Below are 57671 nucleotides of genomic sequence, written 5' to 3' on the forward strand. Positions count from 1 at the left end.
GTGCTGATCCCTGACAACGCCTACGGCCCCAACAAAGACCTCGCCAATGGCGAACTGCGCCGCTTCGGCATCACCCATGCCTTCTACGACGCCCTCGACCCGGCCGACTTGGCCGCGCGCATCACGCCCGCCACCAAGCTGGTGTGGCTGGAGGCCGCGGGCTCGGTGACGCTAGAGTTTCCGGACCTGTGCGAGCAGGTGCGCATCTGCCGCGCGCGCGGCGTGACCACGGCGCTGGACAACACCTGGGGCGCGGGCCTGGCGTTTGCGCCGTTCGATCTTCTGGGTGACGGCACCCTGGGCGTGGACATCTCGGCCCATGCGCTGACCAAGTACCCCAGCGGCGGCGGCGACGTGCTCATGGGCAGCGTGATCACCCGCGATGCGGGGCTGCACATGAAGCTCAAGCTCACCCACATGCGCCTGGGCCTCGGGGTGGCCGGCAATGATGCCGAGGCCGTGCTGCGCGCGCTGCCCAGCATCGGCCTGCGCTACCGCGCCCACGACGAGGCGACCCGCCAGCTGGCGCGCTGGATGCAGCAGCAGCCCGCGGTGGCCCAGGTGCTGCACCCGGCCCTGGAAGGATCGCCCGGCCACGCGCACTGGAAGGCCCTGTGCGGCAGTGCCAACGGCGGCCAGGGGGCGGCGGCCGGTTTGTTCAGTGTGCTGTTCGACGCGCGCCACACCCAGGCGCAGGTGGATGCTTTCTGCGACGGCCTGCGCTGGTTCAAGCTCGGCTACAGCTGGGGCGGGCCGATGAGCCTGGTGGTGCCCTACGAACTGCCCAGCATGCGCAGCCAGAGCACGCAGCACCTGCGGCAGGGCACGCTGGTGCGCTTCTCGGTGGGGCTGGAGGCGGTGCAAGACCTGCAAAACGACCTGCAGCAGGCGATGGAGCGCGCGTTCACGCAGTGATGCCTTGCGCCGCGTGAAGGGCGGGGAAGGTTGACGGAGGGCGATGTACGGCGGCGAGGGGCGGGGTGGTAGTTTCCTCAGTGGCGCCCCGGCGCTGGCGGGCTTAGTGTGGCGGCATGACTGCCACATCTCCCACGCCCGTGCCCGTGCCTGACGCGTCTGCGCCATCGCAGGCCCAGTGCGCGGAGGCGATTGCGGGGCAGGCGCTGCGTGACACTGCTGCGCCCATTGCGCTGCGACGGCTGCATGCGGCAGACCCTTTTCGCTGGCTGCTGCGCGGCCTGCACGACATGCGCGCTGCGCCGGGCATCGCGGTGTTCTATGGCGTGTGCTTCTGGGGCATGGCGATGCTGCTGGGCTGGGTGTTGCGCACCCGCCCTGAATACACCATGTCCCTGGCCAGCGGCTGCTTGCTGCTCGGCCCCTTTCTGGCGATGGGCTTGTATGACACCAGTCGCCGCCGCGAGTCGGGCCAGCGGCCGCAGCTGGGCGAATCGCTGACCTGCTGGGACAGCCACATGGGGAGCATGGGCATGCTCGTGCTGGTGCTCGTAGTGCTGGAGCTGTTGTGGGGCCGCGCCTCGCTCGTGGTGTTTGCGGTGTTTTTCAATACCGGCATGCCATCGACCACGGGCGTGCTTGACGCCGTGTTCAACCCGCAGAACTGGGGCTTCGTGGCGGTCTATACGGTGGTGGGCGGCGTGTTCGCCGCGCTGGTGTTTTCTACCTCCGTCGTCTCCATCCCGATGATTCTGGACCGCGACACCGACGCCCTCACTGCCGGCATCACCAGCCTGCTTGTGGTGCTGGAGAACACGGGAGTCATGCTGCTGTGGGGGCTGCTCATTACGGTCATCGTTGCGGTGTCGCTGTGGCTCTGGGGGGTACCCCTGCTGCTGGCAGGGCCGTTGCTTGGCCACGCAAGCTGGTACGCCTACCGCGCGTCGGTGGCCCCGGCACGGCCTGCAGACTCTGCCGCTGGCGCAGTGCCAGAGCGCGTGGGCGTGCCGTTGCAATGATGGGGCGTGGTCCGCCTGCCGCAGGGACTCACGCTCAGCAGCGCAGCCGCGCGCTTGAACTGCATGGTTTTTGCGTCGTTTGCGCCATCCCGGTCGGCACGATCTGCCGGCTGACCGCTGCGTCTGGCATCCGGTTCCGGCGGGGCGCCTGCGCGAGTCCGCAGGACATTGGACGGCTTCTTGGTGGCATGAATCCCAGCCCAGTTCATGCTGTTACAGTGGGCCATTACTTCAGGAAGCAACTACCTTGGCAACACCCAACTACGGATACGAAAAGCGCCAGCGCGAACTCGCCAAAAAACAGAAAAAGGAAGAGAAGCTGAGGGCCAAGTCCCAGCGCAGGCCGGGAGACCCGCCAGAGGATGACTCCAGCGAGGGCGGCCAGCCCGGTGGTGAAGCGCAAGCGCCCGCCCAGCCCGGCGGTACCGGCGCCTGACCTCAGCGCAGCAGTTTCTTCAGCTCAGGCCACACGTTGGCCAGCATCTGCGGGTGCGCTTCGGCGCGCGGGTGGATGCGGTCGGGCTGGAACAGGCGGGTCGGGTCGGCCCCATCCGCCACGCCTTTCAGAAAGAAAGGCACCACGGCCGCCTTGCGGGCCTGCGCCACGGTGGTGAACAGGCCTGCGAACTTGTTGGCGTAGTCGGTGCCGTAGTTGGGCGGCACCTGCATCCCCACCAGCAAGACCTTGGCACCGGCCTTTTGCGCCGCTTCCGTCATCACTGTCAGATTCTCTTCGGTGTTCTTGAGCGGCAAACCGCGCAGCGCGTCGTTGCCGCCCAGCTCGATCACCACGTGCGTGGGCTGGTGCTGCGCCAGGAGTGCCGCCAGGCGCGAACGCCCACCCGAGGTGGTCTCGCCGCTCACGCTGGCGTTGACCACGGTGGCCGCCAGCTTGTCCTGCGCCAGCTGTTTTTCCAGCAATGCCACCCAGCCCGTACCACGGGCCAGTCCGTACTCGGCGCTCAGCGAATCGCCCAGCACCAGGATCAGTGGCTGGGTGCGGGGTTTGGCCGTGGCAGGGGCAGCGGGGGCCTTGGCCGGGGACTGGGCCAGCGCTGTGGGCGCGCAAATCCCCACCAGCAGGCTGGTACCCGCGCTGCGGATAAAGTGGCGCCGGTGCTGATCTTGAACCAGGCTGGGCTGATGCGCGGTGGTGAAGTCAGGCACGATGCGTCTCCCTGGCGTGTGGCCGCTGGGCCATTTTTGTTTGCGTCAATCCGATCAAAGTAAAGAGCCTTTCATGTCCGAATCCCTCTCATCACCGGTAGTGCCCGCTGCGGCCGCGTCGACGACGCCGATTATTGCCGTGGAGCATGTGTTCAAGTCGGTGACGGATTCCACCGGCACGCTCGACATTCTGCGGGATATCGATTTCCGCCTGGCGCCCAGGGAAACGGCGGCTATCGTGGGGGCATCGGGTTCGGGCAAGAGCACGCTGCTGTCGATCATTGCGGGCCTGGACACGCCCACGCGCGGCACGGTGCGGCTCGACGGGCATGACCTCTTCGCGATGGACGAGGACGCCCGCGCCGCGCTGCGTGCGCAGAAGGTCGGCTTCGTGTTCCAGAGCTTTCAGCTCATGGGCAACCTCACGGCGCTCGAAAACGTGATGCTGCCGCTCGAGCTGGCCAACCGCCGCGATGCGCGCAAGGCTGCGGCCGACATGCTGCAGCGCGTGGGACTGGGCCAGCGTTTGAACCACTACCCCAAGGTGCTGTCCGGCGGCGAACAGCAGCGTGTGGCGCTGGCACGGGCCTTCGTGGTGCACCCTGCCGTGCTGCTGGCCGACGAGCCCACGGGCAGCCTGGACTTTGCGACGGGCGAGACCATCATGCAGCTGATGTTCGACCTGAACCGCGAGCAGGGCACGACGCTGGTGCTGGTCACGCACGACCGCGCCATCGCCGCGCAGTGCGAGCGGCGCATCACCATCGAAGCGGGCCGCGTGGTGTAGGAACCGCAACGCAGCGCAGCGCACCACGGCGAATGGCCTCGCCATGCACCGCACAGAGCGCGCGGCAGTGCCGCACACCGCGTGCATTGCACGCACCCGCAGGGCCCGTACGCACCCCATTGAGCTATTTTTCGGCCCCTCCCGCGCTTCCAGCAAGCGCAAGCAGCTATCTAATTGATAGCAACGTGACGGGCACCCCTGCTGCCAGCGGATAATCGCCCTATGTCCAGCCCCAAAGTTCTCTTCGGCTTTCACGCCGTGGGCGTGCGTTTGAAGACCGCGCCGAAATCCGTCATCGAGATTTACTACGAAGTCACGCGGCGCGATGCCCGCATGCGCCAGTTTCTTGACCGTGCCCGCGAGGCCGGTGCCCGCCTGATCGAAGCCGACAGCGAGCGCATCGCCAAGCTGGCCGGCAGCCACGGCCACCAGGGCGTGGCCGCGCGGGTCGAGCCCGTGGCCCAGATCACCTCGCTCGATGAGCTGCTCGAGAACCTCGAAGCCGCAGGCATCGAACAGCCCTTGCTGCTGGTGCTCGACGGCGTGACCGACCCGCACAACCTGGGCGCCTGCCTGCGCGTGGCCGACGGCGCCGGCGCGCACGCGGTGATCGCCCCCAAGGACCACGCGGTGGGCATCAACGCCACCGTGGCCAAGGTGGCCAGCGGTGCGGCCGAGACCATGCCGTACTTCATGGTGACCAACCTGTCGCGCACGCTGAACGAGCTCAAGGAGCGCAACATCTGGTGCATCGGCACCAGCGACGATGCGCCCAAGACCATCTACCAGGTGGACCTCAAAGGCCCCGTGGCCCTGGTGCTGGGCGCCGAGGGCGACGGCATGCGCCAGCTCACCCGCAAGAACTGCGACGAGCTGGTCAGCATCCCCATGAAGGGCGCAGTCGAGAGCCTGAACGTCTCCGTGGCCAGCGGTGTCTGCCTGTACGAGGCGCTGCGCCAGCGGACATGAAACGCCACCCGAGCCACGGTGCATCTTGCGCCCCGCCAATGGCAGGGCAAGGGCCAGCATGCGGTAGCTCGGTGAGTCCCATTCCTCGGGCACGCTGGCTTAGGCACACCGCTCGCGTTCGAATGCCGCCGGTGGCTTGCCAATCACGGGACTGCTGACATGCTGGACATCGCTCGATCCTGGGTTCAGCAAGCGCAGCGCATTGCGGTGCTGACCGGGGCGGGCGTGAGTGCCGAGTCGGGAGTGCCCACCTTCCGCGATGCGCAGACCGGCTACTGGGCGCAGTTTCGCGCCGAAGAGATGGCCTCGGAAGAGGGCTTTCGCAACCACCCGGAGCGCGTGTGGAAGTGGTACCAGTACCGCCGCGACCTGTTGGCCAGCGTGCAGCCCAATGCGGCGCACCGGGCACTGGCCGACTTCGAGCAGCACCATCCGGGCCGGCTTACCCTGATCACCCAGAACGTCGACGGCCTGCACCAGCGTGCGGGCAGCAGCGGCGTGCTGTGCCTGCACGGCGACATCCTGGAGAACCGATGGCTCGACACCCCGCGCGCGTGCTGCCACATTGCCGATGCGGCCAAGGGCGAGCCACCGTACTGCGACCGCTGTGGCAACCTGGTGCGGCCCGGCGTGGTGTGGTTCGGCGAGGCCTTGCCCCATGACACGTTCGCCGCAGCGCAGCTGGCCGTCCACCAATGCGCGTTGATGCTGGTCATCGGCACGGCAGGCGCCGTGTACCCGGCCGCGGGGCTGGCGCGCCAGGCGCGGTCTGCCGGGGCGCGGGTGGTGGTGCTCAACCCGGCGCCGAGCGAGCTCGATGATGCTGCGCATGCCGTACTGCGCGGCGCGGCGGGCAGCTTGCTGCCGCAGTTGCTGGCGGTGTGACCCACGCCACTGTCGCTCAGTCTGTCTTCCAGGCCACAGGCCGTGAACCGCTGCACAGCGCGCAACGGCCTCGTTTCTCCTTCGCACTTTTCGGCTGCCTGGCCGGCCGGCTGCTGATCGCCTACAGCCGCGGTAGAGAGCTGCCCCTAGCGGTTTCGTTGCAGGAATGCGGCTTCGTGTCGCACAGCGGACACCGGCCGGGCAGGCACAGCCTGTAGCCTGCGCCACCTTTCACATTTTGTTTCCGTTACCTTTGGGGCGTTCCACACCATGAGCCGTCGTCACTTTCTTCTGCGCGCCACCCAGGTCGCTGCTGCCACCGGGCTTCCCGCATGGGCCCACACCGCGATGGCGGCTGAAGAGGCGCTCACGGCCAAGTCGGTGACGCTGGGCTGCTCCATCGCGCTGACCGGCCCGCTGGGCCAGGCCGGCATCGAGCAGCTGGCGGGCATGAAGGCCGCGTTTGCCGAGGTGAACGCCGCTGGCGGCGTGCACGGTCGCGAGATTCGCATGGAGGTGAAGGACGATGCCTATGTGGCCGCCCGCACCCTGAAGAATGTGACGGAGATGGTGGACGCCCAATCGGTGTTCGCGCTGATCTCGCCGCTGGGCACGGCCAATACCGCGTCCATCTTGCCACTGGTCGAGTCCAAGGGCATCCCGACCGTGGGGCCGGTGACCGGCGCCACCTCGCTGCGCGCCGCTGGCAACCGCCACGTCTTCTTCCTGCGTCCTACCTACCGCGAAGAGACGCAGCGCCTGGTCAAGCAGATCGTGGACATGGGCCTCAAGCGCATTGCCGTGGTGTACCTGGACAACCCCTTCGGCAAGGAAGTGCTCAAGGACATGTCCGCCGCGCTGGATGAGATCAAGGTCGAGCGTGGCGGTGAATTTGCGCTGGCGGTGGATGGCAAGAACGGCGCCGAACTGGCCGACAAGGTTGCCGCCGAGCGCCCGGGCGCCGTGCTGCTGGCCACCACAGGCACGGCCAACACGGCGTTTGTGCAGGCGTTTCGCGCGAAGTCCCAGGGTGTGCCGCTGGCGGGCCTGTCGGTCACGGTGATCGCGTCCGAGATGCCCAAGCTCGCTGCCTCCACGCGCGGCCTGGCGCTGGTGCAAGTGTTTCCGGATGCCAACTCGCAAAAATCGGTGGCGGTGCGCAAGTTCCAGACGACCATGAAAGCCGTGGGCGCCAATGCGGCGTTCCTGAACAGCGGCAGCGCGCTCGAAGGCTGGTTCAACGGCCAGATCATGATCGAGGGCTTGAAGAACGCGGGCAAGGACCTCACGCGCGACCGCCTGCGCGCGGGCCTGGCCGGCATCCGGGCGCTGTCGTTCGGCGACTTCAACGTCGGCTTTGGCAACAAGGCGCCGTACATCGGCTCGGACGCAATCTACCTGGCGGTGTACGCCGAGAACGGCCGGCGCATCAGCTGACCGGCCCCTGGTCACTCGTCACTCGTCACTCGTCGCTGATCACTGATCACTGATCAATAGTCTTCAGCAACGAGCTGTCCATGGCGGGCGGCGCCCGCTGGAGCATCGCCTTTCAGGGGCGATCAGCAGTGACCTGCAGCGATCAGCTCTGCGCGCTGGCCGCGTTGAGCTCTGCCAACGTTGCGTCGTCCAGCACCAGCTGCGCGGCCTTTACCAGCTCCTGCAGCTGGCCCAACGATGTGGCACTGGCAATGGGCGCAACGATGGCCGGTTGCCGCATCTGCCAGGCCACGGCCACCTGGCCGGGTGTGGCGCCGTAGCGCTGTGCCACCGCATCCAGCACCGCCAGAATGCGCAGGCCCCGGTCGTTGAGGTACTTGGCGGTCGTGTTCGTGCCCCGGGCGCTCTTCGCGGCGTCTGCCGCCGTGCGGTACTTGCCCGTCAAGAAGCCTGCAGCCAGGGCGTAGAAGTTGATCACGCCCACGCCATGCTCCACGCACAGCGGCTGCAGCGCGTCTTCGAACACCGCGCGGTCGTACAGGTTGAACAATGGCTGCAGGCTTTCATAGCGGGGCAGGTGCAGGCGCTCGCTGGTCTGCAGCGCTTCTGCCAGCCGCGCGGCGCTGTAGTTGGACGCGCCGATGGCCCGCACCTTGCCTGCGCGGATCAGGTCGGCATACGCGCCCAGCGTGTCAGCCAGGGGCACGGTGGCGTCGTCGTCGTGCGACTGGTACAGGTCGATGCGGTCGGTCTGCAGGCGCTTGAGCGATGCCTCCACCGCCTGGCGGATGTACTCGGGCCGCAGGCCCACCTTGCCGTCGCCCATGTCCTTGCCGACCTTGGTGGCCAGCACGATGCGGTCGCGTTTGCCGCTGGCGCGCAGCCATTGGCCGATGACGGTTTCGGACTCGCCGCCCGCATGCCCGGGCGCCCAGCGCGAATACACATCCGCCGTGTCGATGAAGTTGAAGCCTGCGTCGACCCAGGCATCGAGCAGCGAGAACGAGGTGGCTTGGTCGGCCGTCCAGCCGAACACGTTGCCGCCAAAGCACAGGGGCGAGACTTGCAGGCCGGAGCGGCCCAGGGGACGGAGGTTCATCGGTAGCCTTTCAATGCAGGGTGATGGAAGCTCAGGTTCAACGGATGCACTGGAGTTCAGGCGTGGTCTGACAGCGCTGGCTCGATGGGGCGTGGTGCATGCGGAGCACAGATGGGCTGCCGCTCACACCCAGCCCAGCGCGCCCAGCACAGCCCCGGCGCCCAGCATCCACAGCAAATGCAGCTTGGTGCGCCACACCAGCACCACGGTGACCACGCTCAGCAGCCACAGCGGCCAGGCCGTGGCCGGCCCGCCATGGGCACGGGCCAGCACCCACGAGGTGGCCAGCAGCAGGCCGATCACCACCGGGGCCATGCCCTGCTTGAAGGCGCGCACGCCACGGCGTTCGCGGTTGCGGTGGCCCCAGCGCGTGGCCATCCAGGTCAGCAGGCTGCTGGGCAGCATCACGCCCAGCATGCACACCGCCATGCCCAGGGCGCCCAGCAACCAGCCGCCCACGCCGGGGCCGCCGGCGTTGATGCCCACGTTCCAGCCCAGCAGCGCGATGAACAGCACGTTGGGGCCGGGCGCGGCCTGGGCGATGGCGATGGACGCGTTGAATTGCGGGTCGGTGAGCCAGGCATTGCGCTCGACCAGAAAGCGGTGCATGTCGGGCGCGGTGGCAATGGCACCGCCCACCGCCAGTAGCGACAGCGACATGTAGTACAGGAACAGGTTGAACCAGTCCGCAGGACTGAGCGCGATCAGCGGGCCAGTCACAGCGGTGGCAAGGGTGGCAGCAGCGGCGGTGGCGGTCATGGCGCAAGCTTTCTCCACGTCAGCAGGCAGGCCGCGCCGCCCACCACGGGCAGGATCCACAGCAGCGGCCAGCGCAGCACCGCCATGGTGATCACGGTCAAAACCACGAAGGCCACGCACAGCGGCCGGCCCAGCGGGTGCTTCTTGATGGACACGAACAGCTTGATGCCCACCCCGGCGATCAGGCCCGCCGCCACGGCCCCCATGCCGCGCAGCGCACCGGCCACGGCCGGGTGGCTGGAGAACTCCGCGTAGATCACGGCCAGCGCCAGCACCAGCATCAGCGGAAACGTCAGCATGCCCGCCAGCGCAGCGAACGCACCGCGCAGGCCGAAGTAGCGGTCGCCGATCATGATGCTGAGGTTGACCACGTTGGGCCCGGGCATGATCTGCGCCACCGCCCAGTCCTCGACGAATTCTTCGTTGGTCATCCAGCGTTTTTTCTCCACCAGCTCTCGCTGCACCACCGCCAGCACGCCGCCAAAGCCTTGCAGGGCCAGCCAGGTGAAGGACCAGAACAGATCGGACGGGTTGCGGGGCTGGGGCCGCGGCGGTATGCCGGGGGTGGGGGAGGGCAGATCGGTGGGATCGGTGGCGGGGGCCATGGCGAAATAGGAGTAAAAATGGCTGCCACCGCTTGTCTGGCAAGCGGTGGTAGCTATCAAATCAGGAGTATTGCGGCGGAGCGGCCGGCAGCGGCGCGCCCACGCGCCATGTTACGCGCGCTGCAGGTGGGGTGAGGGCGGGGCGCTCGGCGCAGGCGTCGCGTTGCGGCAAGGCTGGGTGTGCCATTTGCGTCCGCGCACAGTGGGTCGTGGGCAGACGGGCGGCAGGGCAGGCCCGGTCAAGGCAATGGGTGGTGAGAAATGGGTCTGAAGGCCGGCGCTGCGCGTGGCTGCGGTATGCACAGTGACCGTGTCACTCGGTGAGCGCCACCCCGGCACTCTGCGGGCGACTGCCACTACCCCAGCTTGCCGCGCGAGAGATGGTCCTTGTTGCGCCAGCCGGCGGCTTCTGGCGTGTCGACCTTGAAGAGCTTGATGTCAGCCTGGCTCGCATGCTTGACGCGAAACACCTTGAAGCTGGCTTGGTTGGCATAGGGCACGAAGAACCAGATGGCGTCGCCGCTGGCCTGCGTGGGGTAGGCCACCTCATGCCAGCATAGGTCGGCCATGCTTTGCTGGGCCACCTCGCACACACAGGCGTCGGCCTGGTGCTCGTATTTCACTTCGAGGATCTTGGCCATGGGCGTCCTTGTTCCTTGTGATGGGTTTGGCGGAAATCGGCAGGGCATGCGTCTTGCCACGCCCTTCATGTCACTTGCGTCCGGTGTCAGGTGCCTGAGCACTGTTCATTGTGAAGATGCATTCGCAGCGGCGTGTTGGTGGTTGTACCCGGTCCCCTCCGCGTGGCTGCCGTTGCTGTTGCTGCTCCCGCACGCTGCAGATTCCCGGCGCAGCATCGCCATCTCCCGATCGATCAGGTTGGAGTGGCTCGCCTTCTCCAGCGCATAGCGCGACAGTTCTTCGACCTCTGCATTGAACCCGGGGTGGTCCAGCCGCCGCAATGACGCCAGCGCCCGCTGAAGTGCAATGCCCACCTCGACCGCGGGCGCGCCGTAGCGCACCAGGGGCGTCCACACGTCCTCCAGCAAGCCCGCCTCGCGCAACCCCGGGGCGGTGACCCGGTCGAACTCCACCGCGGCGTCGTGTTGCGCAGCGGTCTGGCGCCCGGTGTCCACCCAGAAGATGAGGGTGCGCACCGCCGCAGCGATCACGTCGAGGGCTGTCCCCGGGTCGTTGACAGAGGCAGACATCGCGCGCGCCGCGATCTCGCCCATCACCACCATCCCGAAGCGTGGGTCATGGTCGAAGCTGCGCCCCGCGCCGATCAATACGGCATCGGCAATGGCCTGCTGGTCATTGACCGCCAAGTCGGCATCGCAACTGGCCAGCACCACCGAAGGCTCGACGAATGCACCGGGCAAGACGTGCAGATGCAGCGTCGTGCCCAGCGCCTCGGCCCGGGCCTGCAGGATGTCCATCGAAATGTGCTGCACGAAGCCTGTGGCGGGCGCCCGCACCGCGTGGCGTCCTTGGGCGCCAGGTGGCTGCCGCTTGCCGCCCAGAAAAGGTTTTTGCAGGCGCTGTGCCATGGCGGCCATGGTGGCAGCCTCGACCCGCCGGATGGTCTCGCCAAGGCGGCCCAGCACGGACAGATAGTCGATCCAGCGCAGCAGCACCACCACGACCAGCACCAAAATGACCAGCGTGAAGCCAAAGAGCACCAGCCGCCCTCCGTCGCCGTACAGGTGCGCATGCAGCCCGACCAGGGCGATCACGCTGTACAAAAACGTCCCGACAAAAGCCGCCAGCGTGTTCTGCACCGTGGAGTCTTCGATCAGCAACTGCGACGCGCGGGGTGTGGCGCTGTTCGACACGGCACCGAAAGAGCCCACCATGGTGCTGGCCGAGAAGATGGCCACCGTGAGCATGCTGGAGGCCAGGATGCCCAGCAGGCTGCCGATGGAGTCCGACCCCAGCTTGATCGCCACGCTCTCAGGTATGTACGGCCCTATCAATGCGGACGACGCCACCGCCATCAACGCGAACAGCGAGAAGAGCGCGCAGCGGCTCCAGGTCTTGCGGGTCAGCCGCAGCAATTGATAGCGAAGTTTTTCAGACATGCGCGTCAGTATCCGAGCGCTGGGGCTGGCGGGTCTGAAGGACGGCACCGCCAGATGACCACTGCCTCAAGGGCCTCTTGTGTTTTGCCCCCATACGACGGGATGGCCACGATTCAATCCCAGTGGATCTTGGAACCGCTCGACCAGTAGGCTCGCGAAAATCGGCGCGACACCTGGGCATATCTATGGGTCGCGTGCCGTTTCGGCGACGCGTGCCACATCCGGATCTGAAGTCGGCTGCATGCTTCAGATAAAAAAACCGGACACGTCGACGATGTACATAGCTTCAGTTTCCACTTGGCCAAATTGACACCTGAAAAAAGCCACGGATGACCGTCAGACTTATCAACACCGCAATTTGCCATTGGGATTTCCCGCTGAAGCCATGACCCTGTCAGTCAAGGCAAATGATGTGGCGTTGAATGCTGCCATTCCCGAAGTGCGAGCCGGTAGCCAAACCGTGCAGTGCCAGCGCCGCAGCTGGTGTGCTGGCCATGCGGACCCGCCATCGCATCGACGTCCTGCTCACGGGCGTGGGCGTGCCACAACGTCCCGTGATCTTCATCAACGGGCTAATCGGAGGTGGATCTGTTTCGGGCAGTGGTCCTACAGTTTCGCGCCATATGGTCACGAGGGCGGCGCACCATTTCAGCTCTGTGCAATGCAAAATTCGTGGTCTATGCCCAAGCAACCATCCAGCAGTGCCACCTTCGCCGATTTCGCTCTAACGGCTCAATCCAAATCCGTGCGGGACGCGCTGGCAAAGCTGCTGGCACTGACCGACTTTCGGTACATTGGCATATGGCGTTTTAAAGACGGAATGGCCACGGCCGCGGTGCACTTCGACCGCCAAGATCCAACCGCCATCGCCTCGGGCATAGTGCCTCAAACCGCTACCTACTGCTGCTATGTCCGCGAGAGTGGCGTTCCCTTCAAGACACCTCAGGCGTTGCTCGATGAACGCTTGGCGTCCCATCCTGCCAGAGAGACCGTCGCGTCCTATGTCGGGGTGCCTGTGATGGACTCGAACGGATCCATTGTCGGTACGTTGTGCCATTACGATTTGGTGCCACGGGATGTGGAGCAGGTCGACACGAAGTTGATGCTGCTGGTGGCCAGTTACTTGACCATGAACAATCTGGTACCACCCTACCCGGAAAGCACCGTCTAACTTGTCGAGCTATGCGCTGGAGAAGGCGAGCCATTCCAACCTGATTGACCGAGAGATGGCGATGCTGCGCAGGGAATTTGTCAGTGACAAGCGCACCCTGGAGTCAACGGCGTCTCAGGCGCGCCAGGCCGAACAACGCCATGATGGACGCCAGTCCAATAAGGGCCCACTCCGACAGCGTAGGAATGGCTGCCGCTGCAACTACCGGTACAGCGGCTACTGTGAAGCTTGTGGGGTTGGCCGCACCCGCTACAGCCGGGTCATCTGTCTGGTTGGTCGCGTCGTTCGTGCCATCTCCGTCAGAGTCGTAAGCGACGCTACCCTGGTTGGAAACCACCGTGCCGGCAGCGGCTGGGTTGACAGTGGCTGTGACGGTGAGGATCACCGTGCCGCTGGAAGGAATGCTCCCGTTCCATGTCACGGTGTTGGTGCCTACGGTAGCCACGGCAGTGCCGCTGGAGGCGGTGGCACTTACTAGCGTCACGCCCGCGGGTAAAACGTTTGTGAACTCGTTGCCAGGGTTGTTAGCCTGCGCGGCAGGCCCGCTGTTTGTGAGCACGACTGTGTAGGTGGCTGTACTGCCTGGGATGAACGTGCCTGCGACGGTCTGGGTTGCTGTGACATAGGGCGCTGGTGCGAGCGACACCCGCAGGGTGAACGAATCAGCGTTCAGGCCTGCACCCCAGGCCCACACATAGGTGCCAGGCGTCGCGCCAAGACCTGCCAGGGTGGTTGCGTTCCAAATAGCACCACCGGAAAGGGGCGACCCCGAGACGTAGCCCTGCGGAACGAACAAGAAGCCTGAAGTGCCGCTGAGAGCCACACGCTGGCCAGACGAACTGGAGGCAAAAACAAGAGTCCCCGATCCATACGAGGCGGGTCCAGTAAAGCCTGTAAATCTGTCAGCATTGACCGTTGTACCGTAGGCAACAGAACCCACTGCAGGCCGCATCTGCGACGAGAAACCGAAGACAGGTCCAGCAACAGTTAGCGCTGTTGTATTCAACGGGCCGCTGCCGGTCACTTCCACGTTCGGTCCGTTCTCGTACATGAAAGCAACGTGTGCCGCGTGTGATGCCCCCGTACAGGTCACCAAGGCGGCCGCTGCCGCAAGTCGCGTGATTTTCATGGAGCTTTGTCTGCCCTTTTTTAGGAGATCGAGAAGGACGCCCTTATTGCTACCGACATGTTCCGAGCGTCATGTTTGTTGGCCAAGCTTTGCCAAGGGATAAACGATACCGGATTTTCTTACCGAGGGACGTGCGCCTGCCACGACCCAACGGCGGATCGACTTGCTGTTAAGGCAGATATTCGATGGTTATGGATCCATCGCCGCCCGCTGCAGACGAATTGCCGCCATTCGTCGACACGGAGTACGAGGACCCGGAGGGGCCAGTGCTGCCGCCTCCGCCACCTCCGCCCCATCCACTCGTGCCGGAAATGGATGCACTGCCGCCTCCCCCTCCATAGCCTCCGCCGCCTCCGGAGCCAAAAAGTCCGCCGCCGTTGCCGCCGTTACCACCACCGTTGCCTGCACCGCCAACCGCATAGGTGTTGCTTCCTCCACCGCCACCGTTGCCAGCCCCTCCGCTCGACCCGTTCCAAAATCCGTATGGGTCTGTGCCACCTGCGCCACCGATGCCTGCTCCCCCTCCAGATGCTGCACCCGGGCCGCTGCCAGCCTCGCCTGCGCCCGTACCAGCACCACCGCCGTTTCCGCCCCTACCGCCGATGACGCCTCCACCTCCGCCCCCGCCCGCTATTATCTGATCGGCAGTGCCTGCACGAAAGCTGCTCGCACCGCCACCACCTCCTCCACCGTAGCTGTTGTTTGAGTAAGTAGATGCTTGGCCACCTCCGCCAACGATCAGGGCGAAGGTATCGCCGCTATTGACTGTAAGAACTGCCGTGACGCGGCCGCCGTGGCCGCCTGGGGAAGTGTTGGATCCATGAAAACGGGAGCTGGCCCCTCCCCCACCCGTCGCGACGATCCGGACCCTGGTCACGCCAGAAGGTACGGTCCAAGTCGCGGCTCCTGGTATCGCAAAAGTCGCACCCGGTCGTACTGTGAGGGGCGAAGCAGGGTTGGCGCTGACGCTCCCCAGCGTTGCAGAAATGTTCGTGCTTCCGGCAGCGAGCGTGGTTGCCAGTCCTTGGCTACCGGGGGTATTGTTGATGGTCGCCACGGTCGCGGCGTCCGACGTCCAGTTGACGGACGTTGTGATGTTCTGGGTGGAGCCGTCCGTGTATCGGCCTGTCGCTGTGTACTGCTGCGTGCCTCCGGCCACGACGTCTGCACTCCCGGGCGAGATGACTATGGAGGCCAGTGCCGCGGCGCTCACCGTCATCGTCGCTGCCGGGGAAGAAATCGCGCTCTGGGTCGCTCTGATGGAGCTTGTTCCGCTGGCAAGCGCCGTTGCGCGGCCATTGGACCCGGGCGCGTTGCTGATAGAAGCGACAGAGGCGTTGCTGGATGACCAACTCACCTGCGTCGTCACATCCTGCGTACTGCCGTCGGTGTAACTGGCGATCGCCGTGAACTGCTGGGACAAACCTTTGGGCACACTAGGTGAGGTGGGTGTCACGGCAATGGAAACCAGCGTTGCGGGCACAACTATGAGGGTGGTAGCCGGGGATGTGACGGCACCCAGTGATGCAGTGATGGCACTGGTGCCGGTAGTCAAAGTAGTGGCCTCACCGTTCGTACCTGCTGCATTGCTGATCGTCGCTACGGATGTGCTGCTGGACGTCCAGGTCACCTGCGTGGTGAGCACCTGCATCGACTGATCGGTGTAGGTGCCTGTGGCCGTGAACTGCTGCGTTCTGCCTTTGGGTACGCTGGGTGAACTCGGTGTCACGGCGATGGAAAGCAACGTGGCCGGTGTGACCGTCAGCGTGGTAGGCGCAGACGAGACGCTCCCCAGCGAGGCCGTGATCGATGTGGCGCCGGTGCCCAGTGTGGTGGCCTGACCGTTGGTGCCCGCCGCGTTGCTGATCGTTGCCACTGCTGGACTACTCGATGCCCAAGTCACCTGCGCCGTGAGCGTCTGCGTTGTCTGGTCGGTATAAGTGCCTGTCGCCGTGAACTGTTGCGGCATGCCTTTGGGAACGCTGGGCGATTTGGGTGTCACGTCGATAGACACCAGCTTGGCCGCCGTCACTGTCAGGTTGACCGGCTGTGAGCTCAGGTTGCCGATCCTTGCTGTGATAGCGGCGGTGCCACTGGCCAATGTCGAAGCTCGGCCGGTCGTTCCCGCAGCGTTGCTGATCGTTGCCACAGCTGGATTGCTCGACGACCAGGTGACCTGGTTGGTGAGCACCTGTGTTGTCTGATCGTCATACGTGCCTGTGGCTGTGAACTGCTGCGGCAAGCCGACTGCCACCGACTCCAAGCCAGGCGATATGGAAATGGACACGAGTGATGCCGGTGCCACAGTCAGCGACGCGGCTGGCGAGGACACCGATGCCAGGGTGGCCGTGATGCCCGTAGTGCCAGTGCCGCGAGCCACCGCGACGCCTTGCGCGTCGATGCTGGCCACGCCGGGCGCGGTGGAAGTCCAATTCACCTGCGTGCTCAGGTTTTGCGTGCTGCCGTCGCTGTAGGTGCCGGTGGCCATGAATTGCTGTACAGCGCCCAGCGCAACGGCTGATGTCGTCGGCGTGACTGCAATGGACACCAAACTGGCGGCAGTGACGTTCAGCGTGGCCGTCGAGCTGAGGCTACCGCACAAGCTCGCGTTCTGGCATTTCGCCATGACCGATGCGCCTCCTGGGGCCATTGCGGTGGCGAGGCCGGACGTGTCGACCTTCACCCGTGTGACATCAGACGTGCTCCAGCGCACCGCTGCGCCAAGATCGTGCGTGGTGCCATCGCTGAAAGTGCCGATGGCCGAGAACTGCGTCGTGGTGCCGGCGGGCAGGGTGCTGATGCTGGGGGTCACTGCGATGCCGGTCACCGTGGCCGCAGTGACTGTCAGAACCGTAGTCCCTGATTTTCCATTCAGGGTAGCGCTAAGCGACACGGCACCAGGAGCGATGGCAGTGACCAGGCCGGTCGATGGGCTGACGGTGGCCACCGCCGTGTTGGCAGAAGCCCAAGCCACCTGCGACGTGACGTCTTGATGGCTGTTGTCAGAGTAGATGGCCGTCGCTGCCAAACGCACCGTTGTGCCTGCTGCGATGCTCGGGCTGGCTGAGGTGACTTCGATAGTGCTCAGGGTCGGCGCAGACGGTCCGTCACTGGCACCACCACCACTGCCTCCGCATGCGCTGAGCACTATCAGGATCAATATCGTGAACAACCGAAGGAGCGAGAACGAACTAATGCGGTGTGCTGTTTGCATCAAGTTTGACAAGGAATGTTGGCGACTCGCCAAGTGGTTGATTGGCGGGGATGCGTGCATTCGCTGTGTCATGCACAGAACTGAATACTCAGTACCAGGTTCAAACCTGGGAGGGTGCTGCTACGGCTTGATTAGTAGCTGCAACAAACGCATCGCCTGTTCAAACTGAATGTAAGCAGTGCGCCACCCTGTGCATATAGTCCATTCGGACCGGTGTTGCAGAGAAGCCCTCCCCAGCGCACCGACGCATTTGCTCAATGCGTCAGTGAAGCGTCCGACAACATGGCGTTCAGCGTTGCCCAGAACTCTCTGGGTGCAACCGGCTTGTGCAATAAAGCGACGTCACTGTTGAGCGCCTCGCGCAGCCGTTCTGGGGCAGTGTCTCCGGTGATGAGAAGCGCAGGTACCGACCTGCCATAGTGATTTCGCAAGTGCCGGATCACCTCAGCCCCGTTTTGGCCGTCTCGTAGCCTGTAGTCACTCACGATAGCGTCCGGCTGAAATTCGCGCAGCGCCAAAGCCTCCTGCAAACCCTCGACAGCCATCGCCAAGCAGCCCCAGGTTTCCAGCAGCGTCAGCATTGCCAAGCGGACGGTTTCGTCGTCGTCGACTACCAACACCTGGCGACCAGCCAAGATCGGCGATGGCAACGCATGCCACGGCTGCAACGCGGCAGGCCTTTCACCTTCGGCGGAAAGGGGAACGCTGACCCTAAACACACTGCCGCGCCCCGGCTTGGAGGACAGCGTCAACGGTATGTCCAATGAGCGGCACAGGCCATCCGCGATAGCCAGTCCCAGGCCCAGCCCTTTGCGGCGATCACGTTCTGGGTTGCCCAGCTGATGAAACTCGCGAAAGATCTCGCGCTGCTGGTGTTGGGCGATGCCCACGCCCGTATCGAACACCTCGATGGAAAGACGCTCGCCGCGCTGGCGACAGCCGATGAGGATGCCGCCCCGCTCGGTGTAGCGAATGGCGTTGCTGATGACGTTGCGAAGTATCAGCTCCAACAGCGCACCGTCCGTGAGGACCACCGCGCGACAGTCCCTGGAGCGGTAGAGCAAGCCCTTGGCGTCTGCCTGCGGCGCGAGCTCTTCTTCCAACTTGTGCAGCATTTTCTGTACGCAATGGCTTGAGAGCGTTGGCCGTATGACGCCCGCCTCAATGCGCGAAAAATCCAGCAGCGTATCCAGCATCTCCCTGGACGCAACGCTCGCTGCCTTGGCATGGTCGAGCACCGGCTTTTGCGAGGGCGCTAACGGGCCTGACGACAGCGCCTCCAGGAAAAAACCCATGGCATGAACGGGCTGACGCAAGTCATGGCTTGCCGCAGCCAGGAAGCGGGACTTGGCTTGGTTTGCCTGCTCAGCGCGTTCTCTTTCGTCGTTGGCAGTTTGCTTTTCTACCTCAAGCCTCTTGATGAGATCGAGGTTTTCAAAACGCAGTCTGATTGACTCCTTCAAACCGCGTCCGATGAGTTTGGCTTGGCCGTACTGACTGAGCACGTAGATCATGCAGCAAGCTCCCATCGCCTGGTACATCAAGCCGTCCATGACGAGGAAGCGGCTCCCTGTGACCAGCAGCATGGGCATGATCAACGCGATGAATAAAAGTTGCACGGGGGAAAGCAGGGGAACGGCATTGCTGCTGATGGCGGCCATCGTTCCCAGCAGCATGGCGGTAGACGCAGGTGACGACCCCTCTTGCACCACAATCCAGCCCAGGCATCCCCAGATGACGCCTTCCAGTGCCTTCCCTACAGCCAATTGCCCTGTGATGCGTGGCATTTGCTCAAAGCTGAACCCGTACTTCAGCGTACGCCGGCAATACACCACCATGGTGATGCGGCACACGAGTGTGATCACGTACCAAAAAGCCAGCCAAGCGTTGTTGATGGACGGTGCAAGCACGCGGATTTTTTCACCGGTCGCTTCGGATACGAAGGTGTGCTGCGCTCCGCTGGTCACGTTGAATACCACGACCAACAGGGTGGCGAGCAGGAAGCCGATAGGAAGCGACTGGCCAATGCCGCCTATAACCAGCTTGAGCTGCGCGGCATAGATTTGATCGTCGTCGTTCACAAAATAAGTCCTTGTCGCCGCGCGACGAATACCGCCTCGGAGCGGCTCGATGCCGACAGGGCCGCCAGGGTGGCCTGCACGTGCCCCCGCACGGTATGTTCCGACAGCGATAGGCGCCGCCCAATCATCTTGTTGGACAGTCCCTGACTGAGAAGATCCAGAACCTCCAGCTGTCGCGGCGTCAGGGAGGCAGGGTTTTTTGTGCCGGTCACTTCCACCGATGCAGCCCCATCGCGCAACAGCATCTGCACGTTCTGCAAAAGCCGCTCTGGATTTTCTGTTTTGGAGAGGAAAACGACAGCTCCCCGCTCGCGGGCCTGTTCTATGCGATCGGGCATGTCGTATGCCGACACCACAACGATGCGCGTGTTTGGCCACTTGCGCAGCAGCAGGCCGATGCCCTCCAGCCCGCTCAATCCCTGGAGTTGAACGTCAAGCAGGATGAGCGTGGGCGCGATCTCTGAGAGGCGCAGCGCCTGCTCTAAAGATGCTGCTTGGTGGATCTCTACATCTTGCAGGCCATTGGCCAAGACCATAGCGATTCCAGCCCGAAAGAGGCTGTGATCGTCGATGAGCAGAATTGCCTTCATGCAGGCAATGTAACCAGTCCTGAGAATGCTCTGTCATTTACTCGCCACACCAGTCCGAATGGACTATATGCACCGAGGGGGCCATTGCTTATATTGATCCGGCACAGGCACGCATGTCGATGTAATCCGGCTTAAATTGGCGCTACCACCTCTGCACCTCGCGGCATGATTAATTATTTCATGCGTCAAATAAAGCATTAAATGCTGTCAGTCGGTAGGGGGCACTTTTGGCTGACGTGAGTGCAAGCAATTTTCCATTTGAGACTGACTATGAAGCTTTCACTGCTTGCAAAAGCCGTGTGCCCCGCATAGGCCAACTTATTTCACTCTAAGGTTCAGGTAAAGCGCTGGAGATTTCTGCAGCGCGCATTCACCTATGGCTCGGTAGCTCTGTTGACAGCCTGCGGCGGAGGAGGCGGCGATAGCACTCCATTGCCTCCGGAACCTGCACAGGTTACCTACAGCGTCGGTGGGCAACTGTCCGGCCTGGGCACAGGCAAGACGGTCGTCATTGCAGACGCCAGCGGCCCTAGCGCGTCCCTGTCCACCAATGGCAGCTATAGCCTGCGCCTGGCCGCGGGAACGGTCTACAGCTTGCGGGTGCAGGCACAACCCACTGGTCAGACCTGCAACCTCACCAACGGCAGCGGCACGGCCACGGCCGATGTGAACAACGTGACCATGACCTGCCTGGACAACGAGGTGCCTGCCCAGGCGCAGACCGTCACGGGTTCGGTTGCAGGGCTCCAAGCGGGCAGCAGCGTTGTATTGCGCTTGATCAGCGTCAACAACTCCACTCAAGACCCCACCGTGCGTGCCGATGGCAGGTTCGCATTTGCGCAGCCTGTGCTGGGCGCGTACAGCATTACGGTACTCACCCAGCCCAGCGGGCAATCCTGCGCTGTGGCCAACGGCCAGGGACAGGTGCAGCCCGGTTCGCCCTCGGCAAGCGTCGTAGTGACCTGTGCCACCAGCGCCTACAAACTGTCAGGCAGGCTGCGAGGCAGCCTGGGCCAAGTCGTGCTGCGCAACAGCGTCAACGCAGACACCCTCACGCTCAACAGCAACGGCGACTTCACCTTTGCACAGCCTGTCTTGCATGGGGGTCGCTACGCCGTCTCGGCGATCTCGTCGGGCGCCAGCCAAATGTGCACCGCGTCGTCGGGTACCGGCACGGCAGTGGCAGACGTCACCCAGCTCACGGTGGACTGCGAGGACACTTCGCCGCCTCCACCGCCCCCCGCACCGGTGGCGATCCCAGCGGTGCCCACGCTCACACTGGGCTACGACGTGAAGACCTTCAAACTCAGTTGGACGACCGTGTCCGCGCCCACTGGCGGTGGCGCTGTGAGCTACAAGGTCACGGAAGATCCCGATGGTGCAGGCCCCCAGACGGACACACAGCTCGCAACGGGCCTGAGCACCACCAGCTATGACCGGGTGGTCACCGGGCTGTTGCACACCCGGCTGAACGCCACATACCGGGTGAGCGCCTGCAACAGCGCAGGCTGCAGCGCCTGGTCTGCTGCCCAGACCGTGGACTTGACGCGCGCCATTGGGTATTTCAAAGCCGGTAATACAGGCGACAGTGACGAGTTTGGCTACAGCATGTCCATGTCAGGCGACGGGAACACTCTGGCGGTGGGAGCCATCTACGAGGACAGCAATGCCACAGGCATCAACGGCGACCAAACCAACAATGCCGCCGGTGATTCTGGCGCGGTGTATATCTTTTCGCGCAGCGGCAGCATGTGGATCCAGCAAGCCTACGTGAAGGCCAGCAACACGGAGAGCGATGACCGGTTTGGCTTCAGCGTGTCTCTCTCCGGCGATGGGAACACCTTGGCGGTGGGGGCGATATTGGAAGACAGCAACGCCACGGGAGCCAATGGCGATCAAACCAGCAACTCAATGGTCAACTCCGGCGCCGTGTACATCTATGCGCGCAGCGGTAGCACTTGGAGCCAACAAGCCTACATAAAGGCCAGCAATCCAGGCCCTGTCGACTTTTTTGGTCGCAGCGTATCTCTCTCGGGCGATGGCAGCACTTTGGCAGTGGGCGCAGATTGGGAGAGCAGCAACGCCACAGGCATCAACGGTGACCAGACCAACAATGCGAGCGGCGCCTCCGGCGCTGTGTACGTCTTCACACGCAGTGGCAGCACCTGGAGCCAACAGGCCTACGTGAAAGCCAGCAACACAGGGGCGAACGACAAGTTTGGCTACAGCGTGTCGCTTCAGCCGACGGCAGCACCATGGCTGTAGGTGCGGTCTTTGAGGCCAGCAACGCCACAGGTATCAATGGCAACCAAGCCGACAATTCAGCCGGTGATTCTGGGGCAGTCTATGTCTTTACTCGCAGTGGCAGCGCCTGGAGTCAGCAAGCCTATTTGAAGGCTAGCAATACAGGGCCACTCGACCAGTTTGGCAGTAGCGTGACTCTTTCAAGCGATGGCAATACCCTCGCTGTCGCAGCGCCGACAGAGGACAGCAATGCGACGGGCGTCAACGGCGACCAAGCCAATAATGCCGCCGGCGATTCTGGCGCTGTGTACGTGTTCACGCGCACCGGCAGCACGTGGAGCCATCAAGCCTATGTGAAGTCGAGCAATACTGCTGCGGGTAGCCGGTTTGGCAGCAGCATCGCTTTGTCAGGCGACGGCAACACGCTGGCGGTGGGGGCGGCTCGGGAGAGAAGCAACGCCACAGGCATCAACGGCGACCAAGCCAGCACTGCAGCTGCCAACTCCGGAGCGGTGTACGTCTTCAAACGCACCGCAAGCACCTGGACTCAGCAGTCCTACGTCAAAGCCAGCAACACGGCGTCGAATTACGATTTTGGCTGGAGCGTGGCGCTGTCGAGCGATGGCAGCACCCTGGCAGTGGGTGCGAAATCCGAAGACAGCAACGCCGTGGGCATCAACGGCGACCAAGTCAACAACGCATCCAACAATTCTGGTGCGGTGTACATCTACTAATCCGACGGAAGGCTTACGAAGGCTGCCGCTCGCGCGCGAGACAGCGCGAGCACAGCCCATACAGGTCCGCTGTAATGGGTCGGTCGCGACGATTTTATTTGACAATCAATTCACACTGGTAATTTGAAATTTGGATTGTGGAAATATTCGCTGAATAGATTTAAATGCCGAACGGCTGCTCCGAGATTCAGGCAGCCCGTCCCCGGACTAAATCTATTTGGCATTAAAAATATTTCTTTTTAGGACAAGTGTTGTGAGCGCACGGGTTTAATAACCGAGCTGCAATAGTCACTCTCAATTTCCCTTCTGTTGTTTTTGGGCAGCTTCGAACGACTGTTTGGTCAGTCCAAATGGACTGATTTAGTGCTTCGGGTGGAAGGCCATTAGGTCTTCAAAGCTAGCATCGCACCGTACTAATCCAAATGCATCCCAGTCCGGTATTGCCTTTAGGAAAAAGCGTGCGGTATCAAGTCGCCCGGAAACCACCATGTCAACGCCAATCTCGAACATCTTTTCCCCGCTCGGACACGGCAGCCGCGTCATGCACATGCCAGCTTGGCTGGACAAATGCTTAGGCGAAGCCTTCTGGCTGGTGGCCTGTGTGCTGTGGATGGCTCTGACGGCACCGGGGGTGTGGGCCAACACAGCTACGCGCAGCACCGCCACGGATGCCATTGCCAGCGAAGTGTCGGCAGGTGATCAGCACACTTGCGCGGTCGTGGCCAGTGGCGCAGTGCAGTGCTGGGGCGGCAATATCAAGGGCCAAAGCAACGTGCCCGCGGCGCTGCAAGTAGGCGGGGCGGTGTCGGTGGCTGCGGGCGCTTCGCACACCTGTGCGGTGACCATGGGCGGTGCAGTTCAGTGCTGGGGCGACAACGAACGGGGCCAAACCGGCGTACCGGCCGCGCTGCAAGGCGGTGGGGCGGTGTTCGTGGCTGCGGGCCTTTACCACACCTGTGCAGTAGCAACAGGGGGCGCCGTGCAGTGCTGGGGCAGCAACGACGCGGGTCAAACCAGCGTTCCGGCCGCGTTGCTAAGCGGCGGGGCGGTGTCTGTCACCACAGGCAATTACCACACCTGTGCGGTGACCATGGCCGGTGCCGTGCAGTGCTGGGGCGGCAATGTCGAGGGCCAATCCAGCGCACCGGCCGCTCTGCAAGGCGGCGGGGCAGTGTCTGTGGTTGCGGCAGGTAACCACACCTGCGCAGTGACAACGGGGGGTGCCGTGCAGTGCTGGGGCCGCAACAATGAAGGTCAAACCAACGTGCCAACCACACTGCAAGGCAGTGGGGCGGTGGCATCTGTGGATGCGGGCGCTTTTCACACCTGTGCGGTGACCACTGGCGGTGCCGTGCAATGCTGGGGCAACAACGGCAGTGGCCAAGCCAGTGTGCCGGCGGCGCTGCAAGGCGGCGGGGCGGTCTCGGTGGCTGCGGGTGGTTATCACACCTGCGCGGTGACCACGGGCGGCGCCGCGCAGTGTTGGGGCAACAACGGCAATGGCCAATCCAGCGTGCCGGCGGCGCTGCAAGGCGGCGGGGTGGTGTCGGTGGCTGGGGGCGGTTACCACACCTGCGTACTGACCACAGGCGGTGCCGCGCAGTGCTGGGGCAACAACGGCAGTGGTCAAACCAGCGTGCCGGCGGCGCTGCAAGGCGGCGGATCGGTGTCCGTGGCGGCGGGCTATATGCACACCTGCGCGGTGGCCACGGCCGGCACTGTGCAGTGCTGGGGCGACAACGGCAGTGGCCGAACCAGCGTGCCAGCCGCGTTGCAAGGTGGCGGGGCGATGGCCGTGTCCGCGGGTGGTTCGCATACCTGTGCGGTGACCACAGTCGGCGCCGTGCAGTGCTGGGGCGACAACGATAGTGGTCAAACCGTCGTGCCGGTCATGCTGCGAGGCGGCGGGGCGGTGTCCGTGTCTGGGGGCGGTTACCACACCTGCGCGCTGACCACTGGCGGCGAGGTGCAGTGCTGGGGCCGCAACATTGAAGGACAAACCAACGTGCCGGCGGCCCTGCAAGGGAGTAGGGCAGTGTCCGTGGCCGCTGGCGCTTTTCACACCTGTGCGGTGATCACGGGCGGTGCCGTGCGATGCTGGGGCAAGAACGTCAACGACCAAACCAGCGTGCCGGTAACGCTGCAAGGCGGCGGGGCGGTGTCCGTGGATGCGGGTGGTTATCACACCTGTGCTCTAACCACGGGCGGCGCTGTGCAGTGCTGGGGCTACAACAGCCGCGGCCAGACCAGCGTGCCGACGGCGCTGCAAAGCGGCGGGGTGGCGTCCATCGCTACGGCTCATGAACACACCTGTGCAGTGACCACCGACGACACTGTGCAGTGCTGGGGCTCCAACGGCTACGCGCAGGCACCCGCATTGCGTGCCTCTCCTCGCCAGTCGATCACCTTTACCCAGGTAGCCTCGCCGCGGGCTGGCGCCAGCAGTTCGCTCATGGCCAGCGCCAGCAGTGGCCTGGCGGTCAGTTTCGATACCTGGACGCCTGATGTCTGCAGCGTAGCTGGCAGCACCGTGACCCTTCTGCCCGGCAAGACGGGCCACCTGTGCGGCGTGCGGGCCTCGCAGCCCGGTGGCACGGATGCGAGCAACTTCCGCTACGCTGCCGCGCCAGTGCGCTCGCAAGTGTTGGTCGTGCAGGCTGACCTGCCATCGGCGCCCACGGGCCTGCAGGCAACGCCGGGAGACCGCGCCGTCTCCCTCGCCTGGGCTGCGGCCAGCGACAACGGCAATCCCATCACCGGCTACACCGTGACCGGCGTGCCGAGCGGCGGCGGCATCAGTGTGGGCTGCAACACAATCGGCACTTTAACCTGCGTGGTTCTGAACCTCGCCAACGGCACGGCCTACACGTTCAACGTCACTGCGACCAACAGCGCAGGCACCGGCCCAGCATCGAGCCCGCCGGTTTCCGCCACACCCAAGGGCCTCCAAACCATCACGTTCACTCATCCGGGCAACCGAACCTTCGGCACCTCGCCCACCCTGGTAGCCACTTCCACCAACGCGACTCCACCTCCCAGCTTCAGTTCCGGCTCGACCGGTGTCTGCACGGTCACCCCGGGCGGTGCACTCACCTTTCTGGCTGTCGGCAGCTGCACCATCCACGCAGACCAGGCGGGCACCACCGCCTTCGACGCAGCACCGCGCGTGAGCCAGACCTTCGCAGTCACCGCGCAGCTATCGGTATCGGGCACCGTGCCGGGCATGGCGGGCACCGCCACGGCCAGCCTGACGGGCGGCGGTGCGGGCTGCACGTTTGCCAGCGGCACCGGTTTCGCTCCGCCAGGCAGCCCCCCAGCGGCTACATCTTGCCCCACGGTGGTTTTGCCTTTGCGGCCACAGGGTGCACGGGTGGCAGCAGCGTCACTCTTACGCTGACCTACCCGCAGGCCCTGCCTGCCGGCGTGCAGTTCTGGAAGTTCGGTCCGGCCACGGCGGGGGGCACCACGTCCACCTGGTTCCAGTGGGCGGGTGCCACGCTGAGCCCGGACCGCCGCACGGTGACCTACACCGTGACCGACAACGGCATTGGGGATGCCGACGCGACCCTGGGCACGATCCGCGACCCGTTCGCGCCGGTGCTGGCTGCGGCGCCGGCTGGGGTGGCTTCGATTCCGACGCTCAGTGAGTGGGGCTTGATCCTTACCTCGCTCATGGCAGCGGGGATGGGCATGTTGGTGCTGCGCCGCCGTCCGACCGGCCTCACGGCTTGATGTGCGCGCAATACGCTCCTACCGCTCGCCCATATTGATTTTTATGCTATTAAAAGTGGAGCGACGCTCCTCGCAAAACCGCTGCGCCTCGTCCACCAGCCACTCCCGCACCTGGTCCATCGCCGGGCTGGGGTGTGCGGTGGTCACAAACGAATATGCCGCACGCGACAACACGCTCTGGGCCAACACAGGCACCAGACGCCCGGCCTTCACGTCCTGCACCACCAGCGCGGCTCGGCCCATCGCGATGCCCTGGCCGGCCAGGGCCGCGCCCAGCGCCAGTTGCGACAGGTTGAACTGCTGACCACCCGCCCAGGGTGGTGGCGCGGCGCCCACTTGGGTGAACCAGTGCTGCCACTCTTCGTAGGTGTCCGCGCCGTCCCAGGCGCTGCTGTCGTGCAGCAGCCAGTCGCCCTGCAGGTCCCCTGGCGTGGTGATGGGCGGGTTGCGGGCTAGGAAGGCGGGGCTGGCCACCGGGATGAGCCATTCGTCCAGGAACACGGTGGCGCTCAGGTCGCGGTAGCCACCCAGGTCGAAGCGCACGGCAGCCTCGATGCCGTCTCGCACCATGCGGGTGCGGTCCAGCGTGTGGAACTCCCCGAAAACGCGCAGACCCAGGCTCGGATACTGCCGAAAGAACTCACCCAGCCGGGGTGTGAGCCAGCTCATGGCGAACGACGGCGAGCAGCTGAGCGTGGCGGTGGCGGACTCCGGCGGCTGGCGCATCTGGGCGAGGGTGCTTTCGATGGCGGTGAAGCTCTCGCGCAGCACTACGGCCAGCCATTGGCCCTCGGGCGTGGGCACCAGGGCGCGCGGGGTGCGCAGGAATAGCGGGCGGCGCAGCCAGTCTTCGAGCTGCTTGACCTGCTGGCTGACCGCCCCCTGGGTGATGCACAGCTCTGCCGCCGCCTTGGTAAAGCTGCCGTGGCGGGCGGCTGCATCAAAGCTGCGCAGCCAGGCGAGCAGAGAGGGAGAAAGTCGAATGTCCATTACTTTGGCTAATGTCTTCGTCACTATAAATGCGTTGTGACAAGCGAGTGACAGGCGAAGAATGCTGCAGTGCGTGGGCCCGGGGTGCGACAAGCACCTGCCCGCCCACGGTGTGCCACTGCCGCCCAAACATCTATGTCCGAAACCGAATACATGGTCGAACCGTCAGTCCTAAAGGGAATCGATCCGCTGCTATCGACCCACCTGCGCCAGGCCCAGCCTTGCCTGTGGACCAACCCGGTGCGGCTGTTGCAGGCGCCTGCATCCCTTCAGGCACTGGGTCGCACCATTAGTTTGAATGATACGCGGGAGGCTGCGGCGCGGTTCCATCGCTTCGAAGGTTTGCTGGCGCAGGTGTTTCCCGAGTTGGCAGGCACGGGCGGGGTCGTTGAATCTGCCGTGCTGCCTGCCGCAGCGCTGCAGCCAGCATTGGGCATTGGGCCTGACCAAGGTCGGTTGTTCATCAAGGCGGACCACAGTTTGCCGGTGGCCGGATCGATCAAGGCCCGGGGAGGCATGCACGAGGTGCTGGAGTTTGCGGAGGGGCTGGCGCTGCAGCACGGCCTGGTGCAGCCGGGTGGTGACTACTGCGCGCTGGCCACCCCGCAGGCGCGCGCGGTGCTGGGCCGCTACCAGGTGGCGGTGGGCTCCACCGGCAACCTGGGGCTGAGCATTGGCGTGGTGGCGTCGGCCTTGGGCTTCAGGGCCGCGGTGCACATGTCGGCCGATGCCAAGGAATGGAAGAAAGAGCGCCTGCGCCAACGTGGCGTGCAGGTGGTGGAGCATGCCGGCGACTACGAGCGCGCCGTGGCTGTCGGCCGTGCGCAGGCGGGCAGCGACCCGCTGTGCCACTTTGTCGACGACGAGCAATCTTTCTCGCTGCTGCTGGGCTACAGCGCAGCGGCCCTGCACCTGCCCGCGCAACTGGCAGAGCAGGGCATCGTGGTGGACGCCGGGCACCCGCTCATCGTGTACCTGCCTTGCGGCGTGGGCGGCGCTCCTGCAGGGATTGCGTTTGGCCTGCGGCAGGTGCTGGGGCCGCATGTGCATTGTTACTTTGCCGAGCCGGTGCAGTCGCCGTGCTTCATGGTGCAGATGCTGGCGGATCAGGCCACGCAGTCGGTTGGTGGCCAGGCGCACCCCTCGGTCTACGACTGGGGCCTCACCAACCAGACCGAGGCCGACGGCCTGGCCGTGCCCCGCGCGTCCCTGCTGGCGGCGCAGTTGATGGGGCCGCTGCTGTCGGGCGTGTTTACCGTGGCAGACGACACCTTGTTTGCCCACCTGGTGCAGGTGCTGGATGCACTGGGCGAGCGGATCGAGCCCTCGGCGGCAGCGGGCTTCAGTGGCCCGGGCATGTTGACCGGCACCGACGCGGGCCAGGCCTGGCTGCACCGCACAGGCGTGGGCGCAGCGCTGCCCAACGCCACCCATCTGGTCTGGACGACGGGCGGGCTGCTGGTGCCCGATGCGCAGTACCAGGGCTTTGTGCAGCGCGGGCGGGCCCTGCTGGCCGCCCGTGGCTGACGCTGTTCGCGCCCGCCCATTGCACTGACATCCCGCCTTCGCACCCCATCGAATCCGTCCCGACAACCCCTTGAATCCCTTGACCTTTGAAGAGAACGCCATGAACCGCAAGAAGCTGCTTTTGTCTGCCGTGATCTGTGCCCTGGGGGCGCTGCGTGGGCCCCCGCCATGGCGCAAGACGGTCCTTTCCCTGCCAAGCCGATCACGCTCGTGATCCCGTTTCCGCCGGGTGGCGCCACCGACGTGCTGGGCCGGCTGATCGGCAAGAAGATGGGCGACCTGCTGGGGCAAAGCGTGGTCATCGACAACCGCGCGGGGGCCGGCACCACCATCGGTGCCAGTGCCGTGGCCAAGGCGGCGCCCGACGGCTACACGCTGCTGATGAGCTCGGGCACCACCTTCACCGTGAACCCCGCGGTGCGCCCCAAGCTGCCGTACGACCCGGTCAAGAGCTTCGAGCCCATCGGCATCGCCGGGCGCACCAGCCTGATCCTGCTGGCCAACAAGGACGTGCCGGCGGCGGACGTGAAGCAGTTCGTGGCGCTGGTCAAGGCCGCGCCCGACAAGTATTCGTACGGCTCGTTCGGCGCAGGCACCACCTCGCAGTTTGCGGGTGAGATGTTCTTCCACGCGGCGGCGCTCAAGATCCAGCACGTGCCCTACAAGGGCAGCGCACCGGCCATGACGGACCTGATGGGCGGGCAGATTCCGCTCACGGTCGACACCGTGTCGGCCGCGCTGCCGCAGCTCAAGGACGGCAAGATCAAGGCCATTGCCGTCACCGCCGGCAAGCGGTCGGCCCTGCTGCCCAAGGTGCCCACGCTGGCCGAAAGCGGCTACCCAGGCCTGGAGATGGACACATGGCTGGCCATGGTGGCACCGCGGGGCCTGCCGCCCGCGGTCAAATCGCGGCTGGAGCTGACCCTGGCGCAGGTCGGGTCAGACCCGGACACCCGCAACCGGATGATCGCCGTGGGGTTCGAACCCGCCTATGCTTCGTCCAAGGCGGTGGCTGAGCTGATCGACAAGGAGCTGCCGCTGATGCGGGCCATTGCCCAGCGCGCCAGCATCACCGCAGACTGAACCTGCCCCTCAAAGAGTCAACAGATCAACAAGTCAAGGAGACAAGCCTGACATGACCCCCCAGAGCACCCACACCCCCCAGCGCACCCAGAGCACCCTGGTCGAGCTGACCGCCAACGAACTGCGCCACCGCATCGGCACCCGCGAGGTATCGCCCGTCGAGCTGCTCGATGCCTGCATCGAGCGCATCGAGGCCCTCAACCCCCATGTGAACGCCATCACCGCCACCTGCTACGACCGTGCCCGCACCGAGGCCCAGGCCGCCGAGCAGGCCGTGCTGCGCGGCGAGCCGCTGGGCCTGCTGCACGGCCTGCCGCTGGGCGTGAAGGACCTGGAGGCCACGGCCGGGCTGCTGACAACCTACGGATCGGAGATCTACCGCAGCAACATCCCGGCCGAAGACAATGTGCTGGTGGCCCGGCTGCGCGCGGCGGGCGCCATCGTCACCGGCAAGACCAACATCCCGGAAATGGGTGCGGGCGCCAATTCGCGCAACACGGTGTGGGGTGCCACCGGCAACCCGTTCAACCCCAACCTGAACGCAGGCGGCTCCTCGGGCGGCTCGGCCGCGGCGCTGGCCTGCGACATGCTGCCCGTGTGCACGGGGTCGGACACAGGGGGCTCGCTGCGCATTCCGGCGGCCAAATGCGGCGTGGTGGGTTTTCGGCCATCGCCCGGCGTGGTGCCCAGCTCGCGCAAGCTGTTGGCCTTCACGCCCATCTCGGTGGTGGGCCCCATGGGCCGCACGGTCGAAGAGGCCTGCCTGCAGCTGGCCGCCACGGCCGGGCTGTCGGCCGGCGACCCGCTGACCTACCCGCTCGACCCGATGAGCTTTCTGCTGCCCGAAGGTGTGGACCTGGGCGGCTTGCGCGTGGCGTACACCGAAGACTTCGGCGCCTGCGCCGTGGACGACGGCATTCGCGCCGTGTTCCGCCGCAAGGTGCAGGCCATGAAGCACTTGTTTGGCAGATGCGACGCCATTGATGTGGACCTGGGCGACGTGCACCGCTGCTTCGACGTGCTGCGCGCCGAGGCTTTCGTGGCCAGCACGCGCGAGGCGTATGAGCGCGACCCCGCCAGCCTGGGACCCAACACCCGCGCCAACTACGAACTGGGCGCCACCATGACGCTGCTCGACAGCGCCTGGGCCCAGGCCGAGCAGACGCGCATCCTGGCGCGGTTCCAGAAGCTGTACGAGCACTACGATGTAATTCTGGCGCCGACAACGCCGGTGTCGCCGTTTGCGTGGACCCATCTGTACGCGAGCCACATCAACGGCGAGCCGCAGGCCAACTACTACCGCTGGCTGGCGCTGACCTATGTGACCACGCTGACCACCCACCCGGCGCTCAGCCTGCCATGCGGGCTGGACGACGCGGGCATGCCGTTCGGCCTGCAGATCGTCGGGCGTTTCAGGGCAGACCGGCACACGCTGGGCGTGGGGCACGCGCTGGAGCAGGCGTTCAAGGGTATCCCGGGGTTGGCGCGGCCGCGCCCCGACCTGTTCAAGCTGCAGGGCGCGCAGGCCGAGCCCGCGCTGACTTCCATCGTGACCGGTGCGCCCGACCCGCGGGACGCGCGCAGCCTGCCGCGCGAAGACCGGGTGGCGTCACAGGGCGCGGTGTCGGCTGTGTGACCAGCGCCAGTGCACCAGGATGAAGGCAACGAAGGACAGGCCATGGACTCTGTGACATACGACCATGTGGTGATCGGTGCGGGCATTGCCGGTGCCTCCGTGGCCTGGCAACTGGCGGCCGCGGCCACCAGCGCAGGCGATGCGGACGCGGCAACCCGTGTGCTGCTGCTGGAGCGCGAATCGCAGCCCGGCTACCACACCACCGGGCGGTCGGCCGCGCTGTACATGGCGACTTACGGCACGCCCAACATCCAGGCGCTGACCCGCGCGAGCCGCGGGTTCTACGACGCGCCGCCGCCCGAGTTTGGCGACACGCCCATCCTGTCGCCGCGGGGCGTGGTGTACGTTGCGGGGCCCGGACAGCTCGACCTGCTGCAGCAGGCCTACGACGACGCCCGCGCAGCGTCGCCCAATGTCGAGTGGGTCGACCACGCGGCGCTGATGGCGCTGCTGCCCTGTTTGAAGCCGGACGCCGTGGCGGCCGGCATGAGCGAGCCCGAAGCGGCCGACATCGACGTGCACGCCCTGCACCGGGGCTACCTGCGCGGCCTGCGCCAGCGCGGCGGGCAGGTGCTGACAAGCGCCGAAGTCACGGCCCTGGCCTGGGTGGGCGAGATCTGGCACATCACCCTGGCCGATGGCCGCACGCTGCAAGCCCGAGCCATCGTGAACGCCGCCGGGGCCTGGGCCGATGTGGTGGCCGCTCTGGCGGGCGTGCCGCCCATCGGCCTGGAGCCGCGCCGCCGCACGGCTTTCACCTTTGCCGTGCCAGAGGGCATGGACGCCAGCAACTGGCCTGCGGTGATCGGTATCGACGAAAGCTTTTACTTCAAGCCCGACGCCGGCCAACTGCTGGGCTCGCCTGCCAATGCCGACCCCACGCACCCGCACGATGTGGTGCCCGAAGAGCTGGACGTCGCCACCGGCATCTATCACATCGAAGAAATGACACGGTTCCAGATTCGCCGCCCGTCGCACACCTGGGCGGGCTTGCGCTCGTTCGTGCCGGACGGCGACATGGTGATCGGCTGGGACAACCACGTGCCGCGCTTCTTCTGGCTGGCAGGGCAGGGCGGCTACGGCATCCAGAGCGCGGCGGGCGCATCGCTGCTGGCGTGCCAGCTGCTGCGCGGGGAGCCGCTGGGCGATGAATTGGTGCGTGAGGGGGTGGTGCCGGAGGCGCTGTCGCCTGCGCGGCTGCGGTAGCGAAGGACCGGGGGCCGGGCGCGTTTGGCGCTAGCTCAGGCAGCGGGCGCCCCGGGCTGTGCACAGCGCCCTACCGGCCGCATTGCGCCGAAAACCCGCAGCGGCCGACTGCTGCCAGCGCTCAGGCGAAGGTATTGACCTGCGTGCCCAGCGTGCCAGATGTGGCCAGCGTCGGCTGGGGCATGGACTGCTGCATGGCGTCCAGCAGCGTGGAGGCGGATACGGCCTGTATGTCCAGCGCTTTCTTCAGCACCACCATGTTCAGGGCGTCCGATGTCTTGGCACTGGCCAGGGAGGTGGCGGTGCTGACGATGCTGTTGGCGAGTGCGACGTCCATGGCGGTTCCTTCGGTTGATGGTTCCGTATCGGCAGGTCAGGCCGAGACTTGAGGCCTGTTACCTTGTGTGACACCCTGGCCCCGCAGCTTGGAGCGGATAACAAAACTCAGCGAAGCGGTTCTTGCCAGGCGCTGCGTCGCAGGCACTAATAATTTTGTGAGCCCCTCTCAGTCGAGCGCAGGCACGCCCAGACCGCCACATGTGGCCAGGTCGGACGCCGATCCGTCCGGCAACTGGCGCGCCACATCCCGCAGGGCCGTGCGCAGGCCTTCCTCCAGCGTGGGGTGATAGATAGGCATCCCCAGTAGGCACTGCACGGTGAGCTCCCGATGGATGGCGAGCGCCAGCAGGTGTGCCAGGTGCTCGCCGTCGGGTGCGCACAGCTCGGCACCCAGCAGGCGGCCGGTGATCTTGTCGGCATGGACGAGCAGCCGCCCGTGGTTGTGCAGGGCAGCCCGGGCGCGGCCCTGGTCGGCAAAGCCCACGGTGCCCGTCACGGTGTGGGTTGGGTCGAGGTCTTCCAGGCGCTGGCCCACAGTGGCAATGTTAGGGTCGCAGAACACGATGGCCAGCGGGGTGCGGCGCTGGAACCGCGTGGGCGTGTCGGCCATGGTGTTCATGCCGGCGATGTGGCCTTCGTCCGCGGCCTCGTGCAGCAGCGGAACCTGCGTGTTGGCGTCGCCGGGCATGAACACCCGCAGGCTGCCGACCTGCAGCGTTTTCGGGTCGACCTGCGGCAGGCCGCGCTTGTCGAGCGGTACCCCCAGGGTATCCAGCCCCAGGTGTTCGATGTTGGGAGTGCGCCCCATGGCGGCTATCACCTGGTCCACCACCACCCGGTTCGGGCCGCTGGACACCTCGATGCCGCCGGCCACCTCGCGCAACTGAGCGGGTTCGCCGGTGTGCAGCACCATGTCTTTCTTGAGTAGCGCGGCCAGTTCTTCATTGAGGCCGGGGTCGCTCAGCCCCGCCAGCGTGTCGCCCGTGCTGAATGCGGCCACCTGCAGGCCCAGCCGCGCCAGCGCCTGCGACAGCTCCACGCCGATGGCTCCCATGCCGACCACGGCGATCCGCGGGCCCAGTGTGGCTTGTTCGAACAGCGTGTCGGTGGTCAGCATGCGGTCGCCGAAGGCGAGCCATTCCTCGGGTACCTTGGGGCGCGATCCGGTGGCGATGACGATGCTCTTGGCCTGGTAGACCTTGCCGTCGATGTCCACCGTGCCGGGCCCCAGCAGCGTGGCGCGGCCCGAGATGCTGGCGTGGCCCAGGTTGTCGGTGGCTTTCATCACGCCGGCCACGAAGTCGTCGCGCAGGGCGCGCACACGCTGCAATACGGCGGGAATGTCGGCGCTCAGCGCATCGCCACCGCGTATCCCGAATTCTTCGAACGCATGGCGGCGGTGGAAGGCGTTGGCGGCTTCGATGAGGGTCTTGGACGGCATGCACCCCACGCGGGCACAAGTGGTGCCCCAGGGGCCGTCGTTCACGATGAGGTAGCGGCTCGTGCGTTTGCGCACTTCGCGCAGGGCAGCCAGGCCGGCGGTACCGGCGCCAATGATGATGGTGTCGAGCGGTTCGCTCATGGGGTGGGCTCCTTGGCAAACCTTGGTGCGGGGAGTGTGCGGTAGTGTGACGCCGGTGGGTGTAGGAGCACAGGCATTTGTGGCGCTTACGCGTCCAGCCATCCCACGCGGCCTTGGCCGATGTCGTTGATGCGCCGCACAAAGGCGGCTGCCTGTATCTCCGGCAGCCGCAACTGCAGGGTGACCAGCGAGCCGTGGCCGACCTCGCCCAGCTCGGCGGCTGCGGCCTCGATCTCGCGGCGCAGCAGGCCTTCGAGTGCATAGGGCACCTGGCACTGCAGCGTCGCCATGCGCTGCAACGGCACCTTGGGCGCAGTGAGCAGAGCCTGTGCTACAGCATCGGTGTAGGCCCGTACGAGGCCGCCAGCGCCCAGCTTCACGCCGCCGAAGTAACGCACCACGGTGGCCAGCACGCCCTCCAGGTCCTGGTGGCGCAACACGTCCAGCATGGGGCGCCCGGCGGTGCCGCTCGGCTCGCCGTCATCCACCGCGGCAGACTGCCCGCCCGCCAGCAGCGCCCAGCAGATGTGCGCCGCGCCGGGATGTTGCTGCCACAGGGCATTCACGGCGGCCTGCGCGCTGGCCCGGTCGGCCATCGGTTGCACGCACCCGATGAAGCGGCTTTTCTTGATGGTGATGTCGCTGTGCGTAGGCGAAGCCAGGGTGTAAGGCATGGGGCGCCGAGTTTACGGCGCGGGGGGCCGCGCCGCTTCCCCGACGAGCGACCGACCTGCGCCGACCCACGCCGACCTGTGCGCGTTTGTGGAACGGACGCAACACCCAAGCGCCTGTTCGGCCTTGCTGGTAACACAGAGCCACGGAGTGTGCGTTTGGTCACACGGGAATATGGCGTCTGTTCCTACACTTTGTTTTTGTGGCGGCGATCTAAGCTCGCGCTACAGTTTTCGAAGCAGTCACACTTAGTTCTCAACTTTCAACGTTGCTTGACGAAAGCGGATATGTCGACCTCGGTGTCGGCACTCAGCCCACCGACGGAACAAAGGAACCGCCATGTTCGCCATTCCCCTCATCGCCCCTTTGCACGAAACCCTGACCAGCCATGTGTTCGGCAGGTTCATGTCTCGCTCCGCGCAAAGCGCTGCTAGCGATGCGGTCATGGCATCACCCCTGGTGGGCGAGTCGGTGTTCGACGACACGGTGCCCGATCTGGCCCAACGGGTGCGCGAAACCGGCGAGTGGTAAGCCGATGGTCGGTGCATGTGCCGCCGTGGCTTCGCGCCTAAGCACCCTCGGCCAGCGTGCGTGACATCACCACGCTGGTGTAGTTGGTCAGCGGCCTCCAGTCGCACTCGCCCACCACGCGGTAGCCCCAAGATTCATACATCGCAATCAGTGTCGAAGCAGGCTGGGCCGTATCCAGGCCCATGACGCTGGCACCTGCCTGCTGCGCAAACGCGGTGGCGTAGGTGTGCAATTGCTTGCCATACCCCCGTCCCTTGGCGTCGGGCGAAATGCAGAACTGGCAAAACGTCCAGACACCGGGATCGCGGTACAGCGCCACCGGCGACTCCCGCTGCGGTGGCCGCAAGGTGATGGTCCCTACGTACTTGTTTCCTTCCAGCATCACCAATCCGCGGCCGGACGCATAGCGCTTGGCCGTGTCCTCCACCGACTGGTGCGTGCCCCAGTAGCGCAGACCCTGCGCGCCGTGGGGCGCATAGGCCGAGTGGATGAGGTGGGTCAGTTGCTGCAGGTCATCGCTGGCGCTGACGGGGCGGATGAGGATTTCAGTGCTGGCGGTCATTGGGTGAAAGGGCGGAAAGCCTTGGCGCGATGATGGCATGCGGCTGGCGGGCACAAGCCGCGACCCAGCCTTGGCTCAGAGCTTGAGCTCCCAATGCTCCCCGACCAACTGCTGCCCGAACCCTTCGTAGGGCTCTGACTTGACCCGCGTGAAGCCGCGTTTGCCGTAAATGCCACGGGCCGCTGCGAGGCAGCTGTTGGTCCACAGCACCATCTTCTTGTAGCCCTTGGCGCGGGCAAAGGCAATGCACTCGTCGGTCAGGCGTGCGCCCAGGCCCAGCCCGCGGGCCTGGGGCGACAGGATCAGCATGCGCAGCTGCGCCACGGTAGGGGACTTGCGCACCACGAACACGGCGCCCACGCGCTCGCCGTCGAGCTCGGCGATCCAGCAGCGCTCCCACTGGGGCTGGAACTTGGTCACGAACTGCGCGGCGATGTCGGCCACCAGTGCCTCGAAGCGGGCGTCCCAGCCGTACTCGCGCCAGTAGATATCGCCATGCTGTTGCACCACCCAGCCCATGTCGCCCGGCACGGGGTCGCGCAGGACGACCACCTTGGCGGCGGGGGCGCTGCTGGTTGGTTCCAGCACGGCCTCGATGCGCTGCATGGCGTCGACCACCTCCTGGCGCCGGGCCGGGGGCAGGGGGGCGAGCAGGGCGGCGGCTTCGTCACGCGATCGCTGCTGCAGCGGCTCGAAGGCATCGCGCCCTGCGGCAGTCAAGACCAACACGCTCTGGCGCGCGTCCCGGGCGCTGGGGCTGCGGCTGATCCAGCCCGCCGCTTCAAAACGACGCAGGATGCGGCTCAGGTAGCCCCCGTCCAGGCCCAGGTCCCGCGCCAGTTCGCTGGCCACCAGGCCATCGCGGTGGGCCAGCTCGTACAGCACGCGCACATCGGTCAGCGACAGGTCGCTGCCCAGGAAGGGGTCCAGCACACCCACGCGGCGGGTAAAAAACCGGTTGAACCGGCGCACGGCTTTCACGGCCTCCGGGCCTACCGGGGGCATGGTTGCGGCAGGCGGCGTGGGCGCAGCACCTGCAGAAGAGGTGCCTGCCTTGGACGTATTTGCGCTCATGGTTGCCTTTGTCATTTAATTGATTGACTGAGGCAAGTATATGCCTGATGTAGATCAAGCCTGTCAGCGCCAGGGGGAAGTGCTTTCAGGGCGACAAAAAGTGCCCACTCACGTAAAATCGCGGGTTACCCACCACAGCCGCGCCCCACGAGGCCCCATCGCACATGGGCTGGCCGCGCTCCCCATCTGAATGAACGCCCCCGTCGACGTCTCCTTTTTTGCGCGCGCCGCAAAGCCATTGACCAGCTACCGCCCGTACTGGGCCAAGCGCTTTGGCACGGCCCCGTTCTTGCCGATGAGCCGCGCCGAGATGGACAAGCTGGGCTGGGACAGCTGCGACATCATCCTCGTCACGGGCGACGCATATGTCGACCACCCGAGCTTCGGCATGTCCGTCATCGGCCGCACGCTGGAGGCCCAGGGCTTTCGCGTGGGCATCATCGCCCAGCCTGATTGGCAGAGCGCCGAGCCCTTCAAGGTGCTGGGCAAACCCAACCTGTTCTGGGGCGTGACGGCAGGCAACATGGATTCGATGATCAACCGGTACACCGCCGACCGGAAGATCCGCAGCGACGACGCCTACACCCCCGGCGACATCGGCGGCAAGCGTCCCGACCGCGCCGCCATCGTGTACAGCCAGCGCTGCCGCGAGGCCTACAAGGACGTGCCCATCATCCTGGGCGGCATCGAAGGCAGCCTGCGCCGGATTGCCCACTACGACTACTGGAGCGACAAGGTCCGCCGCTCCATCGTGGTGGACGCCAAGTGCGACCTGCTGCTGTACGGCAACGCCGAGCGCGCCCTGGTCGAAGTGGCGCACCGCATCGCGGCGCGCGAGCCGGTCGAGACCATCACCGACGTGCGTGGCACCGCCTTCGTGCGCCGGCCTGACGACGAGACGGGCAAGGGCTGGTTCGAGATCGACTCCACCAGCGTGGACGAACCCGGCCGCGTGGAGGCGCACGTCAACCCCTACATGACGACCAGCGAGCAGGCCGCCGCGCAGGGCAGCACCTGCAGCAAGGACGATGCTCCTGATTCGATAGCTGCTGGCGCAGGCGCAGCAAGCGGTAGCGGCCAAAACAGCCCCAATCCTGCGATCCAGCCCATCCAGTTCGTCGCCAACCCGGCGCTCAAGGCCAAGCTCAAGGTGCCGCCGCGCGACAAGAGCGTGATCCGCCTGCCCAGCTACGAGCAGGTCAAGAGCGACCCGGTGCTGTACGCCCACGCCAACCGCGTGTTGCACCTGGAGACCAACCCCGGCAACGCCCGTGCCCTGGTGCAGGCCCATGGCGAGGGCGTGACCGCCCGCGACGTATGGATCAACCCGCCGCCCATCCCGCTGACCACGGCCGAGATGGACTACGTGTTCGACCTGCACTACGCGCGCGGCCCGCACCCGAGCTACGCCGACGAGAACGGCAGCCACGACCACGGCACCAAGATCCCCGCGTGGGAGATGATCCGCTTCAGCGTGAACATCATGCGCGGCTGCTTTGGCGGCTGCACCTTCTGCTCCATCACCGAGCATGAAGGCCGCATCATCCAAAGCCGCTCCGAGGATTCCATCATCCAGGAGATCGAGGACATCCGCGACAAGGTGAGCGGCTTCACCGGCACCATCAGCGATCTGGGCGGCCCCACGGCCAACATGTACCGCCTGGGCTGCAAGAGCCCCGAGATCGAGGCCGCCTGCCGCAAGCCCAGCTGCGTGTACCCCGGCATCTGCTCCAACCTGGGCACCAACCACGACCCGCTGATCAAGATCTACCGCCGCGGCCGTGCCTTGAAGGGCATCAAAAAGATCCTGATCGGCTCGGGCCTGCGCTACGACCTGGCCGTGAAGAGTCCCGAGTACGTGAAGGAGCTGGTGCAGCACCACGTGGGCGGCTACCTCAAGATCGCGCCCGAGCACACCGAGCAGGGCCCGCTCACCAAGATGATGAAGCCGGGCATCGGCAGCTATGACAAGTTCAAGCAGATGTTCGAGAAGTTCAGCGAAGAGGCGGGCAAGAAGCAGTTCCTGATCCCGTACTTCATCGCCGCGCACCCGGGCACCAGCGACGAGGACATGATGAACCTCGCCATCTGGCTCAAAAAGAACGGTTTCCGCGCCGACCAGGTGCAGACCTTCTACCCGAGCCCCATGGCCACGGCCACAGCCATGTACCACAGCAACAAGAACCCGCTGCGCAAGATCACGCGCGACAGCGAGGCGGTGGACATCGTGCGTGGCGACAAGCGCCGCCGCCTGCACAAGGCCTTTTTGCGCTACCACGACCCGAACAACTGGCCCCTGCTGCGCGATGCGCTCAAAGCCATGGGCCGGGCCGATTTGATCGGCAATGGCAAGCACCATTTGATCCCGACCTTCCAGCCGCTGACTGATGGCGGCTACCAGAGCGCCCGCCGCAAGAATTCGACCCCCACCGGCGCCAAGGCTGCCGTGGTGCCCGCATCGCGCAGCGTGCAGCAGCCGACCAAGGGCCGCATTCTGACGCAGCACACGGGCCTGCCGCCGCGTGTGACGGGCTCTGGTACGGCGCCCGCAGGCCGGCCTGCACCCTCTGGTGCAGGCAAGGGCAACGGCAAGGCATTCAAGAAAGCCCGGTAGGCGCCGCCGTCCCCAGCAATTGCTCCAGCGGCACGGGCTTGGCCACCGCGTAGCCCTGGGCATAGTCCACGCCGATGGTGCGCAACGCATCCACGATGGCGTCGGACTCGGCAAACTCGGCAATCGTCTCTTTGCCCATCACGTGGCCGATGCGGTGGACCATCTCCACCATGGCGCGGCTGGTCGGGTCGTGCAGCAGGTCCTTCACGAAGGCACCGTCGATCTTGAGGTAGTTGACCGGCAGGTGCTTGAGGTAGGTGAACGACGACATGCCGGCACCAAAATCATCCAGTGCGAACCGGCACCCGAGCTGCTGCAGCTCTTTCATCAGGCGCACTGCGTTGGGCAGGTGCGATATGGCGCTGGTTTCGGTGATCTCAAAGCACAGCAGCGCGCGGTCGAGCCCCGACTCGGTGAGGGCGGTGCGGATGTACTTAAGCAGGCTGTCGTCCCCCAGGCTGGTGCCTGAGAGGTTGATGGCGCAGGTGTGCAGCGCCCGCGCACCGGGCGTGCGCTGGTGGCGGGCCAGTGCCTGCAGCGTGTGGCGGATGACCCAGCGGTCGATGGACGGCATCATCCCGTAGTGCTCGGCGGCCGGAATGAAGGTGCCTGGCGACACCAGCTCGCCGTTTTCTTCGCGCAGGCGCAGCAACACCTCCATGTGCAAGCCTTCGTCGCCCCGGGTCTGCAGCGCACGGATGGTCTGGGCGTGCAACTGGAATTGCCCATGCTCCAGTGCCAGGCGCAGGCGCCTCACCCAGTCCATGTCGCCTTCGCGCCGGGTCATCTCGATGTCTTCGGGCTGGTAGATAAACACGCGGTTGCGCCCGCCTTCCTTGGCGCGGTAGCAGGCCATGTCGGCCACGCGCATGGCCTCCTGGATGGAGGTGAGCGCAGGGATGAGTTGCACCATGCCGATGGACAGGCCGGTGGTCAGTTGCTCGCCCTCCCACGTCAGGCGCAGGTCCTGGCCGGCCTGGCGCAGCTGTTCGGCAATGCGTGCCGAGGGCCCCGCGGGGCAGTCTTTCAGCAGGATGCCGAACTCGTCGCCACCCAGCCTTGCGAGGGTGTCGCCATCGCGCAGGTGGCTTTGCAGCATGCGGCAGACCTCCCGCAGCATCTCGTCGCCGGCCTGGTGGCCGCAGGTGTCGTTGATGAGCTTGAATTGGTCCATGTCTACGTACAGCAGCGACCCCTCGCGGCCCGGCTGGCGTGGGCGGTGGAGCAGGGCTTCCAGGCGCAGTTCGAACTCGCGCCGGTTCACCAAGCCGGTCAGTGCGTCGTGGCTCGCCTGCCAGGACAGTTGCTCCACGTACTGCTGCTCGCGCGTGACGTCGTGCAGCACCAGCACTGCGCCGGTCACCGTGCCATGCTGGCGCAAGGCAGAGGCCATGAGCTTGGTGGGCACCACCGTCTGGTCGGGCCGCACGATGGTGTGGTGGTGGGAGGGGTCTTGCAGGGGGCCATGGGTGCCTTCGCTGGCGTCCCCGCCATCGTCGCTATGTCTATTGCGGTAGTCGTTTCCGTAGTCGTTGCTGGGGGTGGCCAGGATGTCTGCTACCAAGGTGGCGGCAGTCGCCGCGCTGCGCCCGTCGCTGTCGAATTTCAGGACATCTTCGAGTGGCCGCCCGGCAGCCTGCGATGCAGCATGCCCCAGCAGATGTTCCGCCGCGGGGTTCATGTAGACGATTTGGCCATGGACGTTGGTGGTGATCACTGCGTCGCCGATGGCCGTGAGCGTGGTGCGCGCCTGTTCGCGCTCGGCGCTCAGGGCGCGCTCGGCGCGGCGGCGCTGGGTGAGCAGGGTGTGGGTGTGCCATAGCGTCAACACAATCAACGTGGCCGCCATGCCGCCGTTGAGCCACATCAGCAGCAGCACGATGCGGCGCGAGCTGTTGCCCAGCGCCTCGCTGAACCCGCGGGCAACGGGGGTCACGCCGGCGTTGATGTCGCGGATCGTGGCTTGCCAGTGCACCCGGGTGATCTCGTCCACCTGGCCCAGCTCGGTCTCGTGGCGGATCTCGTGCGACAAATCGCGCAGCGCGCTGATGTATTCGTCGCCCACCAGCCAGAACGCCAACGGCTTTTGCACGATGTCGAATTGGTGGAAGTACCGCAGCAGCCAGATCAGGCTGTCGATATCGTCCGGGTGGTTGCCGCCGCGCGCAAAACCTTCGCGTGCCAACGCCACCTGCACCTGTCCCGGCTGCAAGGCCAGGCGGGCCGCGCGATCACCCAAAGGGACTTCCATCGCCTGCGTGAAGCTGTCGAAAGCATGGGGCGATCCGTTGGCGGCGTATTGACCCAGGTAGTAGATGGCATCTTTTTGCCCTTTGGTCCACAGGCTCTCGCCAGCCACGAAGGCCCGCACGGTGGACAGCACATACAGGCTGGCCGTGGCGCAGGCGGCCAGCAGCAGCACCATCGCAATGAAGGGCCAGTTCAGCCGCAACGTCAGCTGCAGGGGACTTCGCTCACCGGACTGCAATGCATCCATCGATTGATCTCCCACCGGGTGCCAAGGCGCCTAGGCTTTTGTGCGGCCACCTCGCGCGAGGGGCCTGGGCCATGCAGGCGCCACCTTCCGAAGGCTCACTGGCGCAAGGGCACCGCCAGGAGGTATCAACGCACTATATAGCGATCATCCGGCAAATGCATGCAAAGCGTGGCGCCGGCCAGCGTGATCTGCGCGCAGCCGAGGCAACGCGTGGGGGCCCAAAGAAAAAGCCCAGGGCAGGTTGTCTGCGCTGGGCCGGTGCGTGAGGTTTGAAAGCGCTTGCCTTCGCCCCACGGGGTGGAATGCAATAAGTCTTACGGCGACGGCGAAGCGGCGCGCGTGCCCACCACCACGGACTGCTGGTCATCCGGCAGGGCCGGCGTGACCAGGTCTTCGATGATGAACGTGCGGTAGTAAAAGGCAGCCACCGCGCCCTCCGGGGTGATGGCGGACACCAGCGCATCTGCGTTGTCCTTGTCGTCCATTTTCACCAGCATGCCGTGGTGGCCGGTGCCGGCCAGGTCGGCAATGCGGCGGACCATGTCGCCTTCGGCGCCGACGGAGGGCAGGGGTGCATCGGCTGTGCCCAGGGTGCGCACGATGTCCTGCAGGATGACATCGGGGCTCGCATAGGCTGCATCGCCCGTATGGCCAGCAGCCTGCAAGGCCGCAGCAGCCTGGCGCACGCAGTCCTCGTCTGGGAACAGCGCAAATACGTGGCCGGTGGGGTAGAAGGTACCGCCCATGTTGGTCATGGACGAATCAAGAATCAGAGGTTTCATGGCCATCTCCCGGTGGTGTTGGAACTCTCTGGATTGAAACCGGGCGCGGGTGCAGGCCGTGTAGGTCGGTGGGCCTTTTTGCCGTCAGCAGGCTGTTTTTTGAGATGAAAATCGCCTCTCCCGCTTGATGTGTAAGCGCCAGCAGCTATTAATTGTGTAGCAATGCACCACGGCACACGGTGGCAGCTAGCGTCCTACCCCGGCGATCCATGCCACCAGTGCCGCGCAGTGCACCACCACGGTCACCCAGTAGACGGCGCGGAAATCCTGCTTGCTCGACTTGTGCCGCATGGCCTGTTGGGCCAGCCACGCGGCAGGCCAACCACCCGCCAGGCCGAGCAGGTGCAGGTGGCTTTCCGCGGTGCGCCAGCGCCCGTCGATGGCTGCGCTCTTGTCGGCTGCGTAGGCCCAGAATGTGATGGCGTTGACTGCCACCGCAGCGGCCAGCGTCGGTGCCAGTGGCAGCTGGCGCGTCCAGATACCCCAGGCCAGCAGGGCAAGCCATCCGAAGGTCAGCAGTAGCGCCAGGCTGCCGGATGCCGGGCTGCCCGCAGCCTCCCGTGGTCGGCGTCGCCGTGGGCTCCGAGGGGCCCGCGCTGTGTGGCCCACATGGCTGCGCTGATGTTGATGTTGCTGCTGATGCGGTGCGGCGCGGCCGCGGGATGGCTCGTCGCGCGCAGTGCGGGCGCTCGCAGCCCATGGCTCCGTCGCTGTCGGTTGTACCGCCATGGCCCGCGGTCCCTTGCCGCCGACGTGGATCTCTTCGTACTGGACGGCCAGGCCTTCACGGGGTGGAGCGCTGCCACGAAAGTCGCGCACATGAAAGAACACATCGGCCGACGTACCGGGGCTGCGGATGAAGCCGAAAGCGCGCGTGGCGTCCCAGCGGATGACGGTGCCTTGCTTTTGCATCGGGTGTCGGTGCCTCAGGCCAGGGTGTGCAGCGGAATGTCCTGCGCAGCCGCCAGCGTATCGAGCTGCGCACGCGTCTGGCTGAGCAGGAACCGGGCTACCGCCTGGTGCGTAGCTGCGGCGCGCAGCACGTCGGCATCGCCCATCGCGGGCAGGCCTGCGGCGGCACACAGGCGGGCGGCAAAGTGTGGCTCCAGCGCAGCCACTGCCACGCGGCCATCGGCACAGGGGTAGATGCGGTAGCCCGCGTGGTGGCCGCCCACGTCACCGTCAGGCGTGGTCAGCCCCCAGTCGCGGGGTTGGGCCAGCCATGCGGCAGCGTCGGCCAGCGCGACTTCGATGCACACGCCGCTGCCGGTGTGGGCGCGCTCCAGCAGTGCCTGCAGCACGGCTTCGCTGGCCATTAGCGCACCGCCCATGTCGGCGTAGAGGGTGGGGGGCATCTCGGTGCCTGTCACCAGCCCGGCGTCGGCCAGGTAGGTGAGGTCGTGGCCCGGCTCCTCGGCCCGTTCGGCCGCGGCGCCCACGATGCGCACCAGCGACAGGCGCGGGTAGCGCGCCTGCAGCGCATCCCATGCCAAGCCCAGCTTGGCCAGCGCCGACGGCCGAAAGGAGGTGATCAGCACATCGGTGCGCACCAGCTCTTCATGCAGCGCTGCCTGCCCTTCAGGCGTCTTGAGGTGGGCCTGCACCACCCGCACGCCCGCATGCAGCGTGGCGTAGGCGGCGGGGCTGTAGATGCCCATGGGGTCGGCGCTGGGTTGGCCGGGCGCGGGAGGTGGTTCCAGCTTGGTGCACTCTGCGCCCAGGTGGGCGCAGCGCATCAGTGCAGCGGGGCCGGGAAGGTTGAGCGCCAGGCTCAGGATGCGGGTGTTGCGAAGCGGCTGGGGCCGGGTGGCGGCCTGTGGCGTCACGGTGGAAACAGTCATGGATGGCATGGCGGTAGCGTTGGGTGGCACAGGGCGCCGGCGGTGGGGCAGGGCACCCCAGGCCGAAACCGGTTGGAACTTTTGGCAGCGGCAAGCGCTCCCTCCAGCGTTATACATAATTTGTTACGCTTCCTGACCCATGCAACGCAGAACTTCAATGGCCGCCCTGGCCGGCCTGGCCACATTTCCGGGAGCTTTCTCCATGACATCTTTGAGCCATGCCGCCGCATTGCCCCAGTTGCAGGCCTTGAAGCCGTCGCCACGCATGCCCGTGCTGTTCGTAGGCCACGGAAGCCCCATGAATGCAATCGAAGACAACGCCTGGCGCCGCAGCTGGCAGGCCACGGGCACTGAGCTGATGGCGCGCGCGGTGCAGCCGCAGCTCATTCTGTGCGTGTCGGCCCACTGGCTCACGCGGGGCGGCTGGCAGGTCACCGGCATGGCGCAGCCCAAGACGATTCATGATTTCGGCGGCTTTCCGCAGGCGCTGTTCGACCAGCAGTACCCCGCACCGGGTGCGCCTGTGGTGGCGCGCAGTATTGCCCAAGAGTTGAAGTCGCCGGCCACGGGCGCAGCGCTGGGTGTGGACGAGGGCGAATGGGGGCTCGACCACGGCACGTGGTCAGTCCTCAAGCCCATGTTCCCCAAAGCGAACATTCCGGTGCTGCAGCTGTCCATGGACTACAGCCGAGCTCCGGCCGAGCACTACGCGCTGGGCCAGCAACTCAAAGGCCTGCGCGACCGCGGCGTGTTGATTGTCGGCAGCGGCAACATCGTGCACAACCTGCGCGCATCGCGCCGCGGCTCTGCCGCCAACGAGGCCTACGACTGGGCCACCGAATTCGACACGGTGGTGCAGGACCAGATCAGGAAGGGCCAGCTGGGAGCCCTGCAGGACTTTCAGAAGCTGGGCGCTGTGGCCCAGCAGGCGCACCCTACGCACGAGCACTATCTGCCTCTGCTGTACGCAGCGGGCGCGGTGGAGTCCAGCGAGATGCCGCGGTTTTTCAACACGGGCTACCAGTCGGCGTCGATCTCGATGCGGTCGGTGTGGTGGGGTTGAGCGGTCAGGTGCGTAGGGGCGGGCGGCGTGGCGCGCAACCGCCCAGGGCGACGGTCTTCGAAGCCTGGCTGTAGCGAGCGCTGCGTACGTCCCATGCTGAAGGGCAACGCCTTCCATCGGCACTGAGGCTCAGAACCCGGGGTGGATGGCTGTCCAATTGCCCTGGCGGGCAATACCATCATTGACGCCTCGAACTTGGCTCTACGGACGTTGCCGAGGCGTCCATATAGCCAGAACGCAGTACGGGCACGGGCTCGCTCGGCTGGGCTCGGTTCGGCTCCATATCCAGCTTTCAACCGTTCGTTCAGATCACGCGTTCCCCAGGGCCCCGCTTTCACATCTGCACGCTAGGACTCCATGCCTCCCGGTCATCGGCAAAGCACATTGAGCTACCGGTCCATGGCTACGCTGCCGGGACTACAAGGCGTCAGGTTGACAGCCGACCCGCCGGCCCTGCGGGCCGCCATATCGTGCATTCAGCAGTGTTGATCTGCAGCGTCGAATGGATGGCTGCGGACCTTGGCGTCACCCTTTTCTTTGCCTTTACCTCTACCGATCACGCCATGCCTCTTCAGCTGCCACAGTCTTCCGCAGTGCGTGGCCTGGCACGTTCGTTGATGCGTTCATTCGCCAAGCCCTTGCGCAAACTTGGCAGCTTGCGCAGCCGCCGCCTCAAGGTTCCTCCCCGCCGCGTGATGGTGTGGTCGGTTTTCTCGGCATTGCCGATGACCATGGTGGTGCTGCTGGGAACCTACCTTTCCTATCATTTCCACGAGCAATTGGTGCAGAGCCGTTCTCAGGTGGACTACACCCACAGGGTCCTGGGCGAGGTCAACCAGCTGTTCATCCTGCTGCAGGACGCCGAGACCGGCCAGCGCGGCTTCGTCATCACAGGAGACGACAGTTATCTCGATCCCTACCAACAGGCGGTCGAGGCCGCCGGGCCGACGTTTGCGCGCCTCAGACAGCTGCTGGTGGGCAGCGCGATTCAGAACTCTCAGATGGACCGGCTCGAGGTGTTGATCGATGACAAGCTCGGTGAACTGCGCGAGGTGATCGCACTGCGTCGCCAGGATGGCTTTGCCTCCGCAGGAACGAGGATCGCCATGGGCCAAGGCAAGCAGCTCATGGACGCCGTGCGCGCTGAAGTACAGGAAGTAGTGCGCACCGAAAAGTCGCTGCTGAACCAACGGCAGGAGGTCGCCAAGCTGCGGGAGCGTGAGTTGATGAAGGTGGGCATGTATGTGGCCGCCCTGTCCATCTTGATGCGCATTGTGCTGGCCATCACGTTGGTGCAGTTGCGCAAGCGCCGCGTGCTGGCCTGATCAGCGCCCTGTAAAGGGCTTGCGTTGCCGGATCATGGAGCGCCCTTGCTGGCTGCGGTGGACTTGGCTGCCGTGCCTTGAATGGTAAGCCAATGCCACCGGTCGCGGTAGCTTGAGGCCTTGGCTTCAAAAAGCGGCAGGTGCGGACACAGAGGGTTGGGCCGCAAAGTGCCCGCGTAAAGTTCCGCCAGCCCATAGGGCGCATACAGCATCGGCAAGGCTGGCGTTGCGCCCGGTTGCAGGCCCACACAGGTGCACGGCACCAGAAACCGCTCGATGCCGGCGCGCGACGACTGCAGTGCGTCGTAGGGAAACCCGAACCATTGCTCGTACCAAAGATGCACCCGGGCCTGGTTCTTGGCTTCCACCGTGATCGGCAGGTCCGAAAACAGGGCAGTGACGCGGGCCTGCACGCTATGTTCCGCGTCCTCCGACAGGTCTGCAGCGTCGAAGTAGAACAGGTCGTAGTCCTTGATGTGCGCAGTGGACGCCCACCCGGAGCGCAGGTTCCATACCGTCTGGAACAGGCAGCCCGCGACCAGCCAGGCATCCGGCAGGCCCAGAAGTGGCAAACGCTCCAGAATGGCCGCGTTGTGCGGGTTCTGGAGCGCTTCGGTCACAAAGCGGCGCTCGAGCGCCGCTCCCGTATCCAACTCAGACCACCTTGGCAATCGACTGGCAGACGTAGTCGATGTTCTTGCTGTTCAGCGCAGCCACGCACATGCGGCCGGTATCGGTACCGTACACGCCGAACTCATTGCGCAGGCGGACCATCTGGTCCTTGGAGAGGCCCGAGTAACTGAACATGCCTATTTGCGTTGTGATGAAGCTCATGTCCTGCTTCACGCCGGCGGCCTTCAGGCCGTCGACCAGCTTCTGGCGCATGGCCTTGATGCGCACGCGCATTTCGGACAGTTCTTTCTCCCACAGTGCGCGCAACTCGGGGTTGTTCAGGACCGCAGCCACCACCGCACCACCGTGGATGGGTGGGTTGGAGTAGTTGGTGCGGATGACGATCTTGAGCTGGCTCAGCACGCGGGAGGCTTCTTCCTTGTCCGTGCACAGCACCGACAGGCCGCCCACGCGCTCGCCGTACAGGCTGAAGCTCTTGGAGAACGAGGTGGACACGAAGAACGTGAGGCCGGCGGCTACGAACTTCTGGATCACGGCGCCGTCTTCGGCAATGCCGTGGCCAAAGCCCTGGTAGGCCATGTCGAGGAATGGCGTGAGGTTCTTGGCCTTGACGGCGGCAACCACTTGGTCCCACTGCTCGGGGGTGATGTCGTAGCCGGTGGGGTTGTGGCAGCAGGCGTGCAGCACGACGATGGTGCCGGCAGCGGCGGCGTTCAGGCTGGCCAGGAAGCCTTCGAAGTTCACGCCGCGCTTGGCAGCGTCGTAGTAAGCGTAGGTGTCAACTTCGAAGCCGGCGTTGGTGAACAGGGCGCGGTGGTTTTCCCAGCTGGGGTCGGAAATCAGTACCTTGGCGTTGGGGCTGACCTTCTTCAAGAAGTCAGCGCCGATCTTCAGGCCGCCGGTGCCGCCGATGGCCTGCACGGTGGCCACGCGGCCGGACGTGACTGGTTCGCTGTCGGCGCCGAACACCAGGCTCTTGACGGCGTTGTCATACGCCACGATGCCGTCGATGGGCAGGTAGCCGCGGGCGGTGGGGGCGGACATCATGGTCTTTTCTGCGGCCTGCACGCACTGCAGCAGGGGCAGCTTGCCGTTGTCGTCGAAATAAACGCCGACGCCCAGGTTGACCTTGTTGGGGTTGGTGTCAGCGTTGAATTGCTCGTTGAGGCCCAGGATGGGGTCGCGGGGGGCCATTTCGACGGCGGTGAACAGAGACATGAAAATCCTTGAAAGGTTGTCAGTAGCGAAGAATCCAGGCGTGGTGTACTGTGCCGGGTTCCGCCGATTTTAACGGCCTGCCCACACTACTCGTTGACTGCACCCATGCCGGATATCACACAGGTCATAACGGAAAAGCAAGACGGCGAATTCGTCAGCTTTCCCGATTCACCCTTCGAGCTGTTCCAGCCGTACCCGCCTGCGGGCGACCAGCCCGAGGCCATTGCCAAGCTGGTCGAGGGCCTGAACGACGGCGAAGCCTTCCAGACCCTGCTGGGCGTGACGGGCTCGGGCAAGACTTTCACCATGGCCAACGTCATCGCCCGTATGGGGCGCCCGGCCATCATCTTTGCGCCCAACAAGACGCTGGCCGCGCAGTTGTACAGCGAGTTTCGCGAGTTCTTCCCCAAGAACGCCGTCGAGTACTTCGTGAGCTACTACGACTACTACCAGCCCGAAGCTTACGTGCCGCAGCGCGACCTGTTCATCGAGAAGGACAGCGCGATCAACGAGCACATCGAGCAGATGCGGCTGTCTTGCACCAAGAGCCTGATGGAGCGGCGCGATGTGGTCATCGTGGCCACTGTGTCGGCCATCTACGGCATCGGCGAGCCCGAGAGCTACCACCGCATGGTGATGACGCTGCGCGTGGGCGACAAGCTGGGCCAGCGCGACGTGATCGCGCAGCTGATCCGCATGCAGTACCAGCGCAACGAGGCCGATTTTTCACGCGGCAAGTTCCGCGTGCGGGGCGACACGATCGACGTGTTTCCGGCCGAGCACTCCGAGCTGGCGATCCGGATCGAGCTTTTTGACGACGAAGTGGAGAGCCTGCAGCTGTTCGACCCCTTGACCGGCCGCGTCAAGCAAAAGATACCGCGCTTCACGGTGTATCCCAGCAGCCACTACGTCACACCACGTGACAAGGTGCTCACCGCTGTGGAGACCATCAAGCTGGAGCTGGCCGAACGCCTGCAGCAACTGTTGGCCGACGGCAAGCTGGTGGAGGCGCAGCGGCTGGAGCAGCGTACCCGGTTCGATCTGGAGATGCTCAGCGAAGTAGGGCACTGCAAGGGCATCGAGAACTACACGCGCCATTTGTCCGGCTCGCCGCCGGGCAGCCCGCCCAGCACGCTGACGGACTACATGCCCAAGGATGCGCTGATGTTTCTGGACGAGAGCCACCAGATGATCGGGCAGCTCAACGCCATGTACAGCGGCGACCGGTCGCGCAAGACCACGCTGGTGGAGTATGGCTTTCGGCTTCCGTCGGCTCTGGACAACCGGCCGCTCAAGTTCGAGGAATTCGAGCAGCGCATGCGCCAGGCGATCTTTGTGACGGCCACTCCCGCGGAGTACGAACGCACGCATTCCGGGCAGATCGTGGACCAGGTGGTGCGTCCGACCGGGCTGGTGGACCCGCAGGTCGAAGTGCGCCCGGCCACCCACCAAGTGGATGATGTGCTGCAAGAAATACGCATTCGCGTCGAAAAGCGTGAAAGAGTACTCATCACCACGCTGACCAAGCGGATGGCGGAGCAGCTGACGGACTACCTGACCGACAACGGCGTGAAGGTGCGCTACCTGCACAGCGATGTGGACACGGTCGAGCGCGTCGAGATCATCCGGGACCTGCGCCTGGGCGCTTTCGACGTGCTGGTGGGCATCAACCTGCTGCGGGAGGGGCTGGACATCCCGGAGGTGTCTCTGGTGGCCATTCTGGATGCCGACAAGGAAGGGTTCTTGCGTGCCGAGCGCAGCCTGATCCAGACCATCGGCCGCGCAGCGCGCAATTTGAACGGCAGAGCCATCCTGTATGCCGACCGAATCACCGAGTCCATGAAAAAAGCCATGGGCGAGACGGAACGACGCCGCATCAAGCAGATCGCACACAACGAGGAACACGGAATCACTCCGCGCAGCATTGTCAAGCGGGTAAGAGACCTGATTGACGGCGTGTACAGCGAAAAAGCCGGCAAGGATGCCGAGCGGCTGGAGCAGGAAGCCATGCGGCGCGCGCAGGTGGAGGACATGTCCGAGAAGGACGTGGCGCGCGAGATCAAGCGGCTGGAAAAGCTCATGCTGGAGCACGCGCGCAACCTGGAATTCGAGCAAGCTGCCCGCGTGCGGGACCAGCTCACGAAGCTCAAGGACCAGGCATTTGGTGCGCACGGGAACGATTCGGTGGCCTTGTGAATGGGCGTTGAAAGCGCCGGGTAAGACATCACTGATCAAATTGCGACCAGTTGGTTTTTTATCCCGACCAATTCGATAGGGATTTGTGTTATACTTGCACAAAATACTCAAGAAAACAGCCCAGCGATGAAGGGCTCCTTGCACGCCTTTGCAGGCGACCGCACGGAGAAGGGGCGGAGACGGTGCCTCATTGGCCATCAGCCAATGGCGGCGGTTTCTACAACGAACAAGCCTTAGCACAAGGAGCTTGCGATGCGTCTCACAACCAAAGGCCGTTTTGCGGTCACCGCCATGATCGATTTGGCCCTGCGCCAGAACAATGGCCCCGTCACGCTGGCTGCGATCAGCCAGCGGCAGCAAATTTCTTTGTCGTACCTCGAGCAGCTGTTCGGCAAACTGCGCCGCCACGAACTGGTGGAGTCCACCCGTGGCCCCGGTGGCGGTTACACCCTGGCCCGCAAGGCCGGTGATATCACCGTGGCAGACATCATCGTGTCGGTGGATGAGCCCATCGACGCGACCCAGTGCGGCGGCAAGGAAAACTGCCTGGGCGAAGCTGGTCGGTGCATGACGCACGAGCTGTGGGCGTCCCTGAACCAGCGCATGGTGGAGTTCCTCGATTCCGTCACGCTGCAAAAGCTGGTGGAAGAACAACTCGCCAAGGGTGTGCAGATCGAAGACAAGCCTGTGGTGCGCCGCGCGATCTCCACGACGCCGGTGGTCAAGCCCATCCGCGTGAACGCCCCGAACTCCGTTTTTGCCCTGGGCAACGTTTTCGCGAAGTCTTGAGCTTCGGTGCGCTGTGCTGACCCTGGGGTCGGCACCGCCCTGAACGTTATTTGAACATCGACCTTCTTCCTGCAAATCTGCCAGCCAGAAACTTCTACTGAGCCAGCCATGGACATGACCCCGCACTTCCCCATCTATCTCGACTACGGCGCCACCACCCCGGTGGACCCGCGCGTGGTGGACGCCATGATCCCGTGGCTGCGTGAGCACTTTGGCAACGCGGCTTCGCGCAGCCACGCCTGGGGCTGGGAAGCGGAAGCGGCGATCGAAAACGCACGTGGCCAAGTGGCCGACCTCATCGGTGCCGACCCGCGCGAGATCGTCTGGACCAGCGGCGCCACCGAGTCGATCAACCTCGCCTTGAAGGGCGCTGCGCAGTTCTACAAGGGCAAGGGCAAGCATCTCATCACGCTCAAGACCGAGCACAAGGCGGTGCTGGACACCGTGCGCGAGCTGGAGCGCCAAGGCTTCGAGGCAACCTACCTCGACGTGCAGGAAGACGGGCTCGTGAACATGGACGCCCTCAAGGCGGCCATCCGCCCCGACACCATCCTCATCAGTGTGCTTTTCGTGAACAACGAGATCGGCGTGATCCAGGACATTCCGGCCATCGGCGCGTTGTGCCGTGAAAAAGGCATTCTGTTCCACGTCGATGCCGCACAGGCCACCGGCCGTGTGGCCATCGACATGGCGACGCTGCCCGTCGACCTGATGAGCATGACGGCTCACAAGACTTACGGCCCCAAGGGCGTTGGCGCCCTGTACGTGCGCCGCAAGCCCCGCGTCCGTCTGGAAGCCCAGATGCACGGCGGCGGCCATGAGCGCGGCATGCGCTCTGGCACCTTGCCCACCCACCAGATCGTGGGCATGGGCGAGGCGTTTCGCATTGCCAAGGAAGAAATGGCCGAAAGCAATGCCAAGGCGCATGCCTTGCAGCAGCGCCTGCTCGACGGCCTGAAGGACATCGAACAGGTGTTCATCAACGGCAGCATGGAGCACCGCGTACCTCAGAACCTGAACATGAGCTTCAACTACGTCGAAGGCGAGTCGCTCATCATGGGCATCAAGGGTCTTGCGGTGTCGTCCGGCTCCGCCTGCACGTCTGCCAGCCTGGAGCCCAGCTACGTGCTGCGCGCCCTGGGCCGCAGCGACGAGCTGGCGCACAGCAGCCTGCGCATGACCATCGGCCGCTTCACCACGGAAGAAGAGATCGACTACGCGATCTCCACCATCCGCGAGAACGTGGCCCGCCTGCGCGAGCTGAGCCCGCTGTGGGAGATGTACAAGGACGGCATCGATATCAGCACCATCCAGTGGGCTGCGCACTGACCCCCAATTTCTGAAGATTCAAGAGGTACACATCATGGCTTACTCAGACAAAGTGGTTGACCACTACGAAAACCCCCGCAACGTCGGCTCGTTCGACAAGGGTGATGATTCGGTGGGCACCGGCATGGTCGGCGCGCCTGCCTGCGGCGACGTGATGAAGCTGCAGATCAAGGTGAACCCCGCCACGGGCGTGATCGAAGACGCTCGCTTCAAGACCTACGGCTGTGGCTCTGCCATTGCGTCGTCGTCGCTCGTGACCGAATGGGTCAAAGGCAAGACGCTGGACGAAGCGGCTGCGCTCAAGAACAGTGAAATCGCCGAAGAACTGGCACTGCCACCGGTGAAGGTGCACTGCTCCATCCTCGCCGAAGACGCGATCAAGGCCGCCGTGCTGGACTACAAGACCAAGCACGCAGCCACGGCCACCGCTGCTGCCTGAGTTGATCCACAAAGAGAGAGATATGGCCATCACGCTGACAGAAGCCGCTGCCCGGCATGTGAACCGTTACCTGTCCCGCAGGGGTAAGGGACTGGGCGTGCGCCTGGGTGTCAAGACGACGGGGTGCTCCGGGCTGGCGTACAAGCTGGAGTACGTCGATGACTCCGCGCCTGAAGACATCGTGTTCGAGAACCACGGCGTCAAGGTGCTCATCGACCCCAAGAGCCTGGCGTACATCGACGGCACCGAGCTCGACTTCGTGCGTGAGGGCCTCAACGAGGGCTTCAAGTTCAACAACCCCAACGAACGCGATCGCTGCGGCTGTGGAGAGAGCTTCCGCGTCTGAGCCGGCTCTGGCCGAGTGCCTGCCAAACCGCCACCGCGCACCTTGCGTACTGGCGGTTTTTTGTTGACCTGCCCATTCGATATCCGACGACGAACCGCGCATGAACCTGCAATCTGACGACTTTGAACTCTTTGGCCTGGCGCGTGGCTTCGCGCAGGATCGAAGCGCCATTGATGCGCGCTGGAAGGAATTGCAGCGGGAGGCCCACCCCGACAAATTTGCGGCCCAGGGCGCCGCGGCCCAGCGCGTGGCCATGCAGTGGTCGGTGCGCATCAACGAGGCCTACCAGCGCCTGAAGGACCCGATGCGCCGTGCCGCCTACTTGTGCGAGCTCCACGGTGCGCCCATCCGTGCTGAGGACAACACCGCGATGCCCACCGCGTTCCTCATGCAGCAGATGGAATGGCGTGAGGCCTTGGAAGAGGCCGAGGCGGAGCCCGAACTGGATGCGCTGGACGACACCGTGGCGCAAGCCCGCCGGGAGGCGCTTGCCGAATGCGAAGCGCTGATCGATCGCCAGCACGACTATGCGGGTGCTTCCCAGCAGGTCAGAGCCCTCATGTTCATTGCGCGATTTGCCGACGACATCGAGCGCCGGCGAGAGCAACTGGGACAATAGCCCCTGTTCCTCGTGTTCCCCATTCAGAGGCAGGCCGTGACCCTGGTCTGCTTTCTTCGTTAGAGATACCGAATTCCCATGGCGCTTTTGCAGATTTCCGAGCCCGGCCAGTCCCCCGACCCGCACCAGCGGCGCATTGCCGTGGGCATTGATTTGGGCACCACGCATTCGTTGGTCGCTGCCGTGCGCAATGGCGTCGCAGAATGCCTGCCCGACGCGCAGGGCAGGGTGCTGCTGCCGTCGGTAGTGCGTTACCTGTCCAATGGCGGCCGCCAGATCGGCCATGACGCTGTGGCTGCGCAGACGCAGGATGCCCGCAACACGATTGCATCGGTCAAACGCTTCATGGGCCGTGGCCTGCGCGATGTGGTGGGCGCCGACAAGCTGCCCTACGAGTTCGTCTCGGGCAGCGAGCCACAGTCCGAAGGCATGGTCAGCTTGGCCACCGCCGATGGCGTCAAGTCGCCCGTCGAGGTCAGCGCCGAAATTCTGGCCACGCTCCGCTACCGGGCCGAAGACACCTTCAACGACGACCTGTACGGCGCGGTCATTACCGTGCCTGCGTATTTCGACGATGCCCAGCGCCAGGCTACCAAAGACGCTGCCAAGTTGGCCGGCATCAATCTGCTGCGCCTCATCAACGAACCCACTGCCGCGGCCATCGCCTATGGGCTGGACAACGCGAGCGAGGGTGTCTATGCCGTGTACGACCTGGGCGGCGGTACGTTCGACATCTCTATCCTGCGTCTCACGCAGGGCGTGTTCGAGGTGATAGCGACCGGCGGCGACTCGGCTCTTGGCGGGGACGACTACGACGCAGCCCTGGCGGACTGGGTGCTGGGCCAACTGAACCTTCAGGTGGACACCCCAGCCGACAAGGCGGCCGTGCGGATGGCGGCGCGGGCCTGCAAGGAAGCTCTGACTGCTACGGATTTGATAGCTTTTAGCGCCCAGCTGTCGAGCGGTAGCGTGCATTTTGATGTGAAGAAATCAGATTTTGAGACCGCGACGGCCGAGCTGACCGCGCGCTCCATCGCTGCCGTGCGCCGCGCCCTGCGCGATGCGCATCTGGCCCGCGACGAGGTGCAGGGCGTGGTGATGGTGGGTGGCTCCACCCGCATGCCGCAGGTGCAGCGCGCCGTGGCGGAGTTCTTCGGCAAGGAGCCGCTGAACAACCTGAACCCCGACGAAGTGGTGGCCCTGGGCGCATCCGTGCAGGCCAACCAGTTGGCGGGCAACGACACCGCGGGCGACCTGCTGCTGCTGGACGTGACGCCGCTGTCGCTGGGCATCGAAACCATGGGCGGTTTGGTAGAGCGCATCGTAGCGCGCAACGAAACCATTCCCACGGCCAAAGCCCAGGACTTCACCACCTACAAGGACGGCCAGACCGCGCTGGCCATCCACGTGTTGCAGGGCGAGCGCGACCTGGTGCAGGACTGCCGCAGCCTGGCGCGCTTCGAGCTGCGCGGCATTCCGCCCATGGCGGCCGGTGCCGCCCGCATCAGGGTGACCTTCACTGTGGATGCCGACGGCCTGTTGAGCGTGAGCGCCAAGGAGCAGGGCAGCGGCGTGGAAGCGCGCATCGATGTGAAGCCTTCGTACGGCCTGTCTGACGACGAGATCGCCCGCATGTTGCAGGATGGCTTTGCCACCGCCGCGCAGGACATGAAGGCCCGTGCCGTGGTGGAAGCCCGTGTGGATGCCGACCGCATGCTCATTGCCACCGAAAGCGCGCTGAATGCCGATGGCGATGTGCTGCTGGCCGGGGAGCGTGCCCGCATCGATGCATTGATGGAGGCGCTGCGCCAGCAACGTGATGCAGACGATGCTGCCGTGATCGAGGCCGCCACCGAAGCCCTGGCCAAGGGCACCGAAGCCTTTGCAGCACAGCGCATGAACCGCGGTATTCAGCAGGCGCTGGCGGGCAAGAACGTGCAGGCGCTCTGAGCGACCACGCCCCGCCACCGACGCAACACGCACTGCGACCCCAGCACAACGACACCGCAAGACGACAAGAAGAACCGACCCATGCCCGTCATCAAGATCCTTCCCCACCCTGAATACTGCCCAACCGGCACTGAGATCACGGCGCCCGCGGGCACGTCGATCTGCGAGGCGCTGCTCGAGAACCACATCAACATCGAGCATGCCTGCGAC

Annotated in this window: 49 protein-coding genes and 1 pseudogene (2 of these 50 only partly in view); 28 read left to right on the forward strand and 22 right to left on the reverse strand. The window is 65.0% G+C overall.

Annotated features, from left to right (window positions below; genetic code table 11):
- From ASF16_RS15460 to ASF16_RS15470, 3 genes are all read left to right on the forward strand, one after another.
- On the forward strand, positions 1-915 hold the 3' portion of the coding sequence (locus tag ASF16_RS15460; protein WP_056168744.1) for a PLP-dependent transferase. The gene continues 315 nt to the left of window position 1, outside the view; 915 of the gene's 1230 nt are visible here — the last part of the coding sequence; its start codon lies beyond the left edge, outside the window; its stop codon occupies positions 913-915.
- Between the two features lie 116 nt (positions 916-1031).
- Positions 1032-1934, forward strand: coding sequence for a DUF2189 domain-containing protein (locus ASF16_RS15465; RefSeq protein ID WP_082516944.1), 903 nt, complete (start codon positions 1032-1034; stop codon positions 1932-1934).
- A 247-nt stretch (positions 1935-2181) separates the two neighbouring features.
- A complete protein-coding gene (locus ASF16_RS15470) occupies positions 2182-2370 on the forward strand; it encodes a hypothetical protein (protein ID WP_056168746.1) in 189 nt (62 codons plus the stop codon).
- 2 nt (positions 2371-2372) lie between these two features.
- Here ASF16_RS15470 and ASF16_RS15475 read toward each other — a convergent pair whose 3' ends face one another.
- Positions 2373-3101: an arylesterase gene (locus tag ASF16_RS15475; RefSeq protein ID WP_369817156.1), complete on the reverse strand. Its 729-nt coding sequence runs from the start codon at positions 3099-3101 to the stop codon at positions 2373-2375.
- Between the two features lie 73 nt (positions 3102-3174).
- On the opposite strand from ASF16_RS15475, the gene ASF16_RS15480 reads away from it, so the two are divergent.
- From ASF16_RS15480 to ASF16_RS15495, 4 genes are all read left to right on the forward strand, one after another.
- Positions 3175-3888 carry an ABC transporter ATP-binding protein gene (locus ASF16_RS15480; protein ID WP_056168749.1) on the forward strand — a complete coding sequence of 238 codons (714 nt, stop codon included), beginning with the start codon at positions 3175-3177 and terminating at the stop codon, positions 3886-3888.
- A 222-nt stretch (positions 3889-4110) separates the two neighbouring features.
- Positions 4111-4857 (forward strand): 23S rRNA (guanosine(2251)-2'-O)-methyltransferase RlmB, encoded by a 747-nt coding sequence (gene rlmB, locus ASF16_RS15485; RefSeq protein WP_056168752.1) that lies wholly within the window; start codon positions 4111-4113, stop codon positions 4855-4857.
- 159 nt (positions 4858-5016) lie between these two features.
- Positions 5017-5742, forward strand: coding sequence for an NAD-dependent deacylase (locus ASF16_RS15490; protein WP_056168755.1), 726 nt, complete (start codon positions 5017-5019; stop codon positions 5740-5742).
- A gap of 270 nt (positions 5743-6012) precedes the next feature.
- A complete protein-coding gene (locus ASF16_RS15495; protein WP_056168759.1) occupies positions 6013-7179 on the forward strand; it encodes an ABC transporter substrate-binding protein in 1167 nt (388 codons plus the stop codon).
- A gap of 142 nt (positions 7180-7321) precedes the next feature.
- On the opposite strand, the gene ASF16_RS15500 is transcribed toward ASF16_RS15495, so the two are convergent.
- The 5 genes from ASF16_RS15500 to ASF16_RS15520 all read right to left on the reverse strand — a co-directional run bounded on the left by ASF16_RS15500 (position 7322) and on the right by ASF16_RS15520 (position 11723).
- A complete protein-coding gene (locus tag ASF16_RS15500; RefSeq protein ID WP_056168761.1) occupies positions 7322-8278 on the reverse strand; it encodes an aldo/keto reductase in 957 nt (318 codons plus the stop codon).
- Between the two features lie 123 nt (positions 8279-8401).
- Positions 8402-9037, reverse strand: coding sequence for a chromate transporter (locus tag ASF16_RS15505; RefSeq protein ID WP_056168764.1), 636 nt, complete (start codon positions 9035-9037; stop codon positions 8402-8404).
- Positions 9034-9642, reverse strand: a complete 609-nt coding sequence (locus tag ASF16_RS15510) for a chromate transporter (RefSeq protein ID WP_056168768.1) — start codon at positions 9640-9642, stop codon at positions 9034-9036. Before ASF16_RS15510 ends, ASF16_RS15505 begins: the two co-directional genes overlap by 4 nt.
- A gap of 356 nt (positions 9643-9998) precedes the next feature.
- Positions 9999-10283 carry a DUF6150 family protein gene (locus tag ASF16_RS15515; RefSeq protein WP_056168771.1) on the reverse strand — a complete coding sequence of 95 codons (285 nt, stop codon included), beginning with the start codon at positions 10281-10283 and terminating at the stop codon, positions 9999-10001.
- A gap of 105 nt (positions 10284-10388) precedes the next feature.
- Positions 10389-11723, reverse strand: coding sequence for a DUF2254 domain-containing protein (locus ASF16_RS15520; protein ID WP_082516945.1), 1335 nt, complete (start codon positions 11721-11723; stop codon positions 10389-10391).
- A gap of 679 nt (positions 11724-12402) precedes the next feature.
- Here ASF16_RS15520 and ASF16_RS15525 point away from each other — a divergent pair.
- Positions 12403-12894 carry a GAF domain-containing protein gene (locus tag ASF16_RS15525; protein WP_056168772.1) on the forward strand — a complete coding sequence of 164 codons (492 nt, stop codon included), beginning with the start codon at positions 12403-12405 and terminating at the stop codon, positions 12892-12894.
- Between the two features lie 103 nt (positions 12895-12997).
- Here the strand turns inward: ASF16_RS15525 and ASF16_RS25505 are convergent, their stop codons facing one another.
- From ASF16_RS25505 to ASF16_RS15565, 4 genes are all read right to left on the reverse strand, one after another.
- Complete coding sequence (locus tag ASF16_RS25505; RefSeq protein WP_082516987.1) at positions 12998-14023, reverse strand: IPTL-CTERM sorting domain-containing protein; 1026 nt, start codon at positions 14021-14023, stop codon at positions 12998-13000.
- A gap of 169 nt (positions 14024-14192) precedes the next feature.
- Positions 14193-17237, reverse strand: coding sequence for an Ig-like domain-containing protein (locus tag ASF16_RS26210; RefSeq protein ID WP_162241085.1), 3045 nt, complete (start codon positions 17235-17237; stop codon positions 14193-14195).
- Positions 17238-17491: 254 nt separating this feature from the next.
- Positions 17492-19318, reverse strand: a complete 1827-nt coding sequence (locus ASF16_RS15560) for a hybrid sensor histidine kinase/response regulator (RefSeq protein ID WP_056168793.1) — start codon at positions 19316-19318, stop codon at positions 17492-17494.
- On the reverse strand, positions 19315-19908 hold the full coding sequence (locus tag ASF16_RS15565; RefSeq protein ID WP_056168795.1) for a response regulator transcription factor: 594 nt from the start codon (positions 19906-19908) through the stop codon (positions 19315-19317). The genes ASF16_RS15560 and ASF16_RS15565 overlap by 4 nt, the downstream gene beginning before the upstream one ends.
- Before the next feature lie 774 nt (positions 19909-20682).
- Here ASF16_RS15565 and ASF16_RS15570 point away from each other — a divergent pair.
- From ASF16_RS15570 to ASF16_RS26480, 4 genes are all read left to right on the forward strand, one after another.
- Positions 20683-22173, forward strand: a complete 1491-nt coding sequence (locus tag ASF16_RS15570) for an FG-GAP repeat protein (protein ID WP_162241086.1) — start codon at positions 20683-20685, stop codon at positions 22171-22173.
- Entirely contained in the window at positions 22164-22886 is a 723-nt protein-coding gene (locus ASF16_RS25540; RefSeq protein WP_082516946.1) for an FG-GAP repeat protein, read from the forward strand. The genes ASF16_RS15570 and ASF16_RS25540 overlap by 10 nt, the downstream gene beginning before the upstream one ends.
- Positions 22887-23373: 487 nt before the next feature.
- Positions 23374-26283, forward strand: a complete 2910-nt coding sequence (locus tag ASF16_RS15585; protein ID WP_082516947.1) for a fibronectin type III domain-containing protein — start codon at positions 23374-23376, stop codon at positions 26281-26283.
- Entirely contained in the window at positions 26214-26618 is a 405-nt protein-coding gene (locus tag ASF16_RS26480) for an IPTL-CTERM sorting domain-containing protein (protein ID WP_162241087.1), read from the forward strand. Before ASF16_RS15585 ends, ASF16_RS26480 begins: the two co-directional genes overlap by 70 nt.
- 18 nt (positions 26619-26636) lie before the next feature.
- Here the strand turns inward: ASF16_RS26480 and ASF16_RS15595 are convergent, their stop codons facing one another.
- Complete coding sequence (locus ASF16_RS15595; protein ID WP_056168811.1) at positions 26637-27608, reverse strand: LysR substrate-binding domain-containing protein; 972 nt, start codon at positions 27606-27608, stop codon at positions 26637-26639.
- A 153-nt stretch (positions 27609-27761) separates the two neighbouring features.
- Between ASF16_RS15595 and ASF16_RS15600 the strand changes: the two genes are divergently transcribed.
- The 4 genes and pseudogenes from ASF16_RS15600 (at position 27762) to ASF16_RS15615 (ending at position 33060) form a co-directional block, all read left to right on the forward strand.
- The gene (locus ASF16_RS15600) at positions 27762-29135 is read left to right on the forward strand and encodes a D-serine ammonia-lyase (protein WP_056169355.1); all 1374 of its coding nucleotides are present in this window, start codon (positions 27762-27764) and stop codon (positions 29133-29135) included.
- Between the two features lie 100 nt (positions 29136-29235).
- Positions 29236-30218, forward strand: a pseudogene (locus ASF16_RS15605) (Bug family tripartite tricarboxylate transporter substrate binding protein).
- Positions 30219-30270: 52 nt separating this feature from the next.
- Positions 30271-31854, forward strand: a complete 1584-nt coding sequence (locus ASF16_RS15610; RefSeq protein WP_056168815.1) for an amidase — start codon at positions 30271-30273, stop codon at positions 31852-31854.
- 42 nt (positions 31855-31896) lie between these two features.
- Entirely contained in the window at positions 31897-33060 is a 1164-nt protein-coding gene (locus tag ASF16_RS15615) for an FAD-binding oxidoreductase (protein WP_056169359.1), read from the forward strand.
- A 121-nt stretch (positions 33061-33181) separates the two neighbouring features.
- Here the strand turns inward: ASF16_RS15615 and ASF16_RS15620 are convergent, their stop codons facing one another.
- The 3 genes from ASF16_RS15620 to ASF16_RS15630 all read right to left on the reverse strand — a co-directional run bounded on the left by ASF16_RS15620 (position 33182) and on the right by ASF16_RS15630 (position 35655).
- Positions 33182-33397, reverse strand: a complete 216-nt coding sequence (locus ASF16_RS15620) for a YjfB family protein (protein WP_056168820.1) — start codon at positions 33395-33397, stop codon at positions 33182-33184.
- A gap of 168 nt (positions 33398-33565) precedes the next feature.
- The gene (locus tag ASF16_RS15625) at positions 33566-34981 is read right to left on the reverse strand and encodes a dihydrolipoyl dehydrogenase (protein WP_056168823.1); all 1416 of its coding nucleotides are present in this window, start codon (positions 34979-34981) and stop codon (positions 33566-33568) included.
- An 86-nt stretch (positions 34982-35067) separates the two neighbouring features.
- A complete protein-coding gene (locus tag ASF16_RS15630; RefSeq protein WP_056168827.1) occupies positions 35068-35655 on the reverse strand; it encodes a YigZ family protein in 588 nt (195 codons plus the stop codon).
- A 337-nt stretch (positions 35656-35992) separates the two neighbouring features.
- Here ASF16_RS15630 and ASF16_RS15635 point away from each other — a divergent pair, with 337 nt between their 5' ends.
- Positions 35993-36184, forward strand: a complete 192-nt coding sequence (locus tag ASF16_RS15635; protein WP_056168829.1) for a hypothetical protein — start codon at positions 35993-35995, stop codon at positions 36182-36184.
- Between the two features lie 37 nt (positions 36185-36221).
- On the opposite strand, the gene ASF16_RS15640 is transcribed toward ASF16_RS15635, so the two are convergent.
- Positions 36222-36746: a GNAT family N-acetyltransferase gene (locus ASF16_RS15640; RefSeq protein ID WP_056168832.1), complete on the reverse strand. Its 525-nt coding sequence runs from the start codon at positions 36744-36746 to the stop codon at positions 36222-36224.
- A 75-nt stretch (positions 36747-36821) separates the two neighbouring features.
- Positions 36822-37751, reverse strand: coding sequence for a bifunctional helix-turn-helix transcriptional regulator/GNAT family N-acetyltransferase (locus ASF16_RS15645; protein WP_056168835.1), 930 nt, complete (start codon positions 37749-37751; stop codon positions 36822-36824).
- A 259-nt stretch (positions 37752-38010) separates the two neighbouring features.
- On the opposite strand from ASF16_RS15645, the gene ASF16_RS15650 reads away from it, so the two are divergent.
- Positions 38011-40434 carry a YgiQ family radical SAM protein gene (locus tag ASF16_RS15650; RefSeq protein WP_056168838.1) on the forward strand — a complete coding sequence of 808 codons (2424 nt, stop codon included), beginning with the start codon at positions 38011-38013 and terminating at the stop codon, positions 40432-40434.
- Here ASF16_RS15650 and ASF16_RS15655 read toward each other — a convergent pair.
- The 4 genes from ASF16_RS15655 to ASF16_RS15670 all read right to left on the reverse strand — a co-directional run bounded on the left by ASF16_RS15655 (position 40418) and on the right by ASF16_RS15670 (position 45554).
- On the reverse strand, positions 40418-42931 hold the full coding sequence (locus ASF16_RS15655; RefSeq protein ID WP_235507389.1) for an EAL domain-containing protein: 2514 nt from the start codon (positions 42929-42931) through the stop codon (positions 40418-40420). The two genes, ASF16_RS15650 and ASF16_RS15655, sit on opposite strands and share 17 nt — an antisense overlap.
- Before the next feature lie 314 nt (positions 42932-43245).
- Positions 43246-43713, reverse strand: a complete 468-nt coding sequence (locus tag ASF16_RS15660) for a hypothetical protein (protein ID WP_056169365.1) — start codon at positions 43711-43713, stop codon at positions 43246-43248.
- Between the two features lie 186 nt (positions 43714-43899).
- Complete coding sequence (locus ASF16_RS15665) at positions 43900-44625, reverse strand: cold shock and DUF1294 domain-containing protein (RefSeq protein WP_056168840.1); 726 nt, start codon at positions 44623-44625, stop codon at positions 43900-43902.
- Between the two features lie 14 nt (positions 44626-44639).
- The gene (locus ASF16_RS15670) at positions 44640-45554 is read right to left on the reverse strand and encodes a CoA transferase (protein ID WP_056168844.1); all 915 of its coding nucleotides are present in this window, start codon (positions 45552-45554) and stop codon (positions 44640-44642) included.
- Between the two features lie 157 nt (positions 45555-45711).
- On the opposite strand from ASF16_RS15670, the gene ygiD reads away from it, so the two are divergent.
- Both ygiD and ASF16_RS15680 read left to right on the forward strand, forming a co-directional pair.
- Positions 45712-46617: a 4,5-DOPA dioxygenase extradiol gene (gene ygiD, locus ASF16_RS15675; RefSeq protein ID WP_056168847.1), complete on the forward strand. Its 906-nt coding sequence runs from the start codon at positions 45712-45714 to the stop codon at positions 46615-46617.
- Positions 46618-47123: 506 nt separating this feature from the next.
- Positions 47124-47942 carry a CHASE3 domain-containing protein gene (locus ASF16_RS15680; protein WP_156372086.1) on the forward strand — a complete coding sequence of 273 codons (819 nt, stop codon included), beginning with the start codon at positions 47124-47126 and terminating at the stop codon, positions 47940-47942.
- Between the two features lie 32 nt (positions 47943-47974).
- Here ASF16_RS15680 and ASF16_RS15685 read toward each other — a convergent pair whose 3' ends face one another.
- A complete protein-coding gene (locus ASF16_RS15685; protein WP_235507390.1) occupies positions 47975-48562 on the reverse strand; it encodes a nucleotidyltransferase family protein in 588 nt (195 codons plus the stop codon).
- 34 nt (positions 48563-48596) lie between these two features.
- Complete coding sequence (locus tag ASF16_RS15690; RefSeq protein WP_056168856.1) at positions 48597-49793, reverse strand: amino acid aminotransferase; 1197 nt, start codon at positions 49791-49793, stop codon at positions 48597-48599.
- Between the two features lie 105 nt (positions 49794-49898).
- Between ASF16_RS15690 and uvrB the strand changes: the two genes are divergently transcribed.
- The 8 genes from uvrB to fdx all read left to right on the forward strand — a co-directional run.
- A complete protein-coding gene (gene uvrB / locus ASF16_RS15695; protein WP_056168858.1) occupies positions 49899-51989 on the forward strand; it encodes an excinuclease ABC subunit UvrB in 2091 nt (696 codons plus the stop codon).
- Between the two features lie 252 nt (positions 51990-52241).
- Positions 52242-52778: a Fe-S cluster assembly transcriptional regulator IscR gene (iscR, locus tag ASF16_RS15700; protein WP_007851285.1), complete on the forward strand. Its 537-nt coding sequence runs from the start codon at positions 52242-52244 to the stop codon at positions 52776-52778.
- A gap of 108 nt (positions 52779-52886) precedes the next feature.
- A complete protein-coding gene (locus ASF16_RS15705; protein ID WP_056168861.1) occupies positions 52887-54107 on the forward strand; it encodes an IscS subfamily cysteine desulfurase in 1221 nt (406 codons plus the stop codon).
- Positions 54108-54141: 34 nt separating this feature from the next.
- A complete protein-coding gene (iscU, locus tag ASF16_RS15710) occupies positions 54142-54546 on the forward strand; it encodes a Fe-S cluster assembly scaffold IscU (RefSeq protein ID WP_056168864.1) in 405 nt (134 codons plus the stop codon).
- Between the two features lie 22 nt (positions 54547-54568).
- Positions 54569-54892, forward strand: coding sequence for an iron-sulfur cluster assembly protein IscA (iscA, locus tag ASF16_RS15715; RefSeq protein ID WP_056168867.1), 324 nt, complete (start codon positions 54569-54571; stop codon positions 54890-54892).
- 100 nt (positions 54893-54992) lie between these two features.
- Positions 54993-55511: a Fe-S protein assembly co-chaperone HscB gene (gene hscB, locus ASF16_RS15720; RefSeq protein ID WP_056168870.1), complete on the forward strand. Its 519-nt coding sequence runs from the start codon at positions 54993-54995 to the stop codon at positions 55509-55511.
- A 78-nt stretch (positions 55512-55589) separates the two neighbouring features.
- Positions 55590-57461, forward strand: a complete 1872-nt coding sequence (hscA, locus tag ASF16_RS15725; RefSeq protein ID WP_056168872.1) for a Fe-S protein assembly chaperone HscA — start codon at positions 55590-55592, stop codon at positions 57459-57461.
- A gap of 81 nt (positions 57462-57542) precedes the next feature.
- Positions 57543-57671, forward strand: the 5' portion of a protein-coding gene (gene fdx / locus ASF16_RS15730; protein WP_056168874.1) for an ISC system 2Fe-2S type ferredoxin. Its footprint extends 210 nt past the window's final position; the window shows 129 of its 339 coding nt (coding positions 1-129); the start codon lies at positions 57543-57545; its stop codon lies off the right edge, out of view.

The organism is Acidovorax sp. Leaf78 (genome assembly GCF_001422735.1).
GTDB lineage: Bacteria > Pseudomonadota > Gammaproteobacteria > Burkholderiales > Burkholderiaceae_C > Acidovorax.

What these genes read in the sequence shown, in the direction of transcription:
- ASF16_RS15465 (WP_082516944.1), top strand. Translation starts at nt 1,032, where the DNA reads ATGACTGCCACATCTCCCACGCCCGTGCCCGTGCCTGACGCGTCTGCG.
- ASF16_RS15480 (WP_056168749.1), top strand. Translation starts at nt 3,175, where the DNA reads ATGTCCGAATCCCTCTCATCACCGGTAGTGCCCGCTGCGGCCGCGTCG.
- rlmB (WP_056168752.1), top strand. Translation starts at nt 4,111, where the DNA reads ATGTCCAGCCCCAAAGTTCTCTTCGGCTTTCACGCCGTGGGCGTGCGT.
- ASF16_RS15490 (WP_056168755.1), top strand. Translation starts at nt 5,017, where the DNA reads ATGCTGGACATCGCTCGATCCTGGGTTCAGCAAGCGCAGCGCATTGCG.
- ASF16_RS15495 (WP_056168759.1), top strand. Translation starts at nt 6,013, where the DNA reads ATGAGCCGTCGTCACTTTCTTCTGCGCGCCACCCAGGTCGCTGCTGCC.
- ASF16_RS15500 (WP_056168761.1), bottom strand. Translation starts at nt 8,278, where the DNA reads ATGAACCTCCGTCCCCTGGGCCGCTCCGGCCTGCAAGTCTCGCCCCTG.
- ASF16_RS15505 (WP_056168764.1), bottom strand. Translation starts at nt 9,037, where the DNA reads ATGACCGCCACCGCCGCTGCTGCCACCCTTGCCACCGCTGTGACTGGC.
- ASF16_RS15510 (WP_056168768.1), bottom strand. Translation starts at nt 9,642, where the DNA reads ATGGCCCCCGCCACCGATCCCACCGATCTGCCCTCCCCCACCCCCGGC.
- ASF16_RS15515 (WP_056168771.1), bottom strand. Translation starts at nt 10,283, where the DNA reads ATGGCCAAGATCCTCGAAGTGAAATACGAGCACCAGGCCGACGCCTGT.
- ASF16_RS15520 (WP_082516945.1), bottom strand. Translation starts at nt 11,723, where the DNA reads ATGTCTGAAAAACTTCGCTATCAATTGCTGCGGCTGACCCGCAAGACC.
- ASF16_RS15525 (WP_056168772.1), top strand. Translation starts at nt 12,403, where the DNA reads ATGCCCAAGCAACCATCCAGCAGTGCCACCTTCGCCGATTTCGCTCTA.
- ASF16_RS25505 (WP_082516987.1), bottom strand. Translation starts at nt 14,023, where the DNA reads ATGAAAATCACGCGACTTGCGGCAGCGGCCGCCTTGGTGACCTGTACG.
- ASF16_RS26210 (WP_162241085.1), bottom strand. Translation starts at nt 17,237, where the DNA reads ATGCAAACAGCACACCGCATTAGTTCGTTCTCGCTCCTTCGGTTGTTC.
- ASF16_RS15565 (WP_056168795.1), bottom strand. Translation starts at nt 19,908, where the DNA reads ATGAAGGCAATTCTGCTCATCGACGATCACAGCCTCTTTCGGGCTGGA.
- ASF16_RS25540 (WP_082516946.1), top strand. Translation starts at nt 22,164, where the DNA reads ATGGCTGTAGGTGCGGTCTTTGAGGCCAGCAACGCCACAGGTATCAAT.
- ASF16_RS15585 (WP_082516947.1), top strand. Translation starts at nt 23,374, where the DNA reads ATGTCAACGCCAATCTCGAACATCTTTTCCCCGCTCGGACACGGCAGC.
- ASF16_RS15595 (WP_056168811.1), bottom strand. Translation starts at nt 27,608, where the DNA reads ATGGACATTCGACTTTCTCCCTCTCTGCTCGCCTGGCTGCGCAGCTTT.
- ASF16_RS15600 (WP_056169355.1), top strand. Translation starts at nt 27,762, where the DNA reads ATGGTCGAACCGTCAGTCCTAAAGGGAATCGATCCGCTGCTATCGACC.
- ASF16_RS15610 (WP_056168815.1), top strand. Translation starts at nt 30,271, where the DNA reads ATGACCCCCCAGAGCACCCACACCCCCCAGCGCACCCAGAGCACCCTG.
- ASF16_RS15615 (WP_056169359.1), top strand. Translation starts at nt 31,897, where the DNA reads ATGGACTCTGTGACATACGACCATGTGGTGATCGGTGCGGGCATTGCC.
- ASF16_RS15620 (WP_056168820.1), bottom strand. Translation starts at nt 33,397, where the DNA reads ATGGACGTCGCACTCGCCAACAGCATCGTCAGCACCGCCACCTCCCTG.
- ASF16_RS15625 (WP_056168823.1), bottom strand. Translation starts at nt 34,981, where the DNA reads ATGAGCGAACCGCTCGACACCATCATCATTGGCGCCGGTACCGCCGGC.
- ASF16_RS15630 (WP_056168827.1), bottom strand. Translation starts at nt 35,655, where the DNA reads ATGCCTTACACCCTGGCTTCGCCTACGCACAGCGACATCACCATCAAG.
- ASF16_RS15635 (WP_056168829.1), top strand. Translation starts at nt 35,993, where the DNA reads ATGTTCGCCATTCCCCTCATCGCCCCTTTGCACGAAACCCTGACCAGC.
- ASF16_RS15640 (WP_056168832.1), bottom strand. Translation starts at nt 36,746, where the DNA reads ATGACCGCCAGCACTGAAATCCTCATCCGCCCCGTCAGCGCCAGCGAT.
- ASF16_RS15645 (WP_056168835.1), bottom strand. Translation starts at nt 37,751, where the DNA reads ATGCCCCCGGTAGGCCCGGAGGCCGTGAAAGCCGTGCGCCGGTTCAAC.
- ASF16_RS15650 (WP_056168838.1), top strand. Translation starts at nt 38,011, where the DNA reads ATGAACGCCCCCGTCGACGTCTCCTTTTTTGCGCGCGCCGCAAAGCCA.
- ASF16_RS15655 (WP_235507389.1), bottom strand. Translation starts at nt 42,931, where the DNA reads ATGGATGCATTGCAGTCCGGTGAGCGAAGTCCCCTGCAGCTGACGTTG.
- ASF16_RS15660 (WP_056169365.1), bottom strand. Translation starts at nt 43,713, where the DNA reads ATGAAACCTCTGATTCTTGATTCGTCCATGACCAACATGGGCGGTACC.
- ASF16_RS15665 (WP_056168840.1), bottom strand. Translation starts at nt 44,625, where the DNA reads ATGCAAAAGCAAGGCACCGTCATCCGCTGGGACGCCACGCGCGCTTTC.
- ASF16_RS15670 (WP_056168844.1), bottom strand. Translation starts at nt 45,554, where the DNA reads ATGACTGTTTCCACCGTGACGCCACAGGCCGCCACCCGGCCCCAGCCG.
- ygiD (WP_056168847.1), top strand. Translation starts at nt 45,712, where the DNA reads ATGGCCGCCCTGGCCGGCCTGGCCACATTTCCGGGAGCTTTCTCCATG.
- ASF16_RS15680 (WP_156372086.1), top strand. Translation starts at nt 47,124, where the DNA reads ATGGCTGCGGACCTTGGCGTCACCCTTTTCTTTGCCTTTACCTCTACC.
- ASF16_RS15690 (WP_056168856.1), bottom strand. Translation starts at nt 49,793, where the DNA reads ATGTCTCTGTTCACCGCCGTCGAAATGGCCCCCCGCGACCCCATCCTG.
- uvrB (WP_056168858.1), top strand. Translation starts at nt 49,899, where the DNA reads ATGCCGGATATCACACAGGTCATAACGGAAAAGCAAGACGGCGAATTC.
- iscR (WP_007851285.1), top strand. Translation starts at nt 52,242, where the DNA reads ATGCGTCTCACAACCAAAGGCCGTTTTGCGGTCACCGCCATGATCGAT.
- ASF16_RS15705 (WP_056168861.1), top strand. Translation starts at nt 52,887, where the DNA reads ATGGACATGACCCCGCACTTCCCCATCTATCTCGACTACGGCGCCACC.
- iscU (WP_056168864.1), top strand. Translation starts at nt 54,142, where the DNA reads ATGGCTTACTCAGACAAAGTGGTTGACCACTACGAAAACCCCCGCAAC.
- iscA (WP_056168867.1), top strand. Translation starts at nt 54,569, where the DNA reads ATGGCCATCACGCTGACAGAAGCCGCTGCCCGGCATGTGAACCGTTAC.
- hscB (WP_056168870.1), top strand. Translation starts at nt 54,993, where the DNA reads ATGAACCTGCAATCTGACGACTTTGAACTCTTTGGCCTGGCGCGTGGC.
- hscA (WP_056168872.1), top strand. Translation starts at nt 55,590, where the DNA reads ATGGCGCTTTTGCAGATTTCCGAGCCCGGCCAGTCCCCCGACCCGCAC.